This is a genomic window from Streptomyces sp. NPDC048257, from assembly GCF_043201855.1.
Classification (GTDB): domain Bacteria; phylum Actinomycetota; class Actinomycetes; order Streptomycetales; family Streptomycetaceae; genus Streptomyces.
This window is the reverse complement of sequence record NZ_JBICZI010000001.1, coordinates 335702-389887: the sequence shown is the minus strand read 5'-3', so window position 1 is coordinate 389887 and position 54186 is coordinate 335702. Positions and strand designations below refer to the sequence as shown.

The window sequence follows — 54186 nt, the reverse complement described above, 5'->3', positions numbered from 1 at the left end:
AGACCATCCACCCCTGGCACTTCACCGCCGACCCGTCGCTCGCTCCGCTGCGCGAGACCGCGGAACTCCTGGCCGCGCGCACCGGCTGGCAGCCGCTCTACGACCCGGCGCGCCTGGCCGCCAACGAGGTGCCGGTGGCCGCCGCCGTCTACCACGACGACATGTACGTGGACACCGCGCACTCGCTGGACACCGCCCGCTCCATCCGGGGCCTGCGGACCTGGGTGACGGACGAGTTCGAGCACGACGGCGTCCGCGCGGGCGGCACCCGCGTCCTGGACCGGCTGCTGGCCCTCGTACGCGACGAGGCATGACCGCTTCCGCGCAGGTCAGGGGTGTGATGGGGGCACCGGTTAACCGTTCCCGCAGGAGTTGATCACACCCCGCTCGCCCGCAGCGGCGCCACCGTCCAGTCCCACACCGGGTCCGCCCGGTCCGGCGCGGCCACCTCCGCGCGCTGCACGACGTACCGGGCCGCCGGGAAGAACGGCTCCCCGTCGGCCCCCGACGACCAGCCCGCGTGGTCCTCGTGAAGGTGGGTCAGCACCACCGCCTCCACATCGGCGGGGGCGATACCGGCCGCCGCGAGAGCCTCCGGCAGCCGGCCCGGCACCGGAGCCCACGCGGCGGCCGGGGACTGCGCCGGTCCGACCCCGGCGTCCACCAGCACCCAGCGCCCGCCGGGCCGGGCGATCGCGAAGCACCGGAAGGCCAGTGCCCACGCGCCGTCCGGCCCGAACGCGCCCGGATCCAGCGCCGCGGCCCGCGCCCACGCGGCCCCGTCCGCCCCCGGAAAGAGGGTGCGGGCCGGTTCGAAGAAGATCCCCGTGGCGTCGAGCAGCGCCACCACCCGTCCCTGTCGGTCCCTTCGCCTATGGTGCGAGGCATGACCGAACAACCCGATCAGCAGCCCACCTTGCAGCCCATGCCCGCCGACTGGACCCGCGCCCTCGCGGTGGTCGCGCACCCCGACGACCTCGAGTACGGGTGCGCCGCGGCCATCGCGGACTGGACGGACGGCGGCCGCGAGGTCGTCTATCTCCTCGCCACGCGCGGCGAGGCGGGCATCGACAGCATCGCCCCCGCCGAATGCGGTCCGCTGCGCGAGGCGGAGCAGCGGGCGAGCGCCGCGGTCGTCGGCGTGTCGGCCGTGGAGTTCCTCGACTACCGTGACGGCATCGTCGAGTACGGCCTCGGACTGCGCCGGGACATCGCCGCGGCCATCCGCCGGCACTGCCCCGAGCTGATCGTCACCCTCAACCACCGGGACACCTGGGGCGGTGCGCAGGGCGGCGGCTACTGGAACACCCCCGACCACAAGGCCGTCGGCCGGGCCGTACTGGACGCGGCCGGTGACGCCGGAAACCGCTGGATCTTCCCCGAGCTCATCGAGCAGGGCCTGGAGCCGTGGAACGGCGTGCGCTGGGTCGCGGTGGCCGGGTCCGCCACCCCGACGCACGCGGTCGACGCCGGACCCGGGCTGGAGCGGTCGGTGAAGTCCCTGCTGGAGCACAAGGCGTACATCGAGGTGCTCACGGACGAAGACCCGGAGAAGTACGTCCGCACCTTCCTCACCGGGAACGCCCAGCAGGCCGCGTCCCGGTTCGGCGGGCGTCCGGCCGTGCCGTTCGAGGTCTTCCCCCGCTGACCGGCCGGCCCTAGTCTGACGATTCGTCAGTTCGTCGGGTGGTCAGCCAGCGGGCCGGGGGTGCGGGACACGGTGATCGACACCATCTCCACGGAGATCGCGGAGGGTGAGGAGCGGATCCGGCTGGAGGCCGCGGACGGACTCGCGGTCCTCACCCTGTGCCGCCCGGACAAGCTCAACGGCTGGAGCTGGGAGTCCACCCGCCAGCTCGGCCTGCTCGCGGACCGGATCCGCTTCGACGCGTCCGTGCGGGCGGTGCTGCTCCGGGCCGAGGGCCGGGCGTTCTGCGCGGGCATCGACGTGAGCGCCCCGGGCGGCGCCATCACGGGCGGAACGGCCGCCGAGCGCACCCGCAACTACTACGAGGGCATCCGCTGGGTGCACGAGCGGTTCGCGGTCCTCGCCCGCCTCCCGCAGCCGGTGGTGGCCGCCGTACAGGGCTACTGCCTCGGCTTCGGCTTCGAGCTGGCGCTGATGGCCGATGTCCGGGTGGCGGCCGAGGACGCCGTCTTCGCGCTGCCGGAAGCCCGGCTGGGCGTGGCGGTGGACGCGGGCGGCGACCTCCGGATCGCCCGCGAGGCGGGTGCGGGCTGGGCCAAGTACCTGGCCCTGACGGGCCGCCGCATCGACGCCGAGACGGCGCAGCGCCTCAACCTGGTCCAACTGGTCGTCCCCGGCGAGGACCTGGAGTCCACCGCCCGCGCCGTGGCACGGGAGATCGCCGAGAACGCTCCCCTCGCGGTCCAGGGCATCAAGCGCGCGATCGACGCCTACGCCGATGCCGCCCTCCCCGCGGCCCTCGACCGGGTGGCGATGACCGCGGCCCTCACCCTCACCTCGGACGACTGCCGGGAGGGCTACACGGCCAAGGCCGCCCGCCGGCCCCCGCGCTTCAGCGGAGGCTGAGCACGGGCCGCGTCGAGAACTCCTCGTACAGGCCCGCGCCGTCCGGCCCGTACGTGAACTCGGCCGTGTACGGGTTGCGGTTGGCCGTGGCCAGCGGCAGCCAACCGAGCAGGTCGCCGTACCCGCCGCAGACGGCCTCGCCGCCGTCGCCGCCGTGCACGGCGGTCGGGTCGGCGCTCACCTCCGTGCGGTAGCTGTCGTAGGCGATGTGCAGCCCGAAGGCGTTCGGTTCGTGCCGTACGCCGCCGCTGCCCCCGTACGCCGGCTCGTCCAGGGGGCACTCGTTCCCCCAGCGGAACAGGGTTCCCGCCCCGGCCCCGCACGCGTGCTCCCACTCGTCGGCCCCGGGTATCCGCAGCCCGCGCGCAGCGAGCACGGCCGGCATGTCCGCCGGGGATTCGGACAGGTGTTCGTCCTCCACGGCCATGAGCACGGTGGCCAGCGTCGCGGTGCGCAACGGGCTGAGCACGTCGGCGAGGTAGGACTTCAGGTCGGGATGCCCGTACCCGTACCCCTCCTCGGCGCTCTCCGCGTAGTCGGCGCTCTGGGCGGGCGCCGGCTCCCAGGCGTCCAGGTCGAACCCCAGCCGCACCGTCCCGCCGGGTACGAGGGCGAACTCCCGCCCCTCGCGCTCGATGCGGACGCGGTGCAGCGGCCCGCCCAGGTGCTCGACGGCGTCGAGCAGCACCACCCGGCCACCCACCTGCGCGGCGGCTTCGTGGGCGAAGCGCCCGGCGGCGGCCAGGTCGAGCGAACGCCAGCGGTCGAGGGTCAGATCGGCGAGAGACATACGGCGATCCTCGCACCGGCCACTGACAACGGGACCGACACCCCCTAGCTAGGGGGCGAAGGGTCCGCGGCCCAGTTGGGTGCGGAGCGGGACCACCTCGGGGTTGACCACCGAGCGGCGCTGCCAGTTCGCCCCGTCCACCACCAGGGTGTGGCCGGTGACGAACCGGGCGTAGGGCGAAGCCAGGAAGGTGGCGGCCCAGCCCAGTTCACGCGGCACGCCGACCCGCAGGGCGGGCTGCCGGGCGTCCTTCGCTTCGGGCGCGGCGCGCTCCATGCCGCTCCGGATGTCCTGCGTCATGTCGGCGTGCGGGAACAGCCCGGGGACGAGCCCGTTGATCTGGATGCCGTACGGGCCCCACTCGACGGCGAGCGTCTCCACCAGGTTCTTCACCCCGGCCTTGGCCGCGGCGCTGTGGGCGAAGCCCGGCCCGCCCGTCCAGGCGTAGGAGGCGCCGATGTTCACGATCGAGCCGGGGGTGCCCGCGGCGAGGTGGCGGCGGCCGAACTCGCGGGTCATGAACCAGGTGCCCGTCAGGGTGATGTCGACCACCGCCCGCCACGCATGGGGGGAGAGGTCCTCCGCGGGGGAGGGGAAGTTCGCGGCCGCGTTGTTGACCAGCACGTCCGGCAGGCCGGAGGCCGCCTGCGCGGCGTCGAAGACCTCGGCGACCCGGTCGGGATCCCTGATGTCGCAGACTGCGGCCGTCACCCGGCCCGCGCCGGGGACGGCAGCCAGCTCCTCGCACGCCGCCTTGAGCTGCTCGGCGCGCCGGCTCGCGATCACCAGATCGGCGCCGAGCCGGGCGAACTCGGTGGCGATGGCCTTGCCCAGCCCGGTGCCGCCGCCGGTCACGAGGACCACCTGCCCCTCGTAGGTGCCGGAGGGCAGGGCGGCGGCGCCGAGCGCCGGTGGTGCGGGCAGCCCGCGGGGGTTCTCCATGCGCCCATCGATAGCGTGCGGGCGCTCAGATCACCACCCCCGGAGCCGGTCCGAGCCCTGTGACTAACTCCCCGGGTTGTAGGCCTGCTTGGTCGCGCAGGTCCAGATCACCGGCTTGAGCTTGCCCTTCGCGTTCACGGCCGCCCCGCCGACCCGGTCGGCGTCCGAGACCGCATCCGCCATGCTCGCCCTGCCCGCGGCCAGCCGCGGCAGGGCCTTGACCGGTCCGGAACCGGCCCGCAGCAGGGCCTGGTCCGGCAGGGTCATCTCGTCCGGGTGGAACTTGGCCGTGCCGACGCTGACGTTCGTCGTCGCACTGATCGCCTCGAACGTGCCGTACGGGTGCGAGCTCAGTGCGCCGGGCGAGGTGCCGGGGCCGGTGAGCGGGGGCTCCCAGACCCACGGGGTGTACTCGTGCCACGGTCCGGCCCAATCGTAGCCGACGATCCGGCGGCTCTCGTCGAGGTCCTGGACGTGGCTCTCGTTCGCGGTGGGGGCCGGCTGCCGGGCGGCAGTGCCGTCCCCTGGCCACAGCACGGGGTAGGTGCCCTGCAGGTGCGCGCCGGTTTCGGGGACCTCGTAGTCCTGGGTGGCCATGCCGAGGATGTCGCCCTGGTTGTTGATTCCGGTGACCATCGTGATCCGGGTGCCCGGTCCGGCGTCGGCCGGGACGGGCAGCTCGCGGACCTTCCGGCCGTCCTTCCACACGGTGCCGGTCCAGCTCCTGGAACGGGAGACCACGTACCCGGCGTCGTTGATGTCGGCCTCGTACTCGGAGCCGTCGCCGTCCGGCAGCGGGGTGATCGCCGCCGCGCCCGCCTGGTAGGTGAACAGGGAGGCGCCCCCGGAGCCGTGCAGGACACCCACCATCAGGCCGTGCGCGTTGACGGCGAGTACCCGACCCGTCTGGTCCGGGTCGGCCAGCGGGACCCGGTGCACCGTGGTGCCGGTCCAGTAGACGGGCTTGTAGCCCGAGACGCCGACGGCCAGGTCGCCCGCCCCGAGGTCGAAGACCCCCTGGCTGCGCTGGACATCGCGCGCGTACGACTCGTCCCCGATCGAGCCGAGCACCTGGATCTTCGGCGTGCACTTCGTCTCGGCCGCCAGCGCCGGGCCGGCGGCGGTGATCAGGCCCGCCAGAACGACGGCGGCTCCGGCCGCGGACATGCTTCTTCTCATGTGGTTGTCCCCCCTGGACAGGTGCTGTTCCCCGTTCACTCATGACACGTGCACGCCACATATTGCCTGACGGGTGGGGCGGAAGTGGCCTGAATGACACGCGTGGATTCGGCCCGGCGGGCCATGTACCCCGACCGATGGTTCCCAGAGAGGCAAGCGACTGCTTAGTATGCCCGCGGAGCGTGGTTCCTCGACGGCGGCTGGAGGCCCCGGATGCAGGCATGGCGAGTACATACCCCCGGCGAACCCCGAGAGGCACTGCGCCTCGAAGAGATTCCCGAACCGGTCCCCGGCGAGGGCGAGGTGCGGCTGCAGGTGCTCGCCGCGAACCTCAACTTTCCCGACGCGCTGCTCGTCCGCGGCCAATACCAGATCCGCCCGCCGCTGCCCTTCACGCCCGGCGTCGAGATCTGCGGCCTCACCGACGACGGCCGCCGCGTCATCGCCACCCCGAGCCTGCCCCACGGCGGCTTCGCCGAGTACGTGATCGCGTCCGAGCGGGCCCTGCTCCCGGCCCCCGAGAGCCTGGACGACGCCCAGGCCGCGGCCCTGCACATCGGCTACCAGACCGGCTGGTTCGGTCTGCACCGGCGCGCGCGCCTCCAGCCGGGCGAGACCCTGCTCGTGCACGCCGCCGCCGGCGGGGTGGGCAGCGCCGCGGTCCAGCTCGGCAAGGCTGCCGGGGCCACCGTCATCGGAGTCGTCGGAGGCAAGGCCAAGGTGCGTACCGCCGAGGAACTCGGCTGCGACCTGGTGATCGACCGTACGACCGAGGACGTCGTCTCCCGGGTGAAGGAGTTCACCGGCGGGCGCGGGGCCGACGTGGTCTACGACCCCGTCGGCGGCGACTCGTACACCGCCTCCGCCAAGTGCGTGGCCTTCGAGGGCCGGATCGTCGTCGTCGGCTTCGCGAGCGGCACCATCCCGGCCCCCGCCCTCAACCATGCCCTCGTCAAGAACTACTCGATCCTCGGCCTCCACTGGGGCCTCTACGCGGCCAAGGAGCCGGCCGCCATCCTGGCCTGCCACGCCGAACTCACCCGCCTCGCCACCGAAGGCGCCATCAAGCCCCTGATCAGCGAACTCGTGGCACTCCCGGGCGTCGCCGACGCCGTACAGCGCCTCGCCGACGGCGCCACCACCGGCCGGGTCGTCCTGGCCATGCCCCGGCAGCCGGGCGTGGTCCGATGACCGCGATCACCGCCGACCACCTGTGCACACGTGTCCGGGACCTGCTCGCCGCGCACCCGCCCGCCGACACCGACCGCGCCGACTTCCTGCGCGCCCGTTTCGACGCCGGACTCGCTTGGGTCCACTACCCCGAGGGCCTCGGCGGACTCGGCGCCCCCCGCTCCCTCCAGACCGTCGTCGACGCCGAACTGGAAGCCGCCGGCGCGCCCGACAACGACCCGCGCCGGATCGGCATCGGCCTCGGCATGGCCGCGCCCACGATCCTCGCGTACGGCACCGACGAGCAGAAGCAGCGCTTCCTGCGTCCCCTGTGGGTCGGCGACGAGGTCTGGTGCCAGCTCTTCAGCGAGCCCGGTGCCGGATCCGACCTGGCCGCGCTCGGCACCCGCGCGGTCCGCGAGACGGGCTCCGGCGACTGGATCGTGGACGGCCAGAAGGTGTGGACCTCCAGCGCCCACACCGCCCGCTGGGCCATCCTGATAGCCCGCACCGACCCCGCGCTCCCCAAGCACCGGGGCATCACCTACTTCCTGTGCGACATGCACGCCCCCGGCGTCGAGGTCCGGCCGCTGCGCCAGATCACGGGCGAGGCCGAGTTCAACGAGGTCTTCCTCACCGGCGTCCGCATCCCCGACGCCCACCGCCTGGGCGCCGTCGGCGAGGGCTGGGCGGTCGCCCGCACCACCCTGATGAACGAACGCGTCTCCATCGGCGGCATGCGCATCCCGCGCGAGGGCGGCATGATCGCCCCCGTCGCCGCCGCCTGGCGCGAGCGCCCCGAGCTGCGCACCCACGCCCTCCACCAGCGGCTGCTCGAACTGTGGGTCGAGGCCGAGGTCGCCCGTCTCACGGGGGAACGGCTGCGCCAGCAGCTCGTCGCCGGGCAGCCCGGCCCCGAGGGATCGGGCATGAAGCTCACCTTCGCCCGGCTCAATCAGGAGATCAGCGGGCTGGAGGTCGAACTCCTCGCGGAGGAGGGCCTCCTGTACGACGACTGGACCATGCGCCGGCCCGAGGGCGTCGACTTCACCGGCCGCGAGGCCGGCTACCGCTACCTGCGGGCCAAGGGCAACAGCATCGAGGGCGGCACCAGCGAAATCCTCCTCAACATCGTCGCCGAACGCGTCCTCGGCCTGCCCCCGGAACCGCGTGACGACAAGGACCTCGCCTGGAAGGACCTGGCTCGATGACGACACCGAAGGCACCCACGACACCGGTGGCACCGGCGGCGCCGACCGACCTGCTCTACTCCGGGACCGAGGACGAGCTCCGCTCCGCCGTACGCGCGCTCCTCACCGACCGCTGCGACGCGACGAGCGTCCTGGCCCGGGTCGAGACCGGCCGGCCCCACGACCCGGCGCTCTGGCACACCCTCGCCGTCGAGATCGGCGCGGCCGGCCTCCTCGTACCGGAGAAGCTCGGGGGCCAGGGCGCGAGCCACCGCGAGGCGGCCGTGGTCCTGGAGGAACTGGGCCGGGCCGTGGCGCCCGTCCCGTACCTGACGAGCGCCGTACTCGCCACGGAGATCCTGCTCGGCTGCGACACCGCGGAAGCCGCCCCGCTGCTGCGGGAACTGGCCTCGGGCGGCACGGTGTGCATCCCGGCCCTGCCGCTGACCCTCGCGCCGGGCGCACCCCTCCCGGCCGCCGTACGGGACCTGGGCGGCGGGATCCTGACCGGGACGGTCACCTCCGTGGCGGACGCGGTGGCCGCCGACGTCCTGCTGGTGCCGGCCGACACCGGGCTCTACGCCGTCCCGGCCGCCTCGGCCCGGCTGACCCCGCAGGTCCCGCTGGACCTGACCCGCCCGCTCGCCAGCGTCACGCTGGAGGCCGCCGCGGGCACCCGCCTCGCCGACCCCGGAACGGCCCGGGCGGCCGTCGCCGGAGCCCTGCTCTCCGGGGCCGGACTGCTCGCCTCCGAGCAGCTCGGGCTCGCCGAGTGGTGCCTGACCGAGACCGTCGGACACGTCCGGGGCCGCCACCAGTTCAACCGCCCCGTCGGCTCCTTCCAGGCCCTCAAGCACCGCCTCGCCCGGCTCTGGCTCGATGTGGCCTCCGCGCGCGCGGCGGCCAGGGCCGCGGCCGACGCCCTGGCCACCGCGGCCCCCGACGCCCCGCTGACGGTCGCCGTGGCGCAGGCCTACTGCTCGGGCGTGGCCGTCCGCGCCGCCGAGGAGTGCGTACAGCTGCACGGCGGCATCGGCATGACCTGGGAACACCCGGCCCACCTCTACCTCAAGCGCGCCAAGGCCGACTCCCTGACCCTGGGCACGGCGGGCCACCACCGTGGCCTGGTCGCCGACTTCGCGGAACTCCCGGCGCCTTAGGGGGTGTCCTGCCGGTCAGGCCGGGGCGGGGGCGGGGCCGGCCCCGGCCCGCCGGGTCTCCGGTGGCCCGCACCCGCCCCGCCTCGGGCGGGTCCACGGCCGGTCCCTATCCTCGCCCCATGACGGCCACCCTCACCGCGCTCTCCGCGACCGGACTCCGCGCCCACCGTGACGAACTCGCCTCCCTGCTGCTCGCCGTGGTCGACGGCGGCTCGTCCCTCGGCTTCCTCGCCGGGCTCGACCACCGGGGCGCCGCTGCCTGGTGGGACTCCCTGCTGCCGGCCCTCGAGGACGGGTCCCTCGCCCTGTGGGTCTCCCGCACCGGCGGTGACGGCCGCATCGACGGCACCGTCAGCTGGTACCGGGAGACCAAGGCGAACGGCCGCCACCGCGCCGAGCTGCGCAAGCTCATGGTCCACCCGGCGGCCCGCGGCCGGGGCACCGCCCGCGCCCTGCTCGCCGAGGCCGAGTCCGCCGCCGTCCGCGCCGGGGTGGTGCTGCTGTTCCTGGACACCGAGACCGGCAGCGGCGCCGAGCGGGTCTACCGCTCCGCCGGCTGGACGGAGGCCGGCACCATCCCCGACTACGCCGCCGACCCGGCGGGCCGGCTGCACCCCACCACCCTCTTCTACAAGCAGCTCCACGGCGCCAACGGGTGACCTCGCCCGCCGCGCGGCGTTAGACCCGTAGCCGCCGGCCACCGAGCGAGGGAGACCGTATGTCCGCAGCATCGCCCGCCGCACCACCGACCCGCCGCGCGGTCCTGCGTACGGCCTTCACCGCGGCCGTGCTCGCCGGTACGGCCGCGGCCCTGGCCCCCGTACTGCGCGCCCGGCGACCCCGGCAGACCCTCACCCCGGCGCCGCTCGCCGAGGAGGAGACGTACCGCGGCCGGCACATCGCCGTCGACGTCGCCGGGGTCCGCATCGACGGCCGCCCGCTGCACGTCATGCGCCGGGCCGACGGCAGCTACCTCAGCGGGATCAACCACTTCCAGTCCTATGCGACCCCACTGGAACTGGCCCGGGCCGCCGTCGACGAACTGGGCACCACCCAGCTCGCCTTCGCGGCCCCGCACCACGGCTGACACACCCACGGGAACGGGAGGAGCCCCGCGTTGCACATCCGGCAGAACCAGAAGAAACTCACCAGCGCCCAGAAGAAGCGGTTCACCGCGGCGGTGCTGGAGCTCAAGCGCGCGGGCGCCTACGACGCCCTCGTGCGCACCCACGACAAGTACTTCGTGCCCGACCGCGACCGCAAGCTGCGCGTCGGGCACATGTCCCCGTCCTTCTTCCCGTGGCACCGGCGCTACCTGCTGGAGTTCGAGAGGCAGTTGCAGCAGATCGACCCGGGCGTGAGCGTCCCGTACTGGGACTGGACCACCGACAGCAGCCCGGTCTCCTCCCTCTGGGCCGACGACTTCCTCGGCGGCACCGGCCGGGCGGGCGACCGCAAGGTGATGACCGGGCCGTTCGCCTACGACAAGGGCAACTGGACGGTGACCGTGGGCATCACCGAGTCCGCCTTCCTCACGCGCAACCTCGGCCGGCCGCAGAATCCGATCGCCCTGCCCACCGCGGCCGAACTCCAGTGGGCGATCGACGACCCGACCTACGACGTCACGCCCTGGGACTCCACGGCCACCGCGGGCGGCTTCCGCAACAAGCTGGAGGGCTGGGCGGCCCCCAAGAGCGAGCGCTGGCGCAACCACAACAAGGTCCACCAGTGGATCGGCGGCCACATGACGGGCGGTACCGCGCCCAACGACCCGGCGTTCTGGCTGCACCATGCCTTCGTCGACCTGATCTGGGACCGCTGGCAGCAGAAGCACCCGGGCTCCGGCTATCTGCCCGCCGCCCCCCTGGCCCTCGGCGACCTCCAGCGCGGCCGGGTCATCGCCCTCGACGAGCCGATGCCGCCGTGGAACATCACTCCGCGCGAGATGTCCGACCACCGGGGTCTGTACCGCTACGAATGACGCGCACGGAGAAGGGCCCCCGCCGTCCGGCGGGGGCCCTTCCCTCGATCAGCCGATCAGCCGATCAGTGGCCGTAGTCGCCACCCTCGGTGTGGTGGTCGGCGCCGCCGCCGGAGGCGTTGACGCAGGTGTTGCCGAACGCCGGGTTCAGCAGAGCGATCACGTTCACGGTGTTGCCGCAGACGTTGACCGGGACGTGGACCGGAACCTGGAGCAGGTTGCCCGACAGAACACCGGGGGAGCCGACCGCCGCACCGTGCGCTCCGGCATCGGCGACAGCCAGACCCGCACCGGCGACCACGGCGCTACCGGTGACAGCGGTGATGGCGAATGCCTTCGCGATACGCGACATCAAGATCTCCTCGTGAGATATGTGGGGCGCCACAGACTCTGTGGCATTTGACATGGCATACAACGCGGCGGAGGCCGAGGGGTCACGGTCCGTTCGCCTACCCGGCGACGGAAAAGCGGACGGACCCGAAGTACGGCCGCACCTGACCGACCTCGCCGGGCCGCATGACCCTGAGTGCGCGGCCCCTGCACCTGGGGCCCTCGTACAGCGTCGCCGAGCTCCGGGTCCCGTTGGTGACCGCCCGGGCGCCGCCGCCCTCCGCCTCGACGCAGCCCTTCGGCGCGGTCAGTCCGTGCACCCGGTCGTCCTGGCCGACGTACTGGAAGTCCGGTCCGGCGGCGGCCCGGGCAGCCGCCGGACCGGCGAGGAGCGTGGCGCCCGCCAGCAGCAGGACGGGCACGGCATGGTGGATACGCAGGAATCGCATGCCCGTCCAACCGGCCCGGGCCCGGACCCGGTCACGCCTTGTCACCCGTGGGACGGCTGTGCGACCGTGCGACCGCACCGGCACCGGCACCGTCATCACAGGAGGACGAGATGAGCGCAGAGGGCGCCGCCGACGGCCGTGGCGGGCCGCGGGCCAGGACCGCGGCCGGAGTCGTCGAGGGCCGGACCGGAGCCCGGGCCCGCGGGACCGCCGTCTTCCTGGGCGTCCCGTACGCCGCCCCGCCCGTCGGGGCCCTGCGCTTCGCGGCGCCCGCGCCCCCGGCCGCCTGGGACGGCGTACGCGACGCCGGGGCCTACGGGCCCACCGCGCCCAAGGTGCCCTACGCGGACCCCTTCGCGACCCTGCTGCCCGACCCGGTGATCGCCGGGGACGACTGCCTGAACGTGAACGTGTGGACCCCCGACCCGGTCCCCGGGGCCCGGCTGCCCGTCATGGTGTGGATCCACGGCGGCGCGCACACCCGCGGTTCCTCGGCCGTCCCCGTGTACGACGGCTCCGCCTTCGCCCGCGACGGGATCGTGCTCGTCTCCTTCAACTTCCGGCTCGGTGTCCTCGGCTACGGACTCTTCCCCGACGCCCCCGTCAACCGCGGCCTGCTGGACCAGATCGCCGCCCTCGCCTGGGTTCGCGACAACATCGCGGCCTTCGGCGGAGACCCCGACCGCGTCACCGTCTTCGGTGAATCCGCCGGAGCCATCAGCATCGGCTCCCTCCTGGCCGCCCCGCGCGCGGCCGGACTCTTCCACCGGGCCGTCCTGCAGAGCGGCGCCCCCGAGGTCCTGCCGCGCGTCAGGGTCCGCGCGATGGTCCGGCGGATGGCCTCGCTGCTCAAGGTGGACGCCACCGCCGCGGCCTTCACCGCCGTCCCCCTGCCCGACCTGCTCGCCGCCCAGGCGGCCGTCCTGCGCCGATCGGGATCGCTCGTCGGCGGACCCGCCTTCGCGCTGGTCACCGACCCGGACACGGTCCCGGCCGACCCCCTCGACGCCCTGTGCGACTCCGCCGTCTCCGGCGGGGTGCCGCTGCTCCTCGGCTGGACCAGCGAGGAGTACCGGCTCTGGCTCGCCCCCACCGGCGGGATGCGGCTGCTGGACCGGCTGGGCCCGCTCGCCGTGGCGCTGGCCCGGGCCCACACCGGCAAGGACCGCGCGGCCGTACGGGCGTTGCGCGCCGCCCCGGCCGCGGCGACCCCCGCCGACCTGGCCGGGCAGCTGCTCACCGACCGGCTGCTGCGCGACCCGCTGCGCAGGCTCGCCGGGGCGCGGCGGGCGGCGCCGAGTTTCCTGTACGAGTTCGGCTGGCCCTCCGGCATTCCGGGGCTGGGCGCCTGCCACGCCCTGGAGCTGGGCTTCGTGTTCGACACGCTCGCGGTGCCCGAGGCGTCGTGGCTGGCCGGCTCCGATGCTCCGCAGGCGCTGGCCGACGAGATGCACGCGGCCTGGGTGCGGTTCGCGGTGACCGGAGATCCGGGCTGGGCGGCCTGGAACGGCGACGGCCCGCCGAAGGTGTTCGGCGGGCCGGAGCTCGGTGCGGTACGGGCGTCGGTGGTTACTCGACGGGTCCTTCCATGACCTTGCTGATGTACTGGATCGGACCCTCACCCATGTTGGGGACGTAGGTCTTGGCGTTGTGCTGGCCGCCCTTGATGACCTTCAACTCGGTATGGACGGAACCCTTGTTGCCGTAGGTGGCGATGAACTTCTGGACGTCCGGCAGGGTCTTCTTGTTGTTCTCGCTGTCACCGACCTGGAAGGCGAGGTAGACGTCCGGGCCCTTGCGGTCGATGAGCTGCTTCGCCAGCAGCTCCGGGTTGTTCTCGGCCTTCTCCTTGTCGTGGCCCTTCCACAGGGAGGAGTCCGGGACGATGTCCGGGCCGGAGGCGATCACGGCCTTGAACTTGTCCGGGTGCTTCAGCACGGCCTTCAGGCCCGCGAAACCGCCGGTGGAGGAGCCCATGAAGGCCCAGCCGTCACGGGACTTGACGGTGCGGAAGTTCGCCTTCATCAGGTCCGGGACGTCCTCGGTCAGCCAGGTGCCCATCTTGGGCTGGCCGGGGATGTCGGAACCGTCCCAGTAGATGCCCTTGTCGTCCGGCGCCGGGTTGAGCACCGGCATGGCCAGGATGAAGGGCTTGCTCTTGCCCTCCGCGTACCACTTGCTGATGCTGGTCTGGAGACCGAGGTCGGTGCCCATCCAGTAGTTGCTGGGGAAACCGGCGCCGCCCGGCAGGGCGATCATGACCGGGAAGCCGCTCTTGGCGAACTTCGGGTCGTTGTACTCCTTGGGGGCCCAGACCCAGACCTTGCCCTTGAAACCGGACTTCTTGCCGTCCAGCGTGGTGAGGGCCACGTGCGTGCCGTCGGCGAGGGTCATCGAGTTCTTGAAGTCGGCGGCCGGCCCGGTCGGCATGAGCATCTTGGAGTTCGCCGGCGGGGGAGCGTCGTTCTTCTTGGCACCGCCACCCGCGGGCTTCTCCCCGAAAGACACCGCGGAGCCCTTGTCGGTGAACGGGGGTATCTCGTAGTGGTTCAGCACGAGCGCGGCTATGCCGGCGAGCGCGAGGACGGCGGCGCCGGCTATGAGCCAGCGGCGCCCCTTGCGGCGACGCGGCGGCTCCTCCGGGTAGAGGTCCTGCGGTCCATACCGTGCCGTCTGTTCGTACTGGTCCTGCGGTGCGTACTGCTCCTGCTGTCCGTACTGGTCCTGCCGCGGGTACGGCTGCTGTCCGTACGGCTGGCCGTACTGGTCGCCGTGCGGCGGCTGCGGGCTCTGCCCCTGCGGCCGGTACGGCTGGTACTGCTGCCCGTCGGGTGCGTACGACATGTGCGGTGGCTCTCCGGCTGGTGCTGCCCCAGAGGGGCGGGGTGGTCTGACGGCTGAGTCCTTCCGTTCGAAGGATGAACGAAATCATGTCAGGGTTCCGCATTTTTCCTTCTCTTGGGGTCCCCTGGGGGAGGCCATTGCCCGGTGCCCGTACGGGTGGTGGAGTTCACGGACCCGCCGCCGCCGATGCCTGGCTCTTGCACAGGCCGCTGGGTATGGTGCCCCCGCGCCGCCCCCGGTACCCCACCCTGCCCCGGAGTCATTCCATGACGCTCCAGCGCCGCATCCTGATCCTGGCCACCGCCGTGGTCCTGCTCGCCGCGGTGGGCGTGCTCGCCGTCCTGCGGGCCTCCTCCCGCGCCGACGAGAAGGACCAGGCCCGGGCGGGCGGCCCGCCGATCACCCCGGGCGCGGTCTCGCTGGCGTCGGGCGACGGCGGCCGGCGGATCGTGTTCCGCAACATGGCCTGGGGGCCGCACCGGGACGAGCTCGCCACGGTCGCGGCCGGTGCGCCCGGGGGAGCCCGTACCGCCTCCGGGGTGAGCTGCCTGCGCTTCCACGCGGCCGGAGGCACCGGGATCTGCCTCCAGGCCGACCGGAGCGGGGTCCAGGACGGCTACCGGGCGGTCGTCCTCGACGCCCGCCTGAAGGAGGTGGCCGCGCACCCGCTGGGCGGTCTCCCCACGCGGGCCCGGGTCTCGCCGGGCGGGCACCTGGCCGCCTGGACCGTCTTCGTCGGCGGGGATTCGTACGCCGGCACGAACTTCTCGACGCGGACCTCGGTGCTCGACCTGCGCACGGGCCGGCTCGACGCCTCGCTGGAGGACTACACGATCCTCAAGGACGGCAAGCCGTACCGCAGCGCCGACGTCAACTTCTGGGGGGTCACCTTCACCGCCGACGAACGGAGCTTCTACGCGACCCTGGCCACCGGCGGCCGGACCCACCTGGTCCGCGGGGACCTGGCCGGGCGCACGGTGACGACCCTGCGCGAGAACGCCGAGTGCCCGTCGCTGTCGCCCGACGGGACCCGGGTGGTGTTCAAGAAGCGGGTGCCGGGCCTGCCGGCCGAGGCGCCGTGGCGGCTGTACGCGCTGGACCTGGCCTCCGGCGCGGAGACCCCGCTCGGCGAGGAGCGGAGCGTGGACGACCAGGTGGTGTGGACCGACGACAGGACGGTCGTCTACGCCCTGCCGGGGGACTTCGGCGCCGACCTGTACGCCGTACCGGCCGACGGGAGCGGTGCCCCCACCCGGCTGATGGACTCGGCCCTCGCCCCGGCCTTCCTCGGATGAGGAGGCCGCGGCGAGCGCCGAGGGGCAGGAGCGTTTTTCCGTTCTTCCGTCCGGCCGGGCCCGGCAAGGTCCGGAGGAGACGGCCTAGGCGGGGATCAGGGTCTTGCGGCGCCGCTTGCGCTGCGCACCCGCCGACAGCCTCAGCTCGATGATCGACCGTACGGCCGGCCACTCCTCGTCGAGGATCGAGTAGAAGGCCGTACTGCGGACGGCGCCGTCGAGCCCCCGCGAATGGGCCCGGCGGACCCCCTCGCAGGTGAAGCCCAGACGTTCCATGGCGGCCCGCGACCGGCCGTTGCGCGCATCCGCGCGCAGCGAGATGCGCCGTACTCCCCAGGTCTCGAAGGCATGGCGGAGCATGAGCAGCTTCGCCTCGGTGTTGATGCCGGTGCCCTGGGCCCCCGGGGACAGCCAGGTATTGCCGATCTCGGCGGCATCGGGGATCGCCGTCGCCGGATCGCCGAACGGGACTCCGGGCACGGCGGGCCAGACCAGAGGCCCCTGCCAGTAGTCGAGTTCCAGGAACCGGGTCGAACCGACGACCCGCCCGTCGGTGGCTCTGACCACCGCGAACGGGAGCGATCGACCCGCAGCCTGATCTGCGAGGGCGCGGTCGATGTACTCGTGGGACGCCTGCAACCCGTGGGGTACGGGAGTGAAGGCGTAAGTCGTACGATCCTCGGCCCCGGCCACGGCCAGAGCCTCGGTGTGGTGGGGGGCGAGGGGCTCGAGCCGCACGGTGCGGCCCGCGAGGTGTACGGGTACGGGCACGGAGCCTTCGGTCCTTCTGGGCGGTGGGGTGGTTGCACAGTCTGCGTCCATGACGTCGCCCCCCGTGCAAAACACGAGTGAAAGGCAACCGGCTGTCAGGTGAACGCGAGTGGCTCAATGTAGCCCCTTAGAGTCCTCTCATGAACCCCCAATTTGGCAATGGCGTGCCACTGGTTTTCGACGACTTGGGTCCCCGTGGCGGAGCGCCCGTAATCCTGATCCACGGACATCCCTTCAACCGCACGATGTGGTCCCCCCAGACGGCCGCGCTGACCGCTGCCGGATACCGTGTGATCACGCCTGACCTGCGGGGATACGGGGAAAGTCCGGTGGTCCCGGGCAAGGTTCTGCTCGCCGGTCTCGCGGACGATCTGGCCGCCCTGCTCGGCCGCCTGGGCATCGAACAGGTGGTCGTCGGCGGTGTGTCCATGGGCGGTCAGATCGCGATGGAGGTACGACTGCGCCACCCGGGTCTGGTACGGGCCATGGTGCTGTCCGACACCTCCCCCGTTCCGGAGACCGCGGACGGCGCGAAGCTCCGCCGGGAGACCGCCGAACGGCTGATCGCCGAGGGCATGCGGCCCTACGCCGAGGAGGTCATCGACAAGATGCTCGCGGCCTACAACGTGACCGCGATGCCGGAGACCGCCGCTCGGGTGAGCGCCATGATGTGCGCGACCGACCCCGAGGGCGCCGCCGCCGCGCTGCGCGGCCGGGCCGAGCGCCCCGACTACCGGCCCGTGCTCGCCGGGGCGGCCGAGCCCTGCCTGGTCCTCGTCGGCGCGGACGACGTCTACACCCCGGTCGCGGAGGCCGAGGCCCTGCACGCGCTGCTGCCCCATTCGGTGCTCACCGTGATCGAGGGGGCCGGCCACCTGCCGGGGCTGGAGCAGCCGGAGGCCTTCAACCGGGCACTGCTGGACTTCCTCGCCGGACTCTGAGCGGGGCCGCGGGAGCCGCCCTGCGGTCGGGACGGGCCGGGCCGATGTCCGCGTCGAGGACGGCGGTTTCGGCACGGCGGCCGTCACCGATCCCCTCGGCAACGTGCCGGGCATCCTGCGCGACCCGCAGGACGAGGTGACCCTCGAAGGGGCGGCCCCGACCCGGCCTGCCCGGGATCCCGCGCCGCTGCGATCATTTCGGGTATGGACGACGTACTGCGGCGACTGGCCGCCGTAGGGCCCTTCTTCACCGTCCCGTACGGGACGGAGCCGCCCGGCCCCGGCTTTCGGCCGCTCACCGCGCTGTACGGGGAGCAGCTCGGGCCCTACGTGGCCGAGGTGGGCCGACGGATCGGCAGCGGCCCCGGCCGGGTGGCCGCCTCGACCGCGCAGTTCGGGATCGTCTCCCGGCTGTGGTCGCTCGGGCTCGGGTGCGCGGCGCTGGCGGGCCGGGTGCCGGACCTGGCCCCCGACCGGTTGTGGTGGCGGCTGCCGGACGCGGGGTCGCTCCAGCTGTGGCTCCCCGAGCCCGGTCCCGGGCTGCCGGCCGAGGCGCTCGGGGAGAACGTCCTCGCCCACCTGGCCGTGCTCGACGAGGGCCTGCGGGAGCGCTTCGGGGTCTCATCGCAGGTCCTGCGGGGCAATGCGGCCTCCGGGCTCGTCGGAGCGCTGCGCGTGCTGATCGACCGGGTGCCGGGCGGCGCGGCCGTGGAGCTGGCGGGAGCCCTCCTGGCCGAGGGCGGAGCGCTCGCGGGCACCGGCACCTTCATCCACGAGGAAGGGCTCGGGGTGGCCTTCGTACGGCGCAGCTGCTGCCTCTACTACAAGGTGCCCGGAGGCGGGCTCTGCGGGGACTGCGTGCTGCGGGCCGGCCGGCGGACGGGCCGGCGGACCGCCTGACCCCCCGGGCGGGGGCGCGCGGCCGTTCGGAGCAAGGGAGGGCGCGCCGCGCCGCGACCCGCCACCGGCCCGGCGTACGGTCCGCTGCATGACCGCTCGTACACCGCACCAGCCCTCCGCACTCACCCGCCGCGCGGCCCTGACCGGGCTGGCCGCCGGGGCCGGGGCGCTCGCCGCCGGGGGCGGGGCCCGCACCGCGGCCGCCGCGCCCAAGCCGTCGGCCAAGGCCGTCGACCCCACGCCCGGGGCAATGAAGCTCTTCGACGACCCCGGCTTCAACTTCGCGGGCCTGCTCGCCCTCGGCGGCGCCGGCATGCGCGCCTCCGAGGTGGGCGAGGTACTGACCGCGGTCAACGCCATCAACGCGGCCGGGCTGTCCGAGCAGACGTTCAGCGACACCTTCCGCGCCTGGGGGGACCGGCTCGCCGCGCCCCCGGCCGCCGGTCGCCACGGCCACGACGCGCCCTCGCAGACCCGCCGCTTCCGCTCCCTGCGCGCCGCCCAGTACTACGGGCAGGCGCTGTTCTACGTGCTCGGCACCGACCACCCCGGTGACGAGGAGGCGGTCTACCTGGCCGGGCGCAAGGCCTGGGACACCTTCGCCCGGCTCTGCTCACCGGCCGCCGTCCGTGCGAAGGTCCCGTACGGCACGACGCACCTGCCCGTCTGGTTCTTCCGCCCGGACGGTCCCGTCGAGCCGCGCCCCACCGTGATCCTCACCAACGGCAGCGACGGCCAGAACGTGGACATGTGGACCTACGGCGTGGCCGCCGCCCTCGGCCGGGGCTGGAACGCCCTCGTCTACGACGGGCCCGGCCAGGGGCAGTTGCTGTTCGTGGAGGAGATCCCCTTCACCACCCGCTGGGAGAAGGTGGTCGGTCCGCTCATCGACTGGCTGGACGACCGCAAGGACGTCGACAGCGGCCGGATCGCGATCACCGGCCTCAGCATGGGCGGCAACCTCGTCGCCCGCGCCGCCGCCTTCGAGCACCGGCTCGCGGCCGTCGCCTGCCAGCCGGGATGTGTCAGCCCCTGGCTGGGATTCGACGCGGAGCTGCGCGCCATCATCACGCCCGACAAGGAGGAGACCAACCGGGTCTGGAACGAGGAGGTCGTCCCGGAGCTGACTCCGGAGCTCGCCTTCACGGTCAAGAAGCGGTTCGAGGTCTTCGACAGGCAGGCTCTGCGCCAGGCCCGCGAAGGCGTCGTGCCCACCGACATCTGGACGCCGGCGCAGGTGGCCATGGGCCTCGACATCACCAAGGTGGTGGGGAGGATCAAGGCCCCGACGCTGGTCCTGGACTACGACTTCGAGCTGTTCTATCCGGGCCAGCCGCAGGAGATGTACGACCTGCTGCGCACGCGCCGCGAGTACGTGAAACTGACGGAGGCCACCGGGGCGCAGTTGCACTGCTCCCCGATGGCCCCGCAACAGCACTGCGACGTCGTCTTCGACTGGCTCGCCGACGTCCTCCAGCGCTAGCCGAACTGCCGGAACGACTTCCGGACGGACCTCTAGAAGGTCAGGTTCCAGGAGTCGATCCTGCCGGTGTCGCCGCCGGCGTTGTCGTTGACCCGCAGCTTCCAGGTGCCGTTCGCGACCTCGGAGGAGGCGTTCACGGTGTAGACCTGGCCGATGTTGTCGGTGCTGCCGCCCGAGCGGTTGTGCACGGTGTAGACGGTGCCGTCCGGCGCGATCAGGTCGACCTTCAGGTCACCGATGTAGGTGTGCACGATGTTCACGCCCACCTTGAGGGTGGCCGGGGCGTTGCCGGTGACACCGCTGACGGTGATCGGGCTCTCCACCGTGCTGTTGTCGCCGATGGCGACGTCACCCGGGTTCTCGAAGTACTTGCCGGGCGGCGGGGTGCTGCCGACCGCCTTCAGGGCGTCGACCTGGCCCTCGCCGAAGAAGCCGTTCTTCGCCGTGGTGCCCTTGCAGCGGCTGTCCGACGGGCAGGCGACGTCGTTGGCCTGGGTGGCCAGCTTGTCGCGCAGCTGCGCCGGGGTGATGCCCGGGTTGGTGCTGGCCAGCAGGGCCGCCACACCGGTGACGTGCGGGGACGCCATCGAGGTACCGCTCATGCTGCCGTACTTGCCGCCCGGCAGGGTGCTGTAGATGCCGGTGCCGTCGCCGCCGGGGGCCGTCACGTCGACGACGTTCAGACCGTAGTTGGAGTACGAGGCCTTCGCGGTGGTGCCCATCGCCGAGACCGTGACGACGCCCGGGAGCTCGGTCGGGATGTCCAGGCAGGCGTTGGTGATGGTGCGGGTGACCGGCGTCGAGTCGTTCGGGCTCTCGGTGTCGGTCGTCTTGTTGGCCAGGTCGATGTTGGAGTTGCCGGCCGCGGCGACCTGCAGCGAGCCCTTGCCCTCCGCGTACTCCTGGGCGCGCTTGACGCCCTCGATGATCGCGGCCTGGTCGGCGTTGTCCGGGCAGTTGAACTGCCACGGGTCCGTGTAGTAGCTGTTGTTGGTGACCTTGAAGCCGTGGTCACCGGCCCACATGAAGCCGCAGACGGTGTTCTCGGCGAAGAAGAGCGAGGAGCCCGGCTCGGCGATGCGCACCGAGGAGATCTTCACGCCCGGGGCCACGCCGATGACCCCCTTGCCGTTCTTGGCGGCGGCGACGGTACCGGCCACGTGCGTGCCGTGGGTGCCGACGTCCCGCCAGGCGCCGGTACGGGCGTCCGGCTTGCCGTAGGCGCAGGAGGCCGAGTCCGCCGCGTTGAAGTTCGGGGCCAGGTCCTGGTGCTGGTCGTCCACACCGGTGTCCAGGATGCCGACCTTGACGGAGGCGGAGCCGGTGGTGACGGCCCAGGCCTGGTCCGCCTTGATCTGGGTCATGTCGGCGCGGACCGGCTCGCCCGAAGGCGTCGTGGACTGCGCCGGGTTGGCGGGCAGCGCCGGGTTGTAGGCGTCCGCCGGCACGTCCGAGGTGCGGGTGGCGCCGACCTGCTGGACCCCGCTCACACCGCGCATGGTGGGGGCGAAGGTGCCGGACGCGGAGTGGGCGACGATCACGCCGATCGCGTCGTAGTACTGGAACACCGTGCCGCTGTTGGCGGTGACGGCGTTACGGACCGCCGTGGTGTCGCCGGGAGCGGTGATCACGAGGTAGGCACGGGTACCGGCAACCCAGGTCGCACTCTGGGAAGCCGGGGCCGCAGCCTTGGGGGCCGCCGCCGCGGGGGCGGGGGCCGACGAACCGGACGGAGAGACCGGAGCGGTGCCGGCGAGTGCGGCGGGGGCCCCGAAGGAGAGTGCCGCGCCGAGCGTGGCGGCCAGCACGAGGGTACGTCGAGGTCGGCCGGATATGTGGGGTATCAATGCGTCCTCCGAAGACCCGGTGGTCAGGCCGGGTCGAACGAAACAAGTGGTGGACGCAAGATGTCATGCACACAGCCTGCTGCGGAAGTACCTTTTACAGCCTGGGGGTTCGTTTATCGGTGGCCGAATACCGACTATGGGTGCAACTGCGGATAATGCGGCGGGCCGGCCGGGCTGGGCACCGTGGGGGCGAGCCCTGCCCGGCCGGCCCGTGCGGGCGGACCGGCTACACCGGTACGCCGTCCTTGGGGCTGCCGGAGGGCTGGGGCACGGAATCCGGGAGTCCGCCGGACTCCGTGGATCCGGAGGTCTTGACGGCCTGACCGGACTCGGTGTCCTGACCGGACTCGGTGTTCTTGCCGGACTCGGTGTCCTTGCCGGACCCGGTGTCCTTGCCGGACCCGGCGGACGGCGCGGGCCCGCCCGGCTGCGCCGCGTGTACGTCGTCCACGAGCGTGCTCTCGTCGAACGGCAGCCGTCCCGCGAGGACTTCGGTTGCCCGCGCGTGGTCGAACTCCTTCGTCCAGGTCCCGATGAGCACCGTCGCAACCGCGTTCCCCGCGAAGTTCGTCAGGGCCCGGGCCTCGCTCATGAACCGGTCGATGCCCACGATCAGGCCGACGCCGTCCACCAGTTCCGGCCGGTGCGACTGCAATCCGCCGGCGAGCGTGGCCAGGCCCGCACCGGTCACGCCGGCCGCACCCTTCGAGGCGATGATCATGAACAGCAGGAGCGAGATCTGCTCGCCCAGCGCGAGGGGCTTGCCCATCGCCTCGGCGACGAACAGCGAGGACATCGTCAGGTAGATCGCGGTCCCGTCCAGATTGAAGGAGTAGCCGGTCGGCACGGTGATGCCGGTGACCGGCCGGGAGACTCCCAGGTGCTCCATCTTCGCGATCAGCCGCGGCAGCGCCGACTCCGAGGAGGAGGTGGAGAGGATCAGCAGGAACTCCCGGCCCAGGTAGCGCAGCAGGGCGAAGACGCTGACCCCGGTGCACACCCGCAGCAGCGTGCCGAGCACCACGAACACGAAGAGCAGACAGGTCGTGTAGAAGCCGATCATGATGACGGCGAGGGACTTCAGCGCGTCGATGCCGGTGGCTCCGACCACCGCCGCGATCGCCCCGAAGGCGCCCACCGGAGCCGCCCACATGATCATCGCGAGTACCCGGAACACCAGCTTCTGGATGTGCCCGATACCCCGGAGCACCGGCTCGCCCGCCGCGCCCATGGCCTGCAGCGCGAACCCGCAGAGCAGTGCCACCAGCAGCGTCTGCAGTACCTCGCCCCCGGTGAAGGCGGAGACCAGCGTGGTCGGGATGATCCCGAGCAGGAACTCCGGCGTGCTCTCGGCCCCGCCCGCCTTGGCCTGCGCCTCGCCCGCGCTGCGCGCCGCCTCGGTCAGGTGCAGCCCGCTGCCCGGCTCCAGCAGGTTGCCGACCAGCAGACCGATGGCCAGCGCCACCGTGGACATGACCATGAAGTAGCCGAGGGCGAGCCCGCCCACGGCGCCCACCTTGGCGGCCTTGCGCACGGATCCGATGCCCAGCACGATCGTGCAGAAGATCACGGGCGAGATCATCATCTTGATGAGGTTGACGAAGCCGGTGCCCAGCGGTTTGAGCTCCACGGCCACGCCGGGGGCGGCGAAGCCGACGGCGATGCCGAGCAGCACCGCGCCGATCACCGCGATGTAGAGATAGTGCGTTCTGTCGCGCCGTGCGGCCACGATGCCTCCCGGTGGTGATTGCGTTCGGGGAGACCATCGCCCAGGGCTGTGACCCCGGTCACCCTTGCGTTCATTGAGTTCACGAGCCGGTGCACACTGAGTGTCATGTTCCGCTTCCCCCGGCCCCCGCGCAGCCTCGCCGGCCAGCTCTTCGCCATGCAGGTGCTGCTGGTCGCCGTGGTCGTCGCGGGCTGCGCCGTCTTCGCGTACGCCACCGCCCGTGGACAGGCCGAGGAGGCCGCCCGCCGCCAGGCCGGAGCCGTGGCCCGCGCGGTCGCCGACTCGCCGTCCGTACGCGAGGCCGTACGCACGGCGGCGCGCGGGATCGACCCGTCCCTCGAGCTCCAGCCCTACGCCCAGCAGGTCCGGGTGGACTCCGGGGTCGACTTCGTGACGATCATGTCTCCCGACGGGAAGCGCTGGACCCACCCCGACCCGCGCCGGATCGGCGAGCCCTTCATGGGCAACACCGCGCCCGCACTGCGCGGCGAGACGTTCAGCGAGACGTACACCGGCACTCTCGGCCCCTCCATCCGTGTGGTCACCCCGCTCCGGGACGACGGCCGCATCGTCGGCCTGGTCAGCGCCGGGATCACCGTCCGCGCCATCAGCGACCGGCTCGCCACGCAGCTCTCCGCCCTCGCCTGGGTCGCGGGCGGCGCGCTCGCCCTCGGCGGCGTGGGCACGTACGTCGTCAACGCGAGGCTGCGCCGCCACACTCATGGCATGAACGCGGCCGAGCTCAGCCGGATGTACGACTACCACCAGGCGGCCCTGCACGGGGTCCGCGAGGGGCTGCTCATGCTCGACGGGCAGCGCCGCATCACCCTGATCAACGACGCCGGACGCGAACTGCTGGGCCTGCCGGGCGAGGTCACGGGCACCGGGGTCGCCGACCTCGGTCTGCCGGCCCCGCTCACCGGGGCCCTGCTCGCCGACCGGCCCCGGGTGGACGAGGTGCACCTGACCGCGGAGCGGGTCCTGCTGGTCAACAGTTCACCGGTCGCGGGCGGCGGCCGCCGGGGCACCGTGGTCACCCTGCGCGACCACACGGAACTGCAGGCGCTGACCGGCGAGCTGGATCACGAGCGGGGTTTCACCCAGGCGCTGCGATCCCAGGCCCACGAGGCGGCCAACCGGCTGCACACCGTGGTCTCCCTCATCGAACTCGGCCGTGCGGACGAGGCGGTCGACTTCGCCACGGCCGAGCTGGAACTCGCCCAGGCCCTCACCGACGAGGTGGTCACCGCCGTGGGTGAGCCGGTGCTGGTGGCGCTGCTGCTGGGCAAGGCCGCCCAGGCGCACGAGCGGGGCGTGGAGCTGGTCGTCACCGCCGACAGCCGCAGCCTCGCCGAGGGGGGCGGGCTGCCGCCGGCCCGGGACCTGGTCACCGTGCTCGGCAACCTCATCGACAATGCGGTCGACGCGCTCACCGCCGTACCGGGGGCCCGGATCGCGGTGACGCTGCGGCCCGAGCCGGACGAGCTGCTGCTGCGGGTCGCGGACAACGGGCCCGGGCTGCCCGAGGGGGCGGACGTGTTCCGCCGGGGCTGGTCCGGCAAGGGGGAGGGCCGCGGCCTCGGCCTCGCACTGGTCCGGCAGGTGGCGGAGCGCTACGGTGGCTCGGTCGTGGCCGCGCAGGGCCCGGGCGGTGGAGCGGAGTTCACGGTCCGCCTGCCGATCGCCACCCCGTCCGGTACGGGCCCGGGGGGCCCGCGGTGAGCGGGGGTGGTGACGTCCGCGTGCTGGTCGTCGAGGACGACCCGGTGGCCGCCGACGCGCACGCGCTCTACATCGGCCGGGTACCCGGCTTCACCGCCGTCGGCGCCGTCCACTCACTCGCCGAGGCCACCCGGTTCCTGGAGCGGAACATCGTCGACCTGCTGCTGCTCGACCTCGGCCTGCCCGACGGGCACGGCCTGCGCTTCGCACGCGGGCTGCGTGCCGCCGGACATCCCGTGGACGTGATCGTGGTGACCTCCGCGCGGGATCTTGCCGTGGTCCGCGAGAGCGTCTCGCTCGGCGTGGTCCAGTACGTACTGAAGCCGTTCGCCTTCCCCACTCTGCGCGAACGGCTCCTGCGCTACGCCGAGTTCCGCCAGACGGCGGGCGAGGCGGCCGGCCAGGACGACGTGGACCGGGCGATGGCCGCCCTGCGCGCACCCCGCCCGGCCGAGCTCCCCAAGGGGCTGAGCGCGCCGACCCTGGACCGGGTCGCCGCCCTGCTGAGGGCGGCGCCCGAGGGCCTGACTTCCGCGGGGGCGGCCGAGGCGGCCGGGATCTCCCGGATCACCGCCCGCCGCTACCTGGAGCACCTGGTGGACACCGGCCGCGCGGACCGGACCCCCCGGTACGGCCAGGTCGGCCGCCCCGAACTGCACTACCGCTGGCTGGCGGCGGCCGGTTCGGTGTCGAAGGTGTAGAACTTCCGGTGATCCAGCATGTCCGCCGGGGTCACGTTGTTCCAGGGCCGCATGGTGTCGTTCAGGTCGACGACGTTCTGCGTGCCCGCGCCCGGCAGGTACGTGGACTGGGGGTGCCTGGTCTGCCAGTCGGCCCACAGCTTGTCGATGTAGGCGTGGTGCATCCAGAACACCGGGTCGTTGGGGGAGACCCCGGTGGACATCTGCCCGCCGACCCACACGTGCACCCGGTTGTGCAGGTTGGCGCCGCGCCAGCCCTCCAGGTTGTTGCGGAAGCCGCTGGAGGAGCTGTTCCAGGGCGCCATGTCGTAGACCGGCATGGCGAGTACGGATTCCACCTCCGCCTTGGTCGGCAGCTGGGCGACGGCCGTGCCGAGGTCACGGCGCAGGTAGGCGCGCCCGTCCACCCGGACGTTCACGTTCCACCGGCCCGTCGAGTACGCGAACGGACCGTCCATGACCTGCCCGTCACGGGCCCGCCCGGTGCCCCCGAGGAAGTCGGGGGCCCAGAGGGAGGAGCGGGAGGTGCGGTCGGCCGTCCAGTCCCAGTACGGCAGGGCGACGCTCGCGTCCACTTTCTGCAGCGCCTCCTCGAATTCGAGGAGGAAGCGCCGGTGCCACGGCAGGAAGGAGGGGGAGCGGTGGCCGACCCGGTCGCCCGAGTCGGTGTCGCTCATGATGAAGCCGTTGTGGGTGGTGACGAAGCGGTCGTAGCTGCCGGTGCGCTTGAGCTCCAGCAGGGCCGAGGTGAAGGCGCGCTTCTCCTCGGGGGTCAGCGTGGCCTGGTTCTTGCGGACGGTCATGCCGCACCTCCGAAGGGAACGAGAGCGGCGCCCTGGAGATCGCGGACCGCGGCGCGGGCGAGCAGCTTCGGGTCGGCGAAGGTCTCGTAGTGGTTGATGACGCTGATCCAGCTGCCATCGGCGTTGCGCATGATGTGGAGTTCTCTTCCGTCTATCCGGACGGTGGGTTGGTCAGGCGAGTGGTGGCCGCCGTGGTGGCCGCCCCCGCCCGCGGTGATCTGGATGCGACGGCCCTTGTAGACCTCGTCGACCGTGCCCGGGGTGGTGGGCTCGGTGGGGGTCGCGGCGGCGTTCGTGGCGCCCGCGGCAGCGGCGGTCAGGCCAAGGGCGGTGAATGCACCAGCAGTTGTCCCCAGGGCCTGACGGCGAGTGATCTTCTTCATGGCTCGAAGAGGTATCAGTGCGGGGGAGGGGGTTGACCGGTATCCGGACATCAGCGGATAAGTTGCCGGTAGAACAAGTTGGATGATCTTCCCGTCCGGAGCGGCTCCAGGGGCCCGAACGGGAAGATCTGCGGCCTTGAGTCTACTGGACAGTAATTTCTGCGGAGGTCGGGGGGTCGTATGGGCAGGGTCACACTGCAGACTCGGCCGGAAGCAGAGTGTCAGCGATCCTTCGCGGTCGGTCACGAGCCCCTTCGGGCTCGCGCGGTCACCGCACCACGCGTCGCGTTCGATCTCATCCCTGATCGAAGGTATTTGTCCCCTATAGTCCCGATATGGCTCTTCATGAGACGAAGGACGCGAGCGCCCAGGACGCCGACACGGACGTGTTCGCGTCCACCCTGAGCGGCCAGATCCTCCCCAAGTACAAGATTCCTGAGCACCACTCACCCACCGAGGTCGTCTACGAGCTGCTCCGCAACGAGCTGCTCCTGGACGGCAACGCGGCCCAGAACCTGGCCACCTTCTGCACCACCTGGTCGGACGAGGGGGTGCACCGCCTGATGGAGGTGTGCCTCGACAAGAACATGATCGACAAGGACGAGTACCCCCAGACCGCCGAGATCGAGTCCCGCTGCGTCAACATCCTGGCCGACCTGTGGAACGCCCCCGCCGGTACCACCGCAGCCGGCTGCTCCACCACCGGCTCCAGCGAGGCGGCCATGCTCGGCGGCCTCGCACTCAAATGGCGCTGGCGCGAGCGCCGCCGCGCCGAGGGCCTGCCCGCCGACCGCCCCAACCTGGTGTGCGGACCGGTCCAGGTCTGCTGGGAGAAGTTCGCCCGCTACTTCGACGTCGAACTGCGCCAGGTCCCGCTGGAGGCCGGCGCCACGGGTCTGCAGGCCCATCAGCTCGCCGAGTACGTCGACGAGAACACCATCGGCGTCGTGGCCATCCTCGGCGTCACCTACACCTGTGACTACGAGCCGGTCGCCGAGTTCGCCGCCGAGCTCGACCGGATCCAGGCCGAGCACGGCTGGGACGTCCCCATCCACGTGGACGGCGCGAGCGGCGGGTTCGTCGCGCCCTTCCTCCACCCCGACGTGGTGTGGGACTTCCGGCTGCCGCGCGTCGCCTCCGTGAACACCTCCGGCCACAAGTACGGGCTCGCGCCCCTCGGCGTCGGCTGGATCGTCTGGCGCAGCGCCGACCTGCTCCCCGCCGACCTCGTCTTCAACGTGGACTACCTGGGCGGCGACATGCCGACCTTCGCCCTCAACTTCTCCCGCCCCGGCGGTGAGATCGTCGCCCAGTACTACCTGTTCCTGCGCCTGGGCCGGGCCGGCTACCGCAGCGTCCAGGAGGCCTGCGCCGAGACCGCCCAGTACCTGGCCCGGGAGATCGAAGGCGTGGGCCCCTTCACCCTCCTCTACGACGGCCAGGGCGCCCTGCCCGCCGTGTCCTACAAGCTCACCGACCCGGCCGGCGCGGGCTTCTCCCTCTACGACCTCTCCGACCGGCTGCGCATGCGCGGCTGGCAGGTGCCCTCGTACCCGCTGCCCGCCAACCGCGACGACACGGTCATCCAGCGCGTCCTCGTCCGGCACGGCGTGACCCGTGACCAGATGGCCCTGCTCGTCGCCGACCTGCGCGCCGCCGTGGAACACCTGAAGACCACGCCCCCGCCCGTACCGGCCGCCGAGCCGCGGTCCGGCTTCCACCACTGAGCGGCGCCGCGGTGTGGCGCGGGTCGGCCTTGGGAGGTGCCACGTTCGCCGGGGGCGTCCTGTCCCCCCTCGCCTTCGAGCGCGCCGACGGCCGGATCACCGCACTGCGCATCACCGCACTGCGCATCAGCGTCAACCCGGAGAAGCTGCGGGGCCGGCGGCCCTGAGGCACCGGCCCCGGTGTCACCGGGCCACGCAACCGCTCCCTACCGTGCGCCGAAGTTCTGGGTCCACCAGGGGCCGCCCGAGCCCTGGTGGATGCCCACGCCGATGTCCTTGAAGGAGCAGTTGAGGATGTTCGCGCGGTGGCCCGGGCTCTTCATCCAGGAGTCCATGACCGACTGAGCCGTCTGCTGGCCCCGCGCGATGTTCTCCCCGTACGTGGACCAGCGGTACCCGGCGGAGGTCGTCCGGTCACCCGGGTCCGTGCCGTCGGGGCTGGTGTGCGAGAAGAAGTCCCGGGCGGCCATGTCGTCGGAGTGCCCCTGGGCGGCGTTCCGCAGCTGCGCGTCCTCCTTGAGGGGGCCGCAGCCGGCCGCCGCACGCTCGCTGTTGACCAGGGCCACCACCTGGCCGGCCACCCCCGACGGCGGGGCGGGCGCCGGCTTGGGCGCCGACGCGCGCGGGCTCGGAGAGGTGCTCTTGGACTGCGCCGGGCTCGGGCTCGCCGACGGGCTCGGCGAGGCGGAGGCCGACGCGGAGGGCGAAGGGGACGCGGAGGGCGAGGGAGAGGCCGATTCCGCGGGCAGAGCCGGGGATTCGGTCGCTGACAGCGCGGCCAGCGGGGTCGGCGGCGCGGCGGCGCCGTCCTTCGTGTCACCGGAACCGGGGAGACCCCCGAGGTAGACGAGCCCGCCGCCCGCGACACACGCGGCGAGCACCGCACCGCCGACCACCCGGCGGCGGCTCTGCCGGCGCTTGCGCAGCGCGCCGCGGCCACCGCCGCCACCCGGGCCGGCCACCGGGGTGAGCTGGGTCGCCGTGTCGGCGAAGTTCGCGTCGAGGCCTTCGGCGAAGGCGACGCTCGTGGAGTCGAAGCCGGCCGCCCCCGCCGTCTTGACCCCTGCCAGCAGGGCCGCCGAAACCGGTACCAGGGCCAGACCGGCCAGCAGTCCCTCCGCCGGCACCAGTCCGCTCCACAGGCCGGAGCAACGTACGCATTCACGGGCGTGCCGGGCTATTCGCTTGCGCCACAGCGCCGAGGGCCGGCCGTCCCAGCCCGCCATCACCGTCCGCAGCTCCTCACAGGCCGGACGGGTGTCCAGGGCGCGCTCCACCACGCGCGCGGACTCCAGCTGCGCCTTCATCCGCTGCACCCGGACCGCCGTGTGCTGCGGGGACAGCTCCAGCGCGCCCGCCACCTCCGCCCGGGTCAGTTCCCCGGCGCACTCCAGCCACCACAGGGACAGCAGCGCCCGGTCCTCGGGCTCCAGCCAGCGGGTGGCCCGGGCCGTCTCGCGGCGCTGCCCGGCGAGCTGGAGGCGGGCGACCGTCAGGTCGACGAAGTCGGCACCCGGGTCGGCGACATCGCTCGCCGCCTCCAGCGTGCTCTGGCCGAAACCACTCTGACGGGCCTGCCAGTGCGCCCGCACCCGGTTCATCGCGATCGCCACCAGCCAGGACCGGAAGCTCTCGTCCACGCGCAGGCCGCCCAGCCCGTCGAGCGCCCGCAGCATCGTGTCCTGCACCACGTCGTCCACGTCGCAGGACCCGTTGAGGGCCCGCCCGACGATGTTGTAGACGAGCGGGAGATGGGCGCTGACGAGCTCGTCCTGCGCGCGGGGGTCGCCCGCGCGGGCCGCTGCCACCAGCGCTGCGGTGTGCTGAGTAGTCATGTGATGTTCCCTGTCCGTACCGGCGGTCGATGATGCCCGATACATGGGAGACCTGCGACCGGGGTGTCGATAACAGTTATCCCGAAGAATTCTCCCGAAGCCAGTTTTCGGACCTCCATTCGGGCCTCCGTCGGTCCTCCATCCGGTCCTCCGTCGGTCCTCCGTCGGTCCTCCATCCGGTCCTCCGTCGGTCCTCCGTCGGTCCTCCGTCCGGTCCTCCGTCGGTCCTCGATTCGGGGCTCACAGCAGTGGAGCCAGGGCCGCCGCGGCCGCGCGCAGGGCCGGCGCGTACGCCTCGATCTCCTCGCGGGAGACCAGGAAGGCGACGGTGGTGACGCTGACCCCGCCGACCGGCCGGCCCGTCGGACCGGGGATCGCCGCGCCGATGCACCGGATGGTGGGCTCGTTCTCCTCGTCGTCCAGGGCGAAGCCCCGGGCGCGGACGGCTGCCAGTTGGGCGTGCAGGGCCCGCTCGGTGGTGAGCGTCCGCGGGGTCCGGCGCGGCAGCCCGGTGGCGCCGATCAGCTCCCGTACCTCGTCGCCCGGCAGGTGGGCCAGCACGCTCTTGCCGATCGCGGTCGTGTGCAGCGGCATGCGCATCCCGACGCGGGATGCCGTCCGGAAGGGCTGGCCGTCGCTCTCCAGCTTGCGGATGCAGGTGACGGTCTCGCCGCTGTGCAGGGCGAGATGGACCGTCTGGCCGGTGGCGTGCCGCAGTTCACCGAGGATGCGCCCGATGCTGGCCGGCTCCCCGGCGCCGACCAGGGCGGACAGTCCGCGCAGCCGCGGCCCCGCCCCGTACCGGCTGTCGGCCTCCTGGCGTACGAAGCCCTGGTCGATCAGCGAGGCCAGGATGCGGAAGGTGCTGGACCTGGGCACCGCGGCGGCCGCCGTCACATCGGCCAGCCGGTGCGGTCCGCCAGGTGCGGCCACCGCCTCCAGGACGCGCAGGGACTTCTCCAGGGCCGAGCCGGCCGCGGAGGTCCGGCCGGTGCGCCGGCCCGCTGCCGTTTCGTCCATTGACACGGGAGCTCCTGGCGCGGGTAGGGTCTAGACCACATGGTTCCGTCATGCGGTACGCCGTTCCACTACGTGGAACGAAGGGGGAGGGTCCATTGCCCGGTCAGCCGTCCGATCGCCCGTCCGGTCAGCCGTCCGAGCGGCTGTCCCCTCGACCGCCCGGCCACCCGTACGCGGTGCTGGCCGCCCAGCGCGTGCTGCCGGTGCTGCGCGACGCCCGCGCCGACGAGGCCGTCCGACACACCGCCGCCCTGCTCGCCGCCGGTTGCCGCGCGGTCGAGCTGACCACCTCCACCCCGGGCTGGGCCGAGGCCGTCAGGCACACCGCCCCGCTGAGCGACGTCCACGGCCGCCCTGCGCTCATCGGCGTCGGCACGGTCACCACCACCGCGCAGGCGGAGCGCGCCCTGGACGCGGGCGCCGCCTTCCTGGTCTCCCCGTACCCGGCCCCCGAGGTCCGCGCCGTCGCCGTACGCCGCGAAGCCGTCTTCATCGAGGGCGGGTTCACTCCCGGCGAGATCGCCGCCGCCGTCCGGGCCGCCGGCGCCGCCAAGGTCTTCCCGGCCCACGTGGGCGGTCCGCAGTTCCTCCGCTCCCTCAGGGCCGTCCTGCCCGGGGCGGTGATCGTCCCGACCGGTGGCATCCGGCCCGCCGAGGTCCCCGAGTGGCTCGCCGCGGGCGCTACGGCCGTCGGCATCGGGGGCGGCCTGCCGGCCGACCCGGGCGAGCTGGCCGCCGTGTTCGCCGGGGCGGACCGTCCGTGCTGCGCGTCCTGCGACGCGGCCGCGGGGAGCTGACCGTGCCCGAGCCGTCCGTGCCCGAGCCGTCCGTGCCCGATCTGCCCGTGCCCGAGCTGTCGGGGCCTCAGCCACCCCTGCCCGAGCCGTCCGCGCCCGAGCCGTCCGCGCCGTCCGCGCCCGGACGATCCGCCCCGCACTACGACGTCCTCGTACTCGGCGAGGTCCTGGTCGAGATCCACGCGGGCACCGCCCTGCGCGAGGCCGCCGACGGCACCCGGGCCCGTATCTCCTACTCCGGGGACGCCCTCAACGCGGCGGCCGCCGCGGCCGCGGCCGGTGCCCGGACCGCCCTGCTCGCCGTCGTCGGCGACGACGAGCTCAGCGTCCCCCTGCTGCGCCGGGCCGCCGAGCTAGGCGTGGACGTCTCCCACGTCCACCGCTCCCCGCACCCCAACGGGGCCTACCTGCTCTCCGCCGATCCCGACGGCGACCGCGCGTTCGTCTACTGGCGCACCCGCAGCGCCGGTTCCACCCTCGGGCCCCGGCACATCGCATCCTGGCGCGAGCTGCTGACCGGCTGCGGGGCCCTGATCACCAGCGGCATCACCGGAGCCCTGTCACCGAGCAGCCGCGACGCCGTACTGGCCGCCGCCCACCTGGTGCACGGGGCGGGCGGGCACCTGACGTACGACCCCAACTACCGCTCCCGGCTGACCGGCCGGGCCGAGGCCCGCCAGCTGCTGGCCCGGATCGCGCCGCTGACCGGGCTGCTGAAGGCCTCCTGCCCCGCCGACGCGCGGGCCTTGGTGGACACCGCCGACCCGGGTACCGCCGCCGCCCGCTGCCGTGCGCTGGGAGCCCGTACGGTCGCGGTCACCGCGGGCGCGGACCGGCTGCTGCTGGACGACGGCACGCGGGCGGCGTACCACCCCGTGCCCGCCAACACCGCCCCGGTGGACGCCACCGGGGCGGGCGACTGCTTCACCGGCACCACCACCGCCCGGCTCGCCCTCGGCGACGCGCTCGCGGACGCCGTGGCGTACGGCGCGGCCGCCGCCTCCCTCTCGGTCTCCGGCCGCGGCGGCACCGGGCACGTCCCCTCCTTCGAGGAGACGGCGGCCCTGGCAGCCGCCCACCGCGCGAGGACTTAGGCCGGAAGACACTCCCTAGTGCTCTGACCGGGAACGTTTACCGGGTTGGCGGCGAGGGCCGTCCCCGTCTGCCCAGCCCTGACGACGAAAACTTCGTCCTCCAGACGGCCACCACCCGCCCGACCAAACTCGGCCAGCCCTTCACCCGCTGGTCCATCCGCAAACTGCTCGCCTACCTGCGCAAGATCCACGGCCGGGTGATCCGCATCGGCCGCGAGGCCCTGCGCTGCCTGCTCGCCCGACGCGGCGTCACCTCCCAACGTACCAAGAGCTGGAAGGAGTCCACCGACCCCGACTACCACGCCACGGCGTGACCTACTTCCACGGCTGCCAATCGATCGGCGACGACACCCAGCGGGGCATCAACCGCCGCCGGAAGGGCACCGCGAACACCCTCGCCGCACTCCGTTCGATCCGCACCGCCCGCCCCGACCGCGCCCCGGTCTACGTGTCGCCGTACTCCTCCGAGTGCTCCACGAAGTACAGAGTTACGTGCACCGGTCTTGTGGGACTGCGGAGGGTTCGGTTGAGGTGGGGCCGGGCTGGCAGGCTGCACTCGTGGCCCTCAACGATGCCTGGCAGCAGGATGGCCGATCGCCACGGGCATCGTGGAAGGCGCCTGCCGCCACCTGATCGGCGACCGCCTGGACAACACCGGAGCCCGATGGTCACTGGCCGGCGCCGAAGCCGTCCTGAGCCTCCGCGCCCTGCTCGCCAACGGCGGCTTTGACCGTTACCGGACCTTCCCCCTCGACCAAGAACACCAGCGCAACCACCGGGCCCGCTACCCACTCGCTGCTTGATCTAGAGGTCAGTCTCAGCAGTCTGCACCCGCCGCACACTGCCCCCAGTCGAGCGCGAGCCGCCCGCAGGTGCGCCTTTCGCCCTCGAACAGCAGGCCCCCGGCGTGCCCGCAGCCGCGTGATGTCCGCAACCCCGGGCTCAGTGGCGCCCGCAGGAGCGCGCGCACAACCGACAGATGCGTCACAAGTGCGCGTCTTACGCGTTCGGGTCCCAGTCTGCGAGCTGCTCCATCGGCTCGGTGTCGCCGGTGGTCTCCAGGCCGTCGAGCGGGACGCGCTCGTAGAAGTAGAGGACCAGTTCGCTCGCTGCGCCTCGCATCGCCATGTCGCCCGGCTCGGCGTCGGCGGCGAGGTCGTCGCAGCGGACGCCGTCGGCGTTGAGGGTCAGGCGCCAGGAGCGGCCCTCGGCCGTGTGCAGGTCGATGGTCGCCGGCTTGAACGGCCAGGGGACGGTCGTCGCCGCGACGGTCGTCAGGAACTCGTCGACGCCCTCGACCGCGACGTCCGTCGGCAGCGGCTGTGCGGCCCCCTGGGTGAGCTGGGCGTCGTAGGTGTGGACGGCGATCTCCTGGATCTGGTGCCGGGCCACGGCTCCGCTGGTCTCCGGAGCCTGCGAGCGGCCCCACCAGGTCCAGCAGCCACGGTCCGGGCCGGCCTCGCGCATCGCGTCGAGCATGAGCTCGGTCGACTCGGCGAGCCAGGCGTCCAGGGCTTCGCGGTCGCGGGGCGCGGTCGGGGCGCCCTTCGGGTCCGTCCTCGCCGGGGGCTCAGCGCCCGGGCCCGCCGCGACGATGGCGGCCTGGCGGCGGCGGCCGTCGCCGAGGTGCTGCGCCAGTTCGCGCAGCGTCCAGTCCGGGCAGGTCGGGACCTGGACGTCAAGGTCGGAGGCGGACGCTATCGCGGCGCGGAACGCGGCCGATCGGTCTTCGATCAGCCGCAGGACCTCGGCAAACTCCAAAATGTTCTGCACTTCGGTTGTGTATCACGGCGCTCCGGACGCCGGGTAGCGAATTTGTCGGACGAACGCGTCGACGGCCGGGCGGAGCGCCGGCGCCGAAGCCGTCCTGAAACTCCGCGCACTGCTCGCCAACGGCGACTTCGACCGCTACGGGACCTGCCATCTGGGCCAAGAGCACCAGCGCAACCACCAGGCCCGCTACCAACTCGCTGCTTGACCTACGAAGTCGGGCGAGCAGGCAGCGCAGGGCCTCGCGGACGATGCGGATCACCCGGCCGTGGATCTTGCGCAGGTAGGCGAGCAGTTTGCGGATGGACCAGCGGGTGAAGGGCTGGCCGAGCTTGGTCGGGCGGGTGGTGGCCGTCTGGAGGACGAGGTCCTCGTCGTCAGGGCTGAGCAGGCGGGGACGGCCCTCCGCCCACCGAGGGTCCAGGCAGGCCGGGCCGATCTGGTGGAACCGGTGGATCACGTGCCACACCGTGTCCTCGTCGGCCTGTACCCACTGGGCGCTCACTGGAGCTCGGTTGCCGCCGGCCGAGGCCAGCGGCATCGTCGCCCGTCGATAGCGCACTGTGTTGGTGCTGCCCCGGCCCACGATCCGTTGTAACTGCCGGCCCTCCTGGTCGGTCAGCCGCCTGATCCTGACCAGCTCCGCCACCAGGCCCCCCAACCCGTCGGATGTCCGTCTCATCCAACCGGTTCCGGCCCCGCCGCCGCCAACCCGGTAAACGTTCCCGGTCAGAGCACTAGGGAGTGTCGGGCTCGGCGACCCACCCGGCCGCCAGTACCAGCCGCGAGGTCCGGTGGACGGTCAGGAACCCGAACGGCCGGTCGAAGCGCACCTCGGCCCGGCGTGCCCGGTAGCGGGGCCGCGTCGGCGCGGAGCCGGCCACGGCACCGAGGGCGGTGACGGCCGCGGCCTCGAAGCCCCCGGCGTGGAACCGGGCCAGTGCGGACTGCCGGGCCGATGCGATGGCCAGCGGGTGGGAGCTGATGCCGGGGAAGTGGTCGTGGTCCCTGTCGGTGGCGGTTTCCAGCCCGAACAGCCGGGCGTGGTCCAGGAGGTCGTGTTCGGACCGCACCTCGAAGGCCACTGTCTCGATGTCCAGCCGGGGTTCGGGGGAGTAGGCGGCCACGGTGCCGACGGCCAGGCCCGGACCGGGACTCCCGTCGGGGAGCAGGCTGGCTCCCGTGGCGGGGAGGGCCTTGGTGACGGCGGCGATCGCGGTGGTGAGCGTGTCACCGACCGGTGCCTCGGCCTCGCCCAGTACGAGGTGGACGTCCACTCCTGCCGCCCCGTCGACCTCCAGCAGGGTGACCGCACCGGACGGGCCGTGCGCCACCCGGACCCGGTCGAGCAGGGAGGTGCTCCGGAGCAGCATGCGCACGGGCCGGTCGGCCCACGGGCCGGCGAACGGCTCTCCGTACGCCTCGTCGAACGGCTGGATCCACCTCAGCCGCAGCGTTGGCGCGGAGGCCAGGACCAGCAGGCTGTCCTTGTCGAGGCACACCGGCATGCGCTCGATCAGCCCGCCCGTCCGGTCCGACGCCCACGCGTTGAGCGCCCTGGCGTCGGCGTCCGGGTCCCCGGTCAGCGTGCCCCGGGCACCGGCCGGGAGCTTCGCCGCCCAGTCCTCCTCCAGCGGGAGTCCGGTCTTGGCCCACAGCCCGGTCGAAGTGCGCAGACCCCGTACGCCGGCCAGTGCGGCCAGCAGCTCCCGTGCCGCCGCGGCTGCGGCCTCGGCGGGTATGCCGAGCGCCTCCTCCAGTTCGGCGCGGGCCGCACCGCCCGAGCCGTCGGCGAGCAGGGCGAGCAGCGGCCAGACCCCGGCCGCGGCGAGGACCGTGCCCCGGGCCCCGGCAGGGGCCTGCGCGGCCCAGCGAGTCGTGAGGCGGTTGACCGCCCGTACCGTCGAGTTCTTCATGCGGGGGAGCGTATGTGGAGGGGCGCCGCCGGGCCGGATGGATTTCCGCGGCCCGGCGGCGCCGGTCGGAGGCGGCCCGGGTCAGCGGCCGCGCAGGCCGCGGTCGACGGCCGTCATCAGCTCGCCGTCGGCGGTGTCGGCGTCGAGGGACCAGAACATCGCACCGCCGAGGCCGTGTTCGCGGATGTAGCCGGTCTTGGCGCGCAGCACGTGCGGGTCGTCGTAGGTCCACAGGGTGGTGCCGTCGAAGAGCCAGGCGTGACCGCCGCGCAGGTCCCGATGGACCGTGTAGGTGCCCGAGTCGGCCAGCTTCTTGAGTTCCTTGTAGTCCTCGTACCCGGCGGACCAGGTGGCCGGTGCCGGGCCCGTGGCGGGCTGCCCCATGCCGTCCCCGCCGCCGCTGACGCCGGTCCATCCCTGCCCGTAGAACGGCATGCCCATCACCAGTTTGCCGGCGGGTGCGCCGCGCCGCCGCCAGGCGTCGACCGTGCCGTCGACGCTGAAGTCGCCCCGGGCGCGGAGCGCGGACTGCTGGGCGGTCATCGACTCGCCGGAGACGTGGAAGTCGTAGCCCTGGAGGGTCACGAAGTCGAGGTCGCGCATGATGCGGGGGACGTCGAAGCCCGCGTCGATCTTGGCGGGGGCGGTCGGGACGAAGGCGGTCAGCTCGTACTTCGTCTTCTTCTTCTGGTTCCGTGCGTACGCGTCGAGCTGCGTGCGGAACTCCTTGACGAGGGCGGTGAAGTTGCGCTTGTCCTCGGGCCGGAACCTGGTGTCGGTGTCACCCGCGGAACCGGGCCACTCCCAGTCGAGGTCGATCCCGTCGAACACCCCGGCGGCCGCTCCCGCACCGCCGCGGGCGCCGTCCTGCGGGAGGTTGCCCTTGATGTAGAGGTCGATGCAGGACTCGACGAAGGCCTTGCGGGAGGCCGGGGTGAGCGCGGCGTCCGAGAAGTGGGTGGACCAGCTCCAGCCGCCGAGCGAGATCAGCACCTTGAGACCGGGATGCTTGGCCTTGAGCTCGCGCAGCTGGTTGAAGTTGCCGGCCAGCGGCTGCTCGCCGGTGTCGGCCACCCCGTCGACGGAGTTCGCCGCGTCGAGAGGGCGCACGTAGTCCGCCCAGGCGTCGGCCTCGCCCGGCACGTTCCCGGTGAAGCACTTGCCCTGCGGACTGACGTTGCCGAAGGCGTAGTTGATGTGGGTGAGCTTTCCGGCGGAGCCGTTCGCCTCCAGGTCCTGGACCTGGAAGTCCCGTCCGTAGACGCCCCATTGGGTGAAGTAGCCGACCCTCTTGTACGGGCGGTCGTGGCCGCCGCCGTCGGCCTGCGCGGCGGCGACGGGCGCGAAGGCGGTCAGCAGGGAGAGGGAGCAGGCGGCGACGGCCAGCCTGCCGAGCATGCTGCGGCGCATGGGCTTCCTTTGCGGATGCGGGGAGCGGGGCGTGTGCGCGTGCGCTGTGCATGCCGGAAACTATTGGTCTGGACCAGAGTGGTCAAGGGGGCGGCCGAAACTCGCCCGCTACTGCGGCGACAGGCTCCACTGGCCGACGTCGTCGGCCAGGCCGCCGTCGAGGGCGAACTGGACCGCGGCCGGCTCGGCGCCTGCCGGGAGCCGGAAGGTGACGAAACCCTCCGCCGTGGTGCCGGGGTCGAGCGTGACGGTGGCGGGGAAACCCGGCCCGGCGGTCGTGGGGAGGTCGAGCCCGGTGAACCGCCGCCCGGTGGCGTCCAGCAGGTGCGCGGCCGCGGCGGGGGAGTCCGCATAGACGGCGGTCCCGGTGTTCTCCAGGCGCAAGCGTGTCGCGACGAGCCGGTCGGGGCCGGTGCCGCTCGCCGGGCTTGCGGGGTCCACCACCTGGGTCAACGTGACGTCGAGGCGCTCGCCGGGCAGGTTTCCGGCGAGGGAGATCGTCTCGCCCGAGCCGCCGGGGGCCGCGCCCAGCAGGGCGGGGGCGAGCAGCGCGAGCACCGCGAGGGAGCCCCGGAGTCCCGTACGGCGCGGCCGGCCCGGTCGTCGGCTTCGGAACATGACGGGACCTCCCGTTCCACGGGTCCCCCTGCTCACGATCCTCCGCGCCCCGGAGCCCCGCCACCCTTTACTGCCGGTAGCTCCTGGAGCGCGGAGCCGTGACCACCTCAGGGCCGCGGTGCGGCGGCGGGCGATCGGTTTCGGGAGCGGTGCCGGGTCAGTCCAGGGTGAGCTGGAAGTACGCTGTCTCGCGGAAGCCGGCGGACGGCGGGTCGACCTCCACGGTGACCGGGATCCCCTTCCCGCTCGGCTTGATGCGGACCGGGACCGTGCGCTTCTTCCCGGCGCCCAACGGTGCCATGAGAGCGGCGGCGGACTCCCGCTGGTTCGGCCAGCTCAGGCTGTATCCGGAGGCGTAGTGGTCCAGCGACTTGCCTGCGCGGACGACCAGGGGGGCGGGACCGTACTCCGACGCCCCGGCGTCCGGTGAGTCCCCGCCGGGGCGGAGCTCCTCGTCCGTGTCGTTCTCGTAGGTCACGGTGAGGCCGTAGGTGCCGTCGGCCTCCGGGCGCGGTCGGCTGACGGTGACCTTCAGGCCGTCCTCGTACCGGGCGGTCGCGCCGGGGCCGAGGGGGTCTGCCACGTGTCCGGCCGGGCCGCTCTGTTCCAGCTGGCCGTAGCCGTCGAGGCCCTTCTCGAACTCGGCCAGCGCCCAGGCCCCCAGCATGGCCAGGACGGCGAGCACGGCGACGGCGATCGCGCAGCCGTTGAACCACCGCGGCTTGTCCGCAGTGGGGGTGTCGGTAGGGGTCTGGTCCGTGTCCATGCAGGTCACGATAGGCAGCAGCTGGTCGCGCATCATGAGCAGGTGTACTCAAAAGCCGCCTGAGTAGCCTCGTACGCCCCGAGCCGGCACAGAACTGGACCCCGCCCCGCCGTGACCAACGCCCTTGCACGTCTTTCCGCAATCGCCCAGGCGCCGAGTGAGCCCCGCCAGAAGGACTGGGGCGAGGTCGAGCGCAGACTCGGAGTTGAGCTGCCCGCCGACTACAAGGAGTTCATCCACGTCTTCGGAGGAGGTGACTGGGACGACTACCTCTACGTCCTGGAGCCCGGCTGCCCCAACGTGAACTACGACCTCATCGCATGGGCAGAGCACCAGGCCGAGGACCTGGAGGGCCTGTGGGAATTCGAGAAGAAGCCGGCGGAACTGGAGGCAGCGGGGGCCCGGGTCGTCCCATGGGCGACCACGGACAACGGGGAATGCCTCTACTGGCTGGTGCAGCCAGACCTCGAGCCGGGCCAATGGACCGTCATGGTGAACGAGGCACGGGGCGGCCGATGGGAGCACTTCTCCGTATCCTGCACGCAGTTCCTCGCCTCTTCCCTTGACGGAGAGCTTCGGTCACACATCCTCTCGTCCGTGTTTCCCCGCGCCACACATGAGTTCCGCCGGCTCGGTGCGGTCTGACGATGCACCGAAGGACCCGGGCTCATCCGGCCCGATCGGCACGACACCCCCCAGCGCGCTGCGAGCCGCTCCATCAGGGCGGCACCGCGCGCCAGCACCTCGCGCTCCTCGCCGGTGAGCTCGAGCTCGATGGCCTGGGCGAGCCGGCCCGCCCTGCGCCCGCGCCTCTCGTCCCGCGATGCGTGCAGCGTCGCCCGGGGCGCGGCCTGCGACCAACGGGTTCACCGGCCGTTCCGCAGTGGCGTGATACTGGCAGGGACAGCGCCCCGGGAGTCGAGCCGGGGCCATGCCCGCAGGCCCAGCCAAGGACGGTCCATGGAGTCCCTCGCAGCCGGTGATCCGGTCGCCGTTGCCGTCACCGCCGCCATCCGGGGTGGCGACCTTTCCGGGCTGCGGGGGCTGCTGGACGCGCATCCCGGGCTCGCGGTCGTCACGATCGTCCGGAGCGGGGCCGCGGCCGGTGGGCGGAGCCTGTTGCACATCGCCACCGACTGGCCCGGGCATTACCCCGGCACCGCGGAAGTGATCCGTACCCTCGTCGCCGCCGGGACCGACCCCGGGGCCCGGTTCGTCGGGGCGCACACGGAGACGCCCCTGCACTGGGCCGCAAGTAACGACGACGTGGCTGCCATCGATGCCCTCGTCGCCGCCGGGGCCGACGTCCATGCCCCGGGTGCGGTGCTCGGCGGCGGGACCCCGCTCGCCGACGCCTGCGGGTTCGGGCAGTGGCGGGCGGCGCGCCGGCTGCTCGAACTCGGCTCGCGGCCCGGTCTGCAGGAGGCTGCCGCCCTCGGCCTGCTCGACAGGGTCGAAGAGTTCCTGGCGGCCGGCTCCGGCTCTGGCCCCGGCTCCGGTTCCGGCTCCTGCGCGGAGGACGTCACCCGTGCCTTCTGGCAGGCCTGCCACGGAGGCCGGCTGTCCACCGCTCGGTACCTGCTGTCTCGCGGAGCGGACATCGACTGGATCGGCTACGACCGGCTCACCCCGCTCGACATCGCTCTCATCGGCGCCAACGCCGAACTGATCGCCTGGTTGAGGAGCTCCGGCGCCCACACGGGCGACCAACTCGCACCCCGCCAGACGAGTTAAAGCAGTGGATCTCCGGATCCGGCCGTGCCATCGTTGGACCCGCCGAAGGGGTGTAGCTCAGCTGGCCAGAGCACCGGTCTCCAAAACCGATGGTCGCAGGTTCGAGTCCTGCCACCCCTGCAGGAATGCGCCCGGCTGAGGGTTTCTCTCCCACAGCCGGGCGTTGCCGTGTCGCCGCCGGTCAGCCGACCGGGGTGAAGCTCGGCATCAGCGGGATCGCGCCGGCCAGCCAGCCCCCGGCGCTCGTGGTGAAGCGCGGCGCGGGCGAGGTCTCCCACCACGAGCGGACCGCCGTGGTGGTCCGTTCCTCTCCGGTCCGCCGGTCGACGTAGGCCGTCTCCCGTTCGCCGGTCAGGCGTACCGCGACCCGTCCCCGCTTGCAGCCGTCGGGGTAGTCGTTCCAGTTGACCCCGGCCTGCGACCACAGCAGTTCCTGCATGCCGCCGGTGGAGACACCGTGCAGCCGCTTGTGGGAGAAGTGCGCCTGCGCGGCCATGCTGATGCTGTTGCGGACGGCGTCCCGCTGCCGCCACAGGAAGTAGTTGGCCACCTCGGTCGGGTCGGAGAGCGTGAACAGGCGGGCGTCGAACAGGGCGCGTCTGCCCGGACGCCGCTCGTTCAGGACGGCCGTGGCCAGCGACGCGGCGACGGACAGCTGCTTGGCGACCACCCCGCCGAACCACGGCTCGGTGCCCGGGCTCTCGAAGTCGGTGTACAGGATGCTGATCTCGTCGGACTGGGTGTACGAGAACTGCGCCCCGGCGATCTCCGCACACAGCGCCTCGGCGACGGCGTCCATGTCGGCCATGAAGGACTCGTCGAACGGCCGGGCCGCACCCCGCATATAGGTGTGGAAGGCGCGGCCGTCCACCCGCATCAGCGTGTAGGTACGGCGCGGCAGGACCGCACGGTGCACCGCCTCGTACCGCTTCATCCGATCACCCAGTGGGGTGCTGTCTGACATGGTGTGTCCCTCCCTGGACGCCCCGCCGCCTTCGTGCCGACCGGAGCATCGTCACACGTCCAGGGCCGGGGACCTGCGCGATTTCTGGCAGACTGGCGTTGTCACCCAGGCGGTGCAGGACAGGAAACCGGTGCGATTCCGGTGCGGTCCCGCCACTGTGACCGGTCGTCCCCGCGTGGGGTGACCGGGAGTCAGACACTGACGCACCGCCTCTGCTCGCAGTTTCACGTCGACCAGGGGACGCGGATCCCCCGGAGAGGCCCCGTCATGCCGTCGCGTCCCCGCTCCGTCCTGTGCGCGCTCATACCCGTCGCACTCCTGATACCCCTCGCCGCGTGCGCCGGTTCCCCCGGGCCGCAGCAGGACAAGGCCGCGGGGCAGCCCGCCGCCGCGCCCGGTTTTCCGTACACCCTCACCAACTGCGGTGTGAGCAGCACCTATCAGGCCCCGCCCCGGCGCGCGGTCACCATGAACCAGCACGCCACCGAGCTGCTGCTCGCGCTCGGGCTGGGCGACCGGATCGCCGGATCCGCCTACCTCGACGACGCCGTCCTTCCCGGGTACCGGCCCGCCTACGACAAGATCAAGGTGCTGGCCGAGGAGTATCCCTCGAAGGAGATCCTGCTCGGCGCCGACCCCGACTTCGTCTACGGCGGGTACGCCAGCGCCTTCGACAAGGCGCAGGGCCGTGACCGCGAGGGACTCGCCAAGTCCGGTATCGACTCCCGCCTCAACGTGGAGTACTGCACCGAGGGCAAGGTCGGCCTCGACCAGCTGAAGACCGAGATCACCGAGGTCGCGCGGACCTTCGGCGTGCCCGAGCGCGGCACGAAGCTCATCGAGGACGAGCAGCGCCGCATCGACGCCGTGACCGCCCGGGTCAAGGACCGGCCGCGGCCGTCCGTCTTCGTCTACGACTCCGGCGAGGCCTCGGCCGCCACCTCCGGGGGCAACGGCATCGGCAACGAGATCGTCTCCCTCTCCGGCGGCACGAACGTCTTCGCCGACCTCGACGACACCTTCGGCGACGTGTCGTGGGAGCAGGTCATCGAGCGCCGGCCCGAGGTCGTCCTCATCTACGACTACGGCGGCACCACCGTCGAAGCCAAGAAGCAGCGCCTGCTGAACGACCCGGCCCTCGCCGGGGTTCCCGCCGTCAAGAACCGGCGGTTCGTCGTACTGCCGCTCTCCTCGGCCGTCCTCGGCGTGCGCGTCGCCGACGCCGTCGAGTCCCTGGGGGGCCGGCTCCACCCCGCCACCCCATGAGGCTGCGCACCGCCGCCGTCCTCCTCGTCCTGGCCGCCGCGCTCGTCGCCTCGGCGGTCGCGGGCCTGGCGCTGGGGGCCGTCCGGATCGAACCCGGCCGCGTACTCGACATCGTCCTCGGTGGCCTCTCGGGAGAACAGCGCACCGGAGCCTTCGCTGCCATCGTCTGGGACGTCCGGCTCCCGCGCGTCCTGCTCGGGGCCGTCGTCGGCGCCGGGCTCGCGGTCGCGGGCGCCGTGCTGCAGGCCCTCGTGCGCAACGAACTCGCGGACCCCTTCCTGCTCGGCGCCTCCTCCGGAGCCTCGGCCGGAGCCGTCCTCGTGATCGTCTTCGGTACGGGCGCCTTCGCCTTCGGCATGGGCCTGCCGCTGGCCGCCTTCGCCGGATCCATGGCCGCGCTCGTCGCCGTCTACGCGATGGCCCGGCGCGGCGGAACCATGACCACCGGCCGGCTCACCCTGGCCGGCGTCGCCGTCCAGTACATCCTGTCCGCCCTCACCAGCCTCGTCCTCGTGCTCTCCGCACACCCCGACCAGATCCGCTCCGTCCTCTTCTGGACCCTCGGCGGACTCGGCGGGGCCCGCTGGGACGAACTGGCCCTGCCCTCCGCCGTGCTGCTCCTCGGCACCGGACTGCTGCTCACCCTCGCCCGGCCGCTCGACCTGCTCCTGGCCGGGGAGGAGGGGGCGCGCACGCTGGGCCTGGACACCGGGCGCTTCCGCGCCGCCGCCTTCGTCCTGACCTCGCTCGTCATCGGCGTGCTCGTCGCCTACAGCGGGGCGATCGGCTTCGTCGGGCTGATGGTTCCGCACGCCGCCCGGATGGTCGTCGGAGCCGGCCACCGCGCACTGCTGCCGGTGGCCGCGCTGGGCGGGGCGGTGTTCCTGATCCTGGCAGACCTGGTCGCCCGTACCGCCGCCGCGCCCGCCGAGATCCCGGTGGGCGTGGTCACCGCGCTCGTCGGCGGGCCGTTCTTCCTGTGGATGCTGCGCCGCTCCACCCGAACCGAAGGGGTCACCGGATGACCGGGAAGGGTGAACCGGCCCTGCCGGTGGAACTCGCCGTCGAAGGCGTGCGTTACGAGATCGACGGGCACCCGCTGCTCCACGGAATCGACCTCACCGCCCGCCCCGGCGAGACGGTGGGTGTGGTCGGCCCCAACGGCAGCGGCAAGACCACCCTGCTGCGCTGTGTCTACGGCGCCCTGCGCCCCACCACCGGCCGCATCCTGCTGGACGGCGCGGACGCGGACGCGCTCACCGTCAAGGACCGGGCCCGGCACGTGGCCGTCGTCCCGCAGGACGCGAGCGGCACCCTGGGGCTTACCGTCCGCGAGGTCGTCGCCATGGGACGCAGCCCGCACAAACGGTTCTGGGAACAGGACGGACCGGGCGACGCCCGGCGCGTCGCCGAGGCGCTGGAGACCGTGGACGCCGGCCCCCTCGCCGCCCGCCGCTTCGACGAGCTCTCCGGCGGCGAACGCCAGCGCGCCCTGGTGGCCCGTGCCCTCGTCCAGGACCCCGGCCTGCTGGCCCTCGACGAGCCGACCAACCACCTGGACATCCGCTACCAGCTGGAGATCCTGGCCCTGGTCCGCGCCCTGCCCGCCACCGGCCTGCTCGTCCTGCACGACCTCAACCTCGCCGCCGCCTACTGCGACCGGCTGTACGTCCTGTCGGGCGGCCGGGTGGCAGCCTCGGGCCCGCCGCGGGAGGTGCTCACCGAGGAACTCCTGGCCGAGGTGTACGGCGTACGGACCCGCGTCGAGGTCCACCCGGCCACCGGCGCGCCCAACATCGTCTACCTTCCCTTGCACGGGGACAGGCGCACGACGGCCACCGGACCGTGAGGCGGCGGCGCGTTCTCAACGGCAGGGGCGAGCCGGGCCTACTCGGCGACGGGTTCCTGGTAGCCGTACGGACGGGTGATGATCTCCATGCCGTGCCCGCTGGGGTCCGTGAAGTAGACCCCGCGGCCCCCGTCGTTGTGGTTGATCTCGCCGGGGTGCTTGCCGTGCGGGTCGGCGAAGTACGGGACCTTCGCCGACCGGATCTTCTCGAACGCGACGTCGAACTCCTCCTCGGAGAGGAGGAACGCGTAGTGCTGGACGGTGATGGACTCGGCCGGGATGGTCGCGAAGTCCAGGGTGACGCCGTTGGCGGTGTCGACGGGGAGGAAGGGTCCCCACTCGGTGCCGACCTCGAGGCCGAGGATGTGGGCCAGGAAGGTGGCGGACTCCCGGTTGTCACGGGAGTGGATGATCGTGTGGTTCAGATGAACGGACATGAGTGAATGCCTCCGAAAGGCACGTCCCGGCGCCTCCATGCCTCACCCGGTCGGTGACCGGCACGCGATGCCGTGATCACGATCCTAGACACCCCGTTCCGGCGAAGTCCACCCCCTTCGCCCGGGCCGCCACCCCCTCGCCGGCCGGGGCCACACCTCACGAACTCCCGTACACGGCCTTGACGTTGTCCTGCGCCGGGTGCGTCCGGCCGGCCGGGCCCGCCGCGAACACCCGCAGGAGGTTCTCGGTCACCCGCGTGGTCAGCGCCCCCGACCGCGCGTCCAGGCCGTGGTTGCGCCCGCTGCGGCCGTCGCCCGTCGCGTCCAGCGCCTCCACCCACCGCATCGTCCCGGTCGCGAAGACCCCGGCCCCGCTCGGCACCGTGTAGTAAGCCGTGTCCTGGTGGCTGGGCCGGCCCTCGCAGACCACGGGGGAGTGGGCCAGGATCTCGATCGGCCGGGGCGTCGGGAAACCGGTGTTGACCTTGTCGTACTCGACCCCGACCAGGTGCTCGAAGCGGTCGCCCGCCGTTGCGCCGGTGCCCTCGAAGAGCCAGTGCCCCGGGTTGGTCACGACGTACGGGGCGTCCACCGGATAGCCGTCGTAGATCACTCCGAGCAGCGAGCTCTCCGGGTCCGCGCCGGGCGCCGAGCGGAAGTCCACCGTCGCGGGATGGCCGCGCTTGAACCCCGGATCCTGCTCGTAGGAGGACTTGTAGCAGACCAGTGTGCGGTCCGGTCCCAGGTCGGAGGCCTCCAGCCGGATCCGGCGGTAGCAGCAGTTCGCGCCCAGGACCGCGATGTTGGTCCCGGCGTCGCGGGCCGCCGTGAAACGCTCCCGCTGCTCCGGCGACCAGTACTCGTCGTGCCCGAGCGAGAGCACCGCCGCCGCTCCTTCCAGGAGCCGCTTCTCCCGCGCCACGTCGGTGGTGGTCGTGTACGCGAGGGGTATGCCGAGCCGCTCGGCCAGTGCGATCAGCGGAGCCTCGTACACCAGGAACAGGCCCGCGCCGTCGTCGTACTCGTACGGCCGGTCGAAGCTCACGGCGAGGGAGCGGGAGGCGAAGCCGCCGCTGGGACCGTCGTAGCTGCCGTAGCCGCCCCAGCGGTTGTACGCCTGCCAGGTGGCCACCGCGTTGACCACGACCGTACGTCCGGCCGTCCCGGCCGAGCGGACGGTGAGCGGTACGAAGCGCTGGCCTTCGCCGCCCTGCGCGTCCAGCCGCAGCAGGTAGCAGCCCTGCGGCCAGTCCTTCGTCTCGACCGTGGCGCTGCGGGTCCACCGCGTGCGGACCATCCGGGTCCCGGCGTCCACCGTGTGCTCGGGCTGCCGGGCCCCGGGCAGGGCCTCGGAGCGCCACACCAGCCGCGCGCGGGCGCCGCCGTACCAGCCCATCCGGTAGGCGGAGACGGTGAACCGGGGTGCGGTCGTCGACACGTGCAGTCCGAAGGACTCGCCGGGCAGCACGCTGACCTTGTCCGCGAACCCCTCGATCGCCCGCGCCGGGCCGGCCTTGGTCACCGTCCAGTCGGCGTGGCCGGGGCGGGCGTTCTCGGCCTTGACGTCGAAGCCGTGCGTCCCTCCGGCAGGCGGCTTTCCGTCCGGCGCGGCGGACTCCGACTTCGCCCCGGCCCCCGGCCCGGATCCGCCGTCGCCGTCCGCGCACCCGCCGACGGCCCCGAGCCCCGCAGCCGTGGCCGCCCCCGTCGCGATCGCGAGGAACCGCCGCCTGCCCGCGCCGTCGCCCGCGCCTTTGCCTTCGCCTTTGTTTTCGCCGTCCGCGGCGCCTCCGGCCATGTACTTCTGATCCATGGAGGGCACGCTATGTGACGCTTGGGCCCAGGCTTCCACCGGCCTGCTCACGCCGGCCGGTCCCCCGGTACGGGCCACCGCGGCCGGGCAGCCCGGCGGTCACCGTGCCGCTCGAAGGGGCAATCAGCGCCAACGGGCCACCGGGCGTGGGCTGGTGACGCGGCCCCGGTCCCGATGGCTGCCGTCACCCGCCGATCCTCACCTTCGGCTCGACCTGGAGAATGCCACGGTATGAACTCTCAGTCACCGTGGGGTCCTCTGGGCAGACCGCTCCGCGCCGTGGCGAGGTACCCGCGCCGTGCGCCGCTGACCCTCGCCTATGTCTGCCTGCTCCTGGTCGGCCACGCCTGGGTCAGCGAGGGTCTGTCCGCCGATCGGGCGGCCGCCGTGCTGGGCTACCTCAGCACCAACCTGGACAACCTCCAGGATCATCCGGTGTCCGCGCTGCTCGGCAGCGTGCTGTTCTTCGACGGCACGCTCACGGATGTCACCTCACTCGACTTCGTGGGCACCTTGATCACCTTCGGCCTCGGTGTGTGCTGCTTCCTGGCCTGGACGGAGCGCCGGTGGGGAAGGGCGCGCGCCGCGGACAGCCAGCTAAGGGAGGGGACAAAGCATGGGAACAGGAACGGTGCTGCTGGTGGTCTTAACGGTCCTGGCTGCGGGGGGTGTGACGGGGACGCTGCTGCGCGCCGGGCGCCGCGAGGCCGGGGCGGAGAAGATTCGGCTCGCCGAGCAGGCGCCGGTCCAGGCGCTGCGGTCGATGGAGGCGATCTGACTCCTGGGGGACCGGGAGTTCGAGAAGTACGTCGCGGAGCTGTGCCGACGGGACGGGTGCACCGACGCCCGGACCGAGAAGGCCACCTGGATCCTGGAAGCGGTCCTTGCCCTGGCCCGACGCGGCACCAGCCGTCCGCGGGGACGGCGACATGCGGCACTTCCCTTTCGTCGACCCGAACGCCGAGCAGACCACCGGCGAACCCGCTCTGATCGTCAGCCAGAATGACCCTCGCGCCGACTCGTTCGTCATCAGCCGCAGCCCCGTCTCCTGGGCCGAGCGGCAGAATAACCGGTGGTACGAGCCCCGCACCCACGACATCGTTCCCGCCGTCTTCGCCGCCCCCGAAGGCGACCGAGTCGATCTTTTGACCGCAGCGTTCTGAAACCTGTCGGGGCTGACGGACTGAAAACTGAGGCATGATCGATGATCCGAAGGTGGCGCCGGGCCTTTACGGCATTCCGGCGGACCTGTTCGGCGGGGAGAACTTCTCCGGGCTCGTCAAGGCCGTGATCCCTGCTTCTGGGAGAGTGATCCGATGACGTCATCACCTGAACTTGCCAGGATCGCCAACCGCCCCGACACCATCCCGGACGGGCTTCTGTCGGTGTTCTTCATCGAGGTGGAGGCGTGGAACGAGGCGAAGGGCTTCGGACGGCGGCTGCGGCAGTTGGTCGGGGCCGGCGTCAAAGCGGGCTTGGAGGCCGACTTCGGGGCCGAGGCGATCTCGGAGGCCGACATGCCCGCTTGGGCCGCCGATGCTTGGGCTGAGGCGGCTCCGAGGTATGCGGCGCACCGGGGCGATGAGGAGTGGACGATTCAGGACGTCCTGTACTCATTCGATCCGGGTCAGAGGACCTGGTCCTGGTGGGATGTGACGCTGGTAGCCGGAAACATCGTGTGCCTGTGGATCGATTCGAAGGAAGAGCCGGTCTACGGCTGCGAGGAGCTGCGGTGGATGGCCTACGCGGCTGGTGCGCGGTCAGTGGTCGGGCCGTTGTTGAAGGAGGTGGGGGAGTGGGAGCGGTCGGCGAGTCTCGGCAGCGGGGGCCCACCGTGATGCCGGCGCTCCGTTCATAGACCACTCGCCCGAACCTCCATGAATGCGGAGGCCCCACCGGACGTACTTCCGGTGGGGCCTCTTCGGCGTCCTGCGGCCCACTCCGTAGTGGGTTTTCCGGACCGCAAGACCCAGAAGACCAGGAGGCCCAGCAGGGCGGCCCCTGCGACCGCCAGGCCCGCAGTGAGCCCCGGGGGGGCGCAAAGAGCACGTGACCGCCGTGGTGTGGTCGTTCAGGCGCGGTGACACGTCCCGGACACATACGCGACGTGTCACCGCAGCTCAGCGCCGCCGTTGACGTTCCCGTACTCCCCAATGAGGTGGACCTGCTCGGCTTCTGGAACAGCGGCACGACCCTGACGGCGCTCCTGGACCTGAACATCGGCCGGTCCGGAACCCACCGCAATCCGACTCCGGACAGCTGAACGATCGCCGTCGACCTCACCGGTACCTCCCTGGTTCACTCACCGATGACGTCACCGATTTCCTTCCCATCGCAGGGGGAGTCGTGCGTGCCGTCGGCGGACATGGCCTTGGTTCGCTGCGCGCCGGCGGACATGGCATGCACCGGGGCCGGAGGCCGACCATGGCCTCGGGTCCCGTTGGGGCCGGGCGGGTTCGGCTGTCGGTGCGGGGCAGGCTGGGGCGAGGGTCGACTTCGCCGCCTACTGGCCGCCAACCTGGAGGGGCTACGGGCCTCTCGGTGACTTGCTGTGACCCGTACGGATCGACGCGGTCAAGCAGCGGAGCAGCCGTCTGCGCGTCGCCCTGGGACGTAAGGCTCCGCATGGACCGGGCAACGGCCCTCCGGGGGGTGAGGGCGCAATACCGGTGGCGCATCGACGGCTTACCCGCCGTGCCGTCCCGTGCCCACAATGACGGCATGGCAACTGATGCCCCACAGCAGCGCCCTGGCCTTCTCCCCGACCTGGTACGGTCCCGCGCCGTGCTGGTCGCCTGCGACGACGATGCGGTCCGCGTGCCCGAGTACCAGCCCGCGGCACGCGCTGCGAAACTGGCAGCGGCACTCGTAGCCCATGACAGTGGGATGCCGTTCAAGCCCGAGCACGTCCGCGCCGTCATGTCATGGCAGCAGCCGGCCGAGGTGCTCGATGCAGTCCGCCGAGCCGCCGAAGAAGCATCGGACGTATTGCTGTTCCATTACGTGGGCACCGGCAGGCGCCACCGCGAGTTCGCCGTCACCCGCGACGTACCGGGACCGGCTGGCTCCGCCCCGCTGCGGGCAGTCGCTGACATCGTGCGCGCGAGCCGGGCGTCCCGCCGGCTCGTCCTCCTCGACTGCGACGACTTCGAGGCCGTGTCGGACTACTTCACCAGCGACCCACTGGTGTCCCTGGCGGGGAAATCGTCCTCCATGTACTTCCGCGCCGGCGATGACCTGATCCCCGCCGGCGACGAGTTCACCGAAACGCTTGCCGATGCGCTCCGCTCGGGCATCACGGATGGCCCGGAGCTTCTGGACCTGGCGACACTGCGCGACGCGGTCGAAGGCCGATGGGCCCTGCTCCGCTACCACGTCGAGAACGAGTACATCGGCGCACCCGACACCCTGCACCTCACCGGCGGTCAGGACCTGGCGCTGGGCACGAACCTCGCCTTCGGACCCGGCGGCGGCCACAGCCGGCGCCCCTTCCACCGCGACGCAGCAGCCGTCGACCTCGCAGAACGGTGGTGGGACTAGGATTTGTCCGACCGATCACGCCGAGTCCGTGGCTCGGCAGCTCGCCGCCAGCACCACCAGAGGTGAGTCGGCACGGTGGCTTCACCGCTCATCCGATGCCCGGACTTGGGCGATGACCTGGGTGGAGCGGAGAGCGGGCACGGCATCGACTGCACCGGCGGTGCAGTGCGCTCCCGCCCACCCCACCGGGTTGAACGCCGGCGCACCCGGGGGGCCGCCGAGGCGGCGGCGGACCTTGCGACGCAACGCTGGCGCGAGGCAGCTCGGTTGCCCATCTCCGGTCGCGGTGCTGCATTTACCCTCCGCCTGGGACACGGCCGTTCCCCGGGTGGCGCATGTGACAAATGCTGGCGCGCGGTAGTTGATCGCGAGGATCAGGAGCGCAGGGAAGCCGTGTCGCGGCCGAGCGTGCGGAGTTGGAGCGGCGCGCGGCTGGCTCGGGTGCGGTGCACGGCCGGAGCTGAGCCCTCAACTGCGGATGTCGCGCGGACGGTGGTCCGCTAGGGTCGTGGGCAGTCCGCGCCGCCATGGGTGCGTGGGTCAGGGCCGGTGCCCAGAGCGCTCTGGGGCAGTACGACCGGACCGTCCTCAGCCCCGGTACTCCGGCAACGGAGCGCCGGGGCTCCACAATGTGCGTGGCGGTCAGACAGCGCGCGGCCTGGCCGCGGAGCGTCGAGCAGGGTCGCGAAGGGCCGGCCCCAGGCCGGATGCCAACAGACTGCCCGCAGCGTCGGCGCGGTGGCTCGTCTGCAATGCTGCGGCCCTGCTGAAAGACGGCGGCGGCCTCATCATTTCAAGTGGACTACTCCGCAGCGGTGTCGGGGCACCCCCAAAGCCCTGTGCGGCCATCTGGCGGGCCTCCGCGCCCTTCAGGGTCGACTCATACCAAGGCCGTCGCGTTCGTCGCTTCAGGCCGCCGTTCTGGGCGTCGCATTTTTCCTAATTTCTGAGTTTTGTTACGACTATTGGACAGTTCGAAGGGCAGCGGGGGAGGAGGCCATCCTTCTGTGCGATGCAAGGCGGGGGGCCAGGGGCTGTTGCAAAAGTGGCTTGTGATGCGATCCATCGCGCTATCAGAAGTCCTGATGGCGACCGGCGATGCTACGGCGTTCCCTCCGGGATAGCTCCCGCTGCCACGAGGAGATCGGCAGTTTCGGGATGAGGGCCGTGGTTTGCCCACTTCAGGGGGGTCCAGCCTGTGCCGTGGTCCTCGTGAAGGTTCGGATCAGCACCATGTGCCAACAGCGCGCGCACCGCTTCGGTGTGCCCCCAGCATGCGGCTGCGCACAAGGGCGTACCTTCCGCACCGAGTCCGCTGCTCTCGGTGTTCGGGGAAGCTCCGGCCACCAGAAGCAGACGGGCGATCTCGGCTTTCCCGCTCACGGACGCCTCGTACAAGGGCGTGGTGCCCTCGCTGTCCGCTCGATCCGGGTCGACGCCAGCACGCAGAAGTGCCTTCACGGCGGGGGTGTCGCCCCCTGGAATTGCTTGGAAGAGACGTCGGGAAAGCTTCTTTCGCTGCCGCTGGTTCATGGAAGCCGAGGCTAACGACTGGGCATTCGGGTGGCCACCTATATCCCTCGGCGATGGAGGCGACCAGCCCCCATCTCCATGGACGGCTCGCCCGCCTCCGGGCCGGGCAGGGCGGTGGCGGGGACGACGATCCGCCCGACGGGTTCGACGAGCAGCTCGGCCATCCGCGGCTCGGCGCCGGCGAACCCGCGGGCGGCTTCGAAGTCACCGGCCTGGACGGCCCGGAGGTAGCCGAACGCGCTGATCGCCGCGCCGGGGTCATTGGAGCGAGTGGAAGGGCGGTGGTCTCGGGCATGACGGCTCCCTATGTACGGGCCACCGCACGGATCGCGATGGCCTCGGGTTCACAGACCGGGGGAGCGGCCCTGTGGACAGAGTCCGTGCACCGAAGGTGAGCAGCTGTCGCCCGGCCGCGCACCACACCACGTTTTCCGGTCCTTGTGTATGGGTGGTCAGTGACCGCGCTGTGTGAGGCATCGCGACCGGCTACGGGGGAAATGACTTCGCCGTTGGAACCTGGTCCGGGCATGATTCCCAGCGTGCATGACCAAGAGGACCATCGCGGGCGAGCGCGGTACACGCTGACTGAGACAGAGCACGGGTATGCCTGGGGCGTCTGCGCCGAGGCGGAAGGGCTGTTTGGAGAACCCCGACGCGGGATCTACGAGCTGTTCGGCTGGGTTCCACAAGCAGAAGTGGGCGGCTGGGTCGGCCACCGACTGTGGCTGGTGCCGGACGATGAGACACGCGGCCCCTGGTTGCTGGAAGACGCGGAGAGCCCGGCGCAGCCCCATGGGACAGCCCGTCTCGTGCTCACCGGCCTGGACGACTACGAAGGTCCGCCCGAGGGGCACCGGGGCCGCGTTCGCGTGCATGACGGGCACCGATGGCTGGGCTCCTGCCGGGAATTCGTCCGTGTCCTGCCGCACAAGC

Annotated in this window: 56 protein-coding genes, 1 tRNA gene, 4 pseudogenes and 1 riboswitch (2 of these 62 only partly in view); of the genes and pseudogenes, 36 read left to right on the top strand and 25 right to left on the bottom strand. The window is 72.3% G+C overall.

The window, feature by feature from the left end:
* Positions 1-314: the 3' end of an alpha/beta fold hydrolase gene (locus ACGFZK_RS01920; RefSeq protein WP_393847259.1), read on the top strand. 991 nt of this gene lie to the left of the window's left edge; the window shows 314 of its 1305 coding nt (coding positions 992-1305); its start codon lies off the left edge, out of view; the stop codon is at positions 312-314.
* 62 nt (positions 315-376) lie between these two features.
* Here ACGFZK_RS01920 and ACGFZK_RS01915 read toward each other — a convergent pair whose 3' ends face one another.
* Positions 377-847, bottom strand: a complete 471-nt coding sequence (locus ACGFZK_RS01915) for an MBL fold metallo-hydrolase (protein WP_393846853.1) — start codon at positions 845-847, stop codon at positions 377-379.
* Between the two features lie 39 nt (positions 848-886).
* Here ACGFZK_RS01915 and ACGFZK_RS01910 point away from each other — a divergent pair, with 39 nt between their 5' ends.
* Together ACGFZK_RS01910 and ACGFZK_RS01905 are read left to right on the top strand one after the other, a co-directional pair.
* The gene (locus tag ACGFZK_RS01910; RefSeq protein WP_393846852.1) at positions 887-1648 is read left to right on the top strand and encodes a PIG-L deacetylase family protein; all 762 of its coding nucleotides are present in this window, start codon (positions 887-889) and stop codon (positions 1646-1648) included.
* Between the two features lie 72 nt (positions 1649-1720).
* The gene (locus ACGFZK_RS01905) at positions 1721-2554 is read left to right on the top strand and encodes an enoyl-CoA hydratase/isomerase family protein (protein WP_393846851.1); all 834 of its coding nucleotides are present in this window, start codon (positions 1721-1723) and stop codon (positions 2552-2554) included.
* Here ACGFZK_RS01905 and ACGFZK_RS01900 read toward each other — a convergent pair.
* From ACGFZK_RS01900 to ACGFZK_RS01890, 3 genes are all read right to left on the bottom strand, one after another.
* Positions 2541-3344 carry a hypothetical protein gene (locus ACGFZK_RS01900; protein ID WP_393846850.1) on the bottom strand — a complete coding sequence of 268 codons (804 nt, stop codon included), beginning with the start codon at positions 3342-3344 and terminating at the stop codon, positions 2541-2543. The two genes, ACGFZK_RS01905 and ACGFZK_RS01900, sit on opposite strands and share 14 nt — an antisense overlap.
* Positions 3345-3392: 48 nt before the next feature.
* Complete coding sequence (locus tag ACGFZK_RS01895; RefSeq protein WP_393846849.1) at positions 3393-4286, bottom strand: SDR family oxidoreductase; 894 nt, start codon at positions 4284-4286, stop codon at positions 3393-3395.
* 63 nt (positions 4287-4349) lie between these two features.
* Positions 4350-5465, bottom strand: coding sequence for a hypothetical protein (locus tag ACGFZK_RS01890; protein ID WP_393846848.1), 1116 nt, complete (start codon positions 5463-5465; stop codon positions 4350-4352).
* Positions 5466-5678: 213 nt separating this feature from the next.
* Between ACGFZK_RS01890 and ACGFZK_RS01885 the strand changes: the two genes are divergently transcribed.
* The 6 genes from ACGFZK_RS01885 (at position 5679) to ACGFZK_RS01860 (ending at position 10966) form a co-directional block, all read left to right on the top strand.
* Positions 5679-6656: an NADPH:quinone oxidoreductase family protein gene (locus ACGFZK_RS01885; protein ID WP_393846847.1), complete on the top strand. Its 978-nt coding sequence runs from the start codon at positions 5679-5681 to the stop codon at positions 6654-6656.
* A complete protein-coding gene (locus ACGFZK_RS01880) occupies positions 6653-7846 on the top strand; it encodes an acyl-CoA dehydrogenase family protein (protein WP_393846846.1) in 1194 nt (397 codons plus the stop codon). Before ACGFZK_RS01885 ends, ACGFZK_RS01880 begins: the two co-directional genes overlap by 4 nt.
* The gene (locus tag ACGFZK_RS01875) at positions 7843-8985 is read left to right on the top strand and encodes an acyl-CoA dehydrogenase family protein (RefSeq protein ID WP_393846845.1); all 1143 of its coding nucleotides are present in this window, start codon (positions 7843-7845) and stop codon (positions 8983-8985) included. Before ACGFZK_RS01880 ends, ACGFZK_RS01875 begins: the two co-directional genes overlap by 4 nt.
* 119 nt (positions 8986-9104) lie before the next feature.
* Positions 9105-9644: a GNAT family N-acetyltransferase gene (locus ACGFZK_RS01870; RefSeq protein WP_393846844.1), complete on the top strand. Its 540-nt coding sequence runs from the start codon at positions 9105-9107 to the stop codon at positions 9642-9644.
* A 59-nt stretch (positions 9645-9703) separates the two neighbouring features.
* A complete protein-coding gene (locus tag ACGFZK_RS01865; RefSeq protein ID WP_393846843.1) occupies positions 9704-10072 on the top strand; it encodes a tyrosinase family oxidase copper chaperone in 369 nt (122 codons plus the stop codon).
* A gap of 30 nt (positions 10073-10102) precedes the next feature.
* A complete protein-coding gene (locus ACGFZK_RS01860; protein WP_393846842.1) occupies positions 10103-10966 on the top strand; it encodes a tyrosinase family protein in 864 nt (287 codons plus the stop codon).
* Between the two features lie 64 nt (positions 10967-11030).
* On the opposite strand, the gene ACGFZK_RS01855 is transcribed toward ACGFZK_RS01860, so the two are convergent.
* Both ACGFZK_RS01855 and ACGFZK_RS01850 read right to left on the bottom strand, forming a co-directional pair.
* Positions 11031-11318, bottom strand: coding sequence for a chaplin (locus tag ACGFZK_RS01855; RefSeq protein ID WP_030761160.1), 288 nt, complete (start codon positions 11316-11318; stop codon positions 11031-11033).
* A gap of 97 nt (positions 11319-11415) precedes the next feature.
* On the bottom strand, positions 11416-11745 hold the full coding sequence (locus ACGFZK_RS01850) for a hypothetical protein (protein ID WP_393846841.1): 330 nt from the start codon (positions 11743-11745) through the stop codon (positions 11416-11418).
* 110 nt (positions 11746-11855) lie between these two features.
* Between ACGFZK_RS01850 and ACGFZK_RS01845 the strand changes: the two genes are divergently transcribed.
* Complete coding sequence (locus ACGFZK_RS01845) at positions 11856-13337, top strand: carboxylesterase/lipase family protein (protein WP_393846840.1); 1482 nt, start codon at positions 11856-11858, stop codon at positions 13335-13337.
* Here the strand turns inward: ACGFZK_RS01845 and ACGFZK_RS01840 are convergent.
* Positions 13315-14589: an alpha/beta hydrolase-fold protein gene (locus ACGFZK_RS01840; RefSeq protein WP_393846839.1), complete on the bottom strand. Its 1275-nt coding sequence runs from the start codon at positions 14587-14589 to the stop codon at positions 13315-13317. The two genes, ACGFZK_RS01845 and ACGFZK_RS01840, sit on opposite strands and share 23 nt — an antisense overlap.
* 266 nt (positions 14590-14855) lie before the next feature.
* Between ACGFZK_RS01840 and ACGFZK_RS01835 the strand changes: the two genes are divergently transcribed.
* A complete protein-coding gene (locus ACGFZK_RS01835) occupies positions 14856-15884 on the top strand; it encodes a hypothetical protein (protein ID WP_393846838.1) in 1029 nt (342 codons plus the stop codon).
* An 84-nt stretch (positions 15885-15968) separates the two neighbouring features.
* On the opposite strand, the gene ACGFZK_RS01830 is transcribed toward ACGFZK_RS01835, so the two are convergent.
* On the bottom strand, positions 15969-16655 hold the full coding sequence (locus ACGFZK_RS01830) for a GNAT family protein (RefSeq protein ID WP_327266262.1): 687 nt from the start codon (positions 16653-16655) through the stop codon (positions 15969-15971).
* A 140-nt stretch (positions 16656-16795) separates the two neighbouring features.
* On the opposite strand from ACGFZK_RS01830, the gene ACGFZK_RS01825 reads away from it, so the two are divergent.
* From ACGFZK_RS01825 to ACGFZK_RS01815, 3 genes are all read left to right on the top strand, one after another.
* Positions 16796-17596 (top strand): alpha/beta fold hydrolase, encoded by an 801-nt coding sequence (locus tag ACGFZK_RS01825; RefSeq protein ID WP_393846837.1) that lies wholly within the window; start codon positions 16796-16798, stop codon positions 17594-17596.
* A gap of 204 nt (positions 17597-17800) precedes the next feature.
* Positions 17801-18496 carry a (2Fe-2S)-binding protein gene (locus ACGFZK_RS01820; RefSeq protein WP_393846836.1) on the top strand — a complete coding sequence of 232 codons (696 nt, stop codon included), beginning with the start codon at positions 17801-17803 and terminating at the stop codon, positions 18494-18496.
* A gap of 88 nt (positions 18497-18584) precedes the next feature.
* Positions 18585-19979 (top strand): alpha/beta hydrolase family protein, encoded by a 1395-nt coding sequence (locus tag ACGFZK_RS01815; RefSeq protein ID WP_393846835.1) that lies wholly within the window; start codon positions 18585-18587, stop codon positions 19977-19979.
* 32 nt (positions 19980-20011) lie between these two features.
* Here ACGFZK_RS01815 and ACGFZK_RS01810 read toward each other — a convergent pair whose 3' ends face one another.
* Positions 20012-21787 (bottom strand): S8 family serine peptidase, encoded by a 1776-nt coding sequence (locus ACGFZK_RS01810; protein ID WP_393846834.1) that lies wholly within the window; start codon positions 21785-21787, stop codon positions 20012-20014.
* Positions 21788-22052: 265 nt separating this feature from the next.
* Positions 22053-23555, bottom strand: coding sequence for a cation:dicarboxylate symporter family transporter (locus ACGFZK_RS01805; RefSeq protein WP_393846833.1), 1503 nt, complete (start codon positions 23553-23555; stop codon positions 22053-22055).
* 105 nt (positions 23556-23660) lie between these two features.
* Here ACGFZK_RS01805 and ACGFZK_RS01800 point away from each other — a divergent pair, with 105 nt between their 5' ends.
* Both ACGFZK_RS01800 and ACGFZK_RS01795 read left to right on the top strand, forming a co-directional pair.
* Positions 23661-25277 (top strand): ATP-binding protein, encoded by a 1617-nt coding sequence (locus tag ACGFZK_RS01800; RefSeq protein ID WP_393846832.1) that lies wholly within the window; start codon positions 23661-23663, stop codon positions 25275-25277.
* On the top strand, positions 25274-25978 hold the full coding sequence (locus ACGFZK_RS01795; RefSeq protein WP_393846831.1) for a response regulator: 705 nt from the start codon (positions 25274-25276) through the stop codon (positions 25976-25978). Before ACGFZK_RS01800 ends, ACGFZK_RS01795 begins: the two co-directional genes overlap by 4 nt.
* On the opposite strand, the gene ACGFZK_RS01790 is transcribed toward ACGFZK_RS01795, so the two are convergent.
* On the bottom strand, positions 25936-26781 hold the full coding sequence (locus ACGFZK_RS01790) for a tyrosinase family protein (RefSeq protein ID WP_393846830.1): 846 nt from the start codon (positions 26779-26781) through the stop codon (positions 25936-25938). The genes ACGFZK_RS01795 and ACGFZK_RS01790 overlap by 43 nt on opposite strands.
* A complete protein-coding gene (locus tag ACGFZK_RS01785) occupies positions 26778-27164 on the bottom strand; it encodes a tyrosinase cofactor (protein WP_393846829.1) in 387 nt (128 codons plus the stop codon). Before ACGFZK_RS01785 ends, ACGFZK_RS01790 begins: the two co-directional genes overlap by 4 nt.
* 335 nt (positions 27165-27499) lie before the next feature.
* Here ACGFZK_RS01785 and ACGFZK_RS01780 point away from each other — a divergent pair, with 335 nt between their 5' ends.
* Together ACGFZK_RS01780 and ACGFZK_RS01775 are read left to right on the top strand one after the other, a co-directional pair.
* A complete protein-coding gene (locus tag ACGFZK_RS01780; RefSeq protein WP_393846828.1) occupies positions 27500-28891 on the top strand; it encodes a glutamate decarboxylase in 1392 nt (463 codons plus the stop codon).
* Positions 28892-28920: 29 nt separating this feature from the next.
* Complete coding sequence (locus ACGFZK_RS01775; protein WP_393846827.1) at positions 28921-29058, top strand: hypothetical protein; 138 nt, start codon at positions 28921-28923, stop codon at positions 29056-29058.
* A 39-nt stretch (positions 29059-29097) separates the two neighbouring features.
* On the opposite strand, the gene ACGFZK_RS01770 is transcribed toward ACGFZK_RS01775, so the two are convergent.
* Positions 29098-30726 (bottom strand): sigma-70 family RNA polymerase sigma factor, encoded by a 1629-nt coding sequence (locus ACGFZK_RS01770; protein ID WP_393846826.1) that lies wholly within the window; start codon positions 30724-30726, stop codon positions 29098-29100.
* A gap of 240 nt (positions 30727-30966) precedes the next feature.
* Positions 30967-31746 carry an IclR family transcriptional regulator gene (locus tag ACGFZK_RS01765; RefSeq protein ID WP_393846825.1) on the bottom strand — a complete coding sequence of 260 codons (780 nt, stop codon included), beginning with the start codon at positions 31744-31746 and terminating at the stop codon, positions 30967-30969.
* Positions 31747-31841: 95 nt separating this feature from the next.
* On the opposite strand from ACGFZK_RS01765, the gene ACGFZK_RS01760 reads away from it, so the two are divergent.
* The 4 genes and pseudogenes from ACGFZK_RS01760 to ACGFZK_RS01745 form a co-directional block, all read left to right on the top strand.
* Positions 31842-32543 (top strand): bifunctional 4-hydroxy-2-oxoglutarate aldolase/2-dehydro-3-deoxy-phosphogluconate aldolase, encoded by a 702-nt coding sequence (locus ACGFZK_RS01760; RefSeq protein WP_393846824.1) that lies wholly within the window; start codon positions 31842-31844, stop codon positions 32541-32543.
* Positions 32544-32545: 2 nt separating this feature from the next.
* Positions 32546-33637 (top strand): PfkB family carbohydrate kinase, encoded by a 1092-nt coding sequence (locus ACGFZK_RS01755; protein ID WP_393846823.1) that lies wholly within the window; start codon positions 32546-32548, stop codon positions 33635-33637.
* 56 nt (positions 33638-33693) lie between these two features.
* Positions 33694-34088 (top strand): annotated as a pseudogene (locus ACGFZK_RS01750) (IS630 family transposase); the annotation flags it as partial.
* Positions 34089-34212: 124 nt separating this feature from the next.
* A pseudogene (locus ACGFZK_RS01745) lies at positions 34213-34440 on the top strand (ISKra4 family transposase); the annotation flags it as partial.
* Between the two features lie 196 nt (positions 34441-34636).
* Here ACGFZK_RS01745 and ACGFZK_RS01740 read toward each other — a convergent pair.
* The 6 genes and pseudogenes from ACGFZK_RS01740 to ACGFZK_RS01715 all read right to left on the bottom strand — a co-directional run bounded on the left by ACGFZK_RS01740 (position 34637) and on the right by ACGFZK_RS01715 (position 40117).
* Complete coding sequence (locus ACGFZK_RS01740; RefSeq protein ID WP_393846822.1) at positions 34637-35410, bottom strand: maleylpyruvate isomerase family mycothiol-dependent enzyme; 774 nt, start codon at positions 35408-35410, stop codon at positions 34637-34639.
* Positions 35411-35624: 214 nt separating this feature from the next.
* Positions 35625-36056, bottom strand: a pseudogene (locus ACGFZK_RS01735) (helix-turn-helix domain-containing protein); the annotation flags it as partial.
* Between the two features lie 88 nt (positions 36057-36144).
* Complete coding sequence (locus ACGFZK_RS01730; RefSeq protein ID WP_393846821.1) at positions 36145-37323, bottom strand: serpin family protein; 1179 nt, start codon at positions 37321-37323, stop codon at positions 36145-36147.
* An 81-nt stretch (positions 37324-37404) separates the two neighbouring features.
* On the bottom strand, positions 37405-38733 hold the full coding sequence (locus ACGFZK_RS01725) for a glycoside hydrolase family 18 protein (protein WP_393846820.1): 1329 nt from the start codon (positions 38731-38733) through the stop codon (positions 37405-37407).
* A gap of 108 nt (positions 38734-38841) precedes the next feature.
* The gene (locus ACGFZK_RS01720; RefSeq protein ID WP_393846819.1) at positions 38842-39351 is read right to left on the bottom strand and encodes a hypothetical protein; all 510 of its coding nucleotides are present in this window, start codon (positions 39349-39351) and stop codon (positions 38842-38844) included.
* 157 nt (positions 39352-39508) lie between these two features.
* Positions 39509-40117, bottom strand: a complete 609-nt coding sequence (locus ACGFZK_RS01715; protein WP_393846818.1) for a hypothetical protein — start codon at positions 40115-40117, stop codon at positions 39509-39511.
* Between the two features lie 111 nt (positions 40118-40228).
* Between ACGFZK_RS01715 and ACGFZK_RS01710 the strand changes: the two genes are divergently transcribed.
* A complete protein-coding gene (locus tag ACGFZK_RS01710; protein WP_393846817.1) occupies positions 40229-40762 on the top strand; it encodes an SMI1/KNR4 family protein in 534 nt (177 codons plus the stop codon).
* A gap of 53 nt (positions 40763-40815) precedes the next feature.
* Here the strand turns inward: ACGFZK_RS01710 and ACGFZK_RS01705 are convergent.
* Positions 40816-40929 (bottom strand): annotated as a pseudogene (locus tag ACGFZK_RS01705) (MarR family transcriptional regulator); the annotation flags it as partial.
* A 148-nt stretch (positions 40930-41077) separates the two neighbouring features.
* On the opposite strand from ACGFZK_RS01705, the gene ACGFZK_RS01700 reads away from it, so the two are divergent.
* Together ACGFZK_RS01700 and ACGFZK_RS01695 are read left to right on the top strand one after the other, a co-directional pair.
* Positions 41078-41851, top strand: coding sequence for an ankyrin repeat domain-containing protein (locus tag ACGFZK_RS01700; RefSeq protein WP_393846816.1), 774 nt, complete (start codon positions 41078-41080; stop codon positions 41849-41851).
* A 46-nt stretch (positions 41852-41897) separates the two neighbouring features.
* Positions 41898-41971, top strand: a tRNA-Trp gene (locus ACGFZK_RS01695).
* Positions 41972-42032: 61 nt separating this feature from the next.
* Here ACGFZK_RS01695 and ACGFZK_RS01690 read toward each other — a convergent pair.
* Positions 42033-42815, bottom strand: coding sequence for a tRNA(His) guanylyltransferase Thg1 family protein (locus ACGFZK_RS01690; RefSeq protein ID WP_393846815.1), 783 nt, complete (start codon positions 42813-42815; stop codon positions 42033-42035).
* A gap of 79 nt (positions 42816-42894) precedes the next feature.
* A riboswitch (cobalamin riboswitch) is annotated at positions 42895-43036 on the top strand.
* A 46-nt stretch (positions 43037-43082) separates the two neighbouring features.
* On the opposite strand from ACGFZK_RS01690, the gene ACGFZK_RS01685 reads away from it, so the two are divergent.
* The 3 genes from ACGFZK_RS01685 to ACGFZK_RS01675 are packed head-to-tail and all read left to right on the top strand — an operon-like array spanning position 43083 to position 45930.
* On the top strand, positions 43083-44081 hold the full coding sequence (locus tag ACGFZK_RS01685; RefSeq protein WP_393846814.1) for an ABC transporter substrate-binding protein: 999 nt from the start codon (positions 43083-43085) through the stop codon (positions 44079-44081).
* A complete protein-coding gene (locus ACGFZK_RS01680; protein WP_393846813.1) occupies positions 44078-45106 on the top strand; it encodes a FecCD family ABC transporter permease in 1029 nt (342 codons plus the stop codon). Before ACGFZK_RS01685 ends, ACGFZK_RS01680 begins: the two co-directional genes overlap by 4 nt.
* Complete coding sequence (locus ACGFZK_RS01675; protein ID WP_393846812.1) at positions 45103-45930, top strand: ABC transporter ATP-binding protein; 828 nt, start codon at positions 45103-45105, stop codon at positions 45928-45930. The genes ACGFZK_RS01680 and ACGFZK_RS01675 overlap by 4 nt, the downstream gene beginning before the upstream one ends.
* Before the next feature lie 38 nt (positions 45931-45968).
* On the opposite strand, the gene ACGFZK_RS01670 is transcribed toward ACGFZK_RS01675, so the two are convergent.
* Both ACGFZK_RS01670 and ACGFZK_RS01665 read right to left on the bottom strand, forming a co-directional pair.
* On the bottom strand, positions 45969-46367 hold the full coding sequence (locus ACGFZK_RS01670; protein WP_393846811.1) for a VOC family protein: 399 nt from the start codon (positions 46365-46367) through the stop codon (positions 45969-45971).
* A 157-nt stretch (positions 46368-46524) separates the two neighbouring features.
* Positions 46525-48180, bottom strand: coding sequence for a N,N-dimethylformamidase beta subunit family domain-containing protein (locus ACGFZK_RS01665; RefSeq protein WP_393846810.1), 1656 nt, complete (start codon positions 48178-48180; stop codon positions 46525-46527).
* Between the two features lie 616 nt (positions 48181-48796).
* On the opposite strand from ACGFZK_RS01665, the gene ACGFZK_RS01660 reads away from it, so the two are divergent.
* The 6 genes from ACGFZK_RS01660 to ACGFZK_RS01635 all read left to right on the top strand — a co-directional run bounded on the left by ACGFZK_RS01660 (position 48797) and on the right by ACGFZK_RS01635 (position 51720).
* The gene (locus ACGFZK_RS01660; RefSeq protein WP_393846809.1) at positions 48797-48958 is read left to right on the top strand and encodes a hypothetical protein; all 162 of its coding nucleotides are present in this window, start codon (positions 48797-48799) and stop codon (positions 48956-48958) included.
* Between the two features lie 151 nt (positions 48959-49109).
* On the top strand, positions 49110-49343 hold the full coding sequence (locus ACGFZK_RS01655) for a hypothetical protein (RefSeq protein WP_393846808.1): 234 nt from the start codon (positions 49110-49112) through the stop codon (positions 49341-49343).
* Positions 49344-49377: 34 nt separating this feature from the next.
* The gene (locus tag ACGFZK_RS01650) at positions 49378-49500 is read left to right on the top strand and encodes a hypothetical protein (protein ID WP_393846807.1); all 123 of its coding nucleotides are present in this window, start codon (positions 49378-49380) and stop codon (positions 49498-49500) included.
* Positions 49497-50018 (top strand): hypothetical protein, encoded by a 522-nt coding sequence (locus tag ACGFZK_RS01645; RefSeq protein WP_393846806.1) that lies wholly within the window; start codon positions 49497-49499, stop codon positions 50016-50018. Before ACGFZK_RS01650 ends, ACGFZK_RS01645 begins: the two co-directional genes overlap by 4 nt.
* Before the next feature lie 269 nt (positions 50019-50287).
* The gene (locus tag ACGFZK_RS01640) at positions 50288-50443 is read left to right on the top strand and encodes a hypothetical protein (protein ID WP_393846805.1); all 156 of its coding nucleotides are present in this window, start codon (positions 50288-50290) and stop codon (positions 50441-50443) included.
* Positions 50444-50901: 458 nt separating this feature from the next.
* Positions 50902-51720, top strand: coding sequence for a hypothetical protein (locus tag ACGFZK_RS01635; RefSeq protein ID WP_393846804.1), 819 nt, complete (start codon positions 50902-50904; stop codon positions 51718-51720).
* A gap of 1101 nt (positions 51721-52821) precedes the next feature.
* Here the strand turns inward: ACGFZK_RS01635 and ACGFZK_RS01630 are convergent.
* The gene (locus ACGFZK_RS01630; protein ID WP_393846803.1) at positions 52822-53253 is read right to left on the bottom strand and encodes an ankyrin repeat domain-containing protein; all 432 of its coding nucleotides are present in this window, start codon (positions 53251-53253) and stop codon (positions 52822-52824) included.
* Between the two features lie 53 nt (positions 53254-53306).
* Between ACGFZK_RS01630 and ACGFZK_RS01625 the strand changes: the two genes are divergently transcribed.
* Both ACGFZK_RS01625 and ACGFZK_RS01620 read left to right on the top strand, forming a co-directional pair.
* On the top strand, positions 53307-53648 hold the full coding sequence (locus ACGFZK_RS01625) for a hypothetical protein (RefSeq protein ID WP_393846802.1): 342 nt from the start codon (positions 53307-53309) through the stop codon (positions 53646-53648).
* Between the two features lie 132 nt (positions 53649-53780).
* Positions 53781-54186: the 5' portion of a barstar family protein gene (locus tag ACGFZK_RS01620; RefSeq protein WP_393846801.1), read on the top strand. It continues 686 nt past the right edge of the window; the window shows 406 of its 1092 coding nt (coding positions 1-406); the start codon lies at positions 53781-53783; its stop codon lies beyond the right edge, outside the window.

Coding starts and splice junctions, on each gene's coding strand:
- ACGFZK_RS01910 (WP_393846852.1), top strand. CDS start 887: ATGACCGAACAACCCGATCAGCAGCCCACCTTGCAGCCCATGCCCGCC.
- ACGFZK_RS01900 (WP_393846850.1), bottom strand. CDS start 3,344: ATGTCTCTCGCCGATCTGACCCTCGACCGCTGGCGTTCGCTCGACCTG.
- ACGFZK_RS01895 (WP_393846849.1), bottom strand. CDS start 4,286: ATGGAGAACCCCCGCGGGCTGCCCGCACCACCGGCGCTCGGCGCCGCC.
- ACGFZK_RS01890 (WP_393846848.1), bottom strand. CDS start 5,465: ATGAGAAGAAGCATGTCCGCGGCCGGAGCCGCCGTCGTTCTGGCGGGC.
- ACGFZK_RS01885 (WP_393846847.1), top strand. CDS start 5,679: ATGCAGGCATGGCGAGTACATACCCCCGGCGAACCCCGAGAGGCACTG.
- ACGFZK_RS01880 (WP_393846846.1), top strand. CDS start 6,653: ATGACCGCGATCACCGCCGACCACCTGTGCACACGTGTCCGGGACCTG.
- ACGFZK_RS01875 (WP_393846845.1), top strand. CDS start 7,843: ATGACGACACCGAAGGCACCCACGACACCGGTGGCACCGGCGGCGCCG.
- ACGFZK_RS01870 (WP_393846844.1), top strand. CDS start 9,105: ATGACGGCCACCCTCACCGCGCTCTCCGCGACCGGACTCCGCGCCCAC.
- ACGFZK_RS01865 (WP_393846843.1), top strand. CDS start 9,704: ATGTCCGCAGCATCGCCCGCCGCACCACCGACCCGCCGCGCGGTCCTG.
- ACGFZK_RS01855 (WP_030761160.1), bottom strand. CDS start 11,318: ATGTCGCGTATCGCGAAGGCATTCGCCATCACCGCTGTCACCGGTAGC.
- ACGFZK_RS01850 (WP_393846841.1), bottom strand. CDS start 11,745: ATGCGATTCCTGCGTATCCACCATGCCGTGCCCGTCCTGCTGCTGGCG.
- ACGFZK_RS01845 (WP_393846840.1), top strand. CDS start 11,856: ATGAGCGCAGAGGGCGCCGCCGACGGCCGTGGCGGGCCGCGGGCCAGG.
- ACGFZK_RS01840 (WP_393846839.1), bottom strand. CDS start 14,589: ATGTCGTACGCACCCGACGGGCAGCAGTACCAGCCGTACCGGCCGCAG.
- ACGFZK_RS01835 (WP_393846838.1), top strand. CDS start 14,856: ATGACGCTCCAGCGCCGCATCCTGATCCTGGCCACCGCCGTGGTCCTG.
- ACGFZK_RS01825 (WP_393846837.1), top strand. CDS start 16,796: ATGAACCCCCAATTTGGCAATGGCGTGCCACTGGTTTTCGACGACTTG.
- ACGFZK_RS01820 (WP_393846836.1), top strand. CDS start 17,801: ATGGACGACGTACTGCGGCGACTGGCCGCCGTAGGGCCCTTCTTCACC.
- ACGFZK_RS01815 (WP_393846835.1), top strand. CDS start 18,585: ATGACCGCTCGTACACCGCACCAGCCCTCCGCACTCACCCGCCGCGCG.
- ACGFZK_RS01800 (WP_393846832.1), top strand. CDS start 23,661: ATGTTCCGCTTCCCCCGGCCCCCGCGCAGCCTCGCCGGCCAGCTCTTC.
- ACGFZK_RS01790 (WP_393846830.1), bottom strand. CDS start 26,781: ATGACCGTCCGCAAGAACCAGGCCACGCTGACCCCCGAGGAGAAGCGC.
- ACGFZK_RS01785 (WP_393846829.1), bottom strand. CDS start 27,164: ATGAAGAAGATCACTCGCCGTCAGGCCCTGGGGACAACTGCTGGTGCA.
- ACGFZK_RS01780 (WP_393846828.1), top strand. CDS start 27,500: ATGGCTCTTCATGAGACGAAGGACGCGAGCGCCCAGGACGCCGACACG.
- ACGFZK_RS01770 (WP_393846826.1), bottom strand. CDS start 30,726: ATGACTACTCAGCACACCGCAGCGCTGGTGGCAGCGGCCCGCGCGGGC.
- ACGFZK_RS01765 (WP_393846825.1), bottom strand. CDS start 31,746: ATGGACGAAACGGCAGCGGGCCGGCGCACCGGCCGGACCTCCGCGGCC.
- ACGFZK_RS01730 (WP_393846821.1), bottom strand. CDS start 37,323: ATGAAGAACTCGACGGTACGGGCGGTCAACCGCCTCACGACTCGCTGG.
- ACGFZK_RS01725 (WP_393846820.1), bottom strand. CDS start 38,733: ATGCGCCGCAGCATGCTCGGCAGGCTGGCCGTCGCCGCCTGCTCCCTC.
- ACGFZK_RS01720 (WP_393846819.1), bottom strand. CDS start 39,351: ATGTTCCGAAGCCGACGACCGGGCCGGCCGCGCCGTACGGGACTCCGG.
- ACGFZK_RS01715 (WP_393846818.1), bottom strand. CDS start 40,117: ATGGACACGGACCAGACCCCTACCGACACCCCCACTGCGGACAAGCCG.
- ACGFZK_RS01700 (WP_393846816.1), top strand. CDS start 41,078: ATGGAGTCCCTCGCAGCCGGTGATCCGGTCGCCGTTGCCGTCACCGCC.
- ACGFZK_RS01690 (WP_393846815.1), bottom strand. CDS start 42,815: ATGTCAGACAGCACCCCACTGGGTGATCGGATGAAGCGGTACGAGGCG.
- ACGFZK_RS01685 (WP_393846814.1), top strand. CDS start 43,083: ATGCCGTCGCGTCCCCGCTCCGTCCTGTGCGCGCTCATACCCGTCGCA.
- ACGFZK_RS01680 (WP_393846813.1), top strand. CDS start 44,078: ATGAGGCTGCGCACCGCCGCCGTCCTCCTCGTCCTGGCCGCCGCGCTC.
- ACGFZK_RS01675 (WP_393846812.1), top strand. CDS start 45,103: ATGACCGGGAAGGGTGAACCGGCCCTGCCGGTGGAACTCGCCGTCGAA.
- ACGFZK_RS01670 (WP_393846811.1), bottom strand. CDS start 46,367: ATGTCCGTTCATCTGAACCACACGATCATCCACTCCCGTGACAACCGG.
- ACGFZK_RS01665 (WP_393846810.1), bottom strand. CDS start 48,180: ATGGATCAGAAGTACATGGCCGGAGGCGCCGCGGACGGCGAAAACAAA.
- ACGFZK_RS01660 (WP_393846809.1), top strand. CDS start 48,797: ATGGGAACAGGAACGGTGCTGCTGGTGGTCTTAACGGTCCTGGCTGCG.
- ACGFZK_RS01655 (WP_393846808.1), top strand. CDS start 49,110: ATGCGGCACTTCCCTTTCGTCGACCCGAACGCCGAGCAGACCACCGGC.
- ACGFZK_RS01650 (WP_393846807.1), top strand. CDS start 49,378: ATGATCGATGATCCGAAGGTGGCGCCGGGCCTTTACGGCATTCCGGCG.
- ACGFZK_RS01645 (WP_393846806.1), top strand. CDS start 49,497: ATGACGTCATCACCTGAACTTGCCAGGATCGCCAACCGCCCCGACACC.
- ACGFZK_RS01635 (WP_393846804.1), top strand. CDS start 50,902: ATGGCAACTGATGCCCCACAGCAGCGCCCTGGCCTTCTCCCCGACCTG.
- ACGFZK_RS01630 (WP_393846803.1), bottom strand. CDS start 53,253: ATGAACCAGCGGCAGCGAAAGAAGCTTTCCCGACGTCTCTTCCAAGCA.
- ACGFZK_RS01625 (WP_393846802.1), top strand. CDS start 53,307: ATGGAGGCGACCAGCCCCCATCTCCATGGACGGCTCGCCCGCCTCCGG.